Origin of the sequence: Roseovarius sp. SCSIO 43702 (genome assembly GCF_019599045.1) — a bacterium.
Taxonomy (GTDB): domain Bacteria; phylum Pseudomonadota; class Alphaproteobacteria; order Rhodobacterales; family Rhodobacteraceae; genus Roseovarius.
Genome location: NZ_CP080623.1, coordinates 1,317,683 through 1,371,244 on the forward strand (window position 1 = coordinate 1,317,683; position 53,562 = coordinate 1,371,244).

Consider the following 53,562-nt stretch of genomic DNA (forward strand, 5'->3'; position numbering starts at 1 on the left):
GCTCCTGATGGGCTGACCCGGGCAGAACTCGGCCGCCGCGTGCCATGCGCGCTCTGCGGCCGGGAGGCCCGGGGCTTCGGCTACTGCCACGGCCTGCGCTGGGATCGCCATCCCCATCACCGCTTCTGCTCGATGGCCTGCCTCACGGCGGGCTCGGCCAACGCCAAGAGGAACCACGGCATGATCGACAAGACCGACATGGAAACCCGGGCGATCCGCGAGGCGCGCCGCGAGCTGGCCGAGGCGCTGACGGAGATGGGGCTGATGGAGCCCTTCTTCGACCGGCCGGCCGAGGACATCGACCGCCTGATCGAGGCCTGCGTCGACGGATTTCAGGCGTCGATGCAGCGCCAGTCCGACACCGGCGACGTGCCGTTCTGAGGGTGGCGCGGATGCTGGTCGATCTCAACCATCGCTCGGGCTTTGTCTATGGCCGCGCCGCCGATGCCCCGCCGCCGCTCGGCGCCCGGATAAACGCGCTTCTCGATGACGCCCTCGTGGCGGAGCGCGCCGGCCAGCGGCCCCGCGATTATCTAGGCGCCAGCCGGATCGGTGAGCCCTGCGCGCGCCGCCTCGTCTACGAGGTGACGCACACGCCGCCCGATCCCGGCAAGGAGCTCGAGGGGCGGAGCCTGCGCATCTTCGCCGCCGGCCATGTCTTCGAGGATCTCGCCATCCGCTGGCTGCGGCTGGCCGGGTTCGACCTGCGCACCCAGACCCGCGAGGGTGGCCAGTTCGGCTTCGAGACCGCGGGCGGCCGGATCCGCGGCCATGTCGACGGCGTCATCGTCGCCGGCCCGGAAGTGGGCCTCGCCTGGCCGGTGCTCTGGGAGCACAAGGCGCTGAAGGCGTCCTCCTGGTCGGACACCGCGAAGAAGGGCGTCCGGGTCTCCAAGCCCGTCTATTTCGGGCAGATGCAGATCTACATGGCCTATATGGGCCTCGGGTCGGCGCTCTTCACCGCGCTGAACAAGGACAGCTGCGAACTCTACCACGAGCACGTTCCCTTCGATCCGGCGACCGCGCAGGAACTGTCCGACAAGGCGGTGGCCGTGCTGCGCGCCGCGGATGCGGGCGAGCTGCTGCCGCGGATCGCGACCAGCCCTGATTTCTATCTCTGTCGGTTCTGCCCGTTCTCGGCGCGCTGCTGGGGTGAGCCGCGTCCCGGAAACGCTCCGGTGGAGCGTTTCAGCGGCGAACGGCCGGAGGCCACAGCATGACCGTCACACTTTCCGAGATGCAAAGCCGCGCCATCGCGGCGATCCGCGACTGGTACGAGAACCGCCGCCAGGAGCAGCAAGTGTTCCGGGTCTTCGGCTATGCCGGGACCGGCAAGACCACGACCACCGCGCAGGCGATCGAGGCGCTGGGGCTGGCGCCGATGACCCCCGGCGCGCCGGGCGGCGTGCTCTTCGGCGCCTTCACCGGCAAGGCTGCCCTCGTCATGACGCGCAAGGGCACGCCCGCGCAGACCATCCACAGCCTGATCTACCGGGTTTCCGAGGCGACGCCGGAAGAGATCGAGCGGGTGACCGATGATCTGGCGGCGCTTCGCCGCGAGCTGCCGCGCATGGGACCGGCCGAGCGCGACTTCGCCATGACGCGGATCGCACAGCTCGAGATCCGGCTCGAGGACATTCACCAGCCGAAGTTCCTGATCAACGAGCAGTCGATCCTGCGCGACGCGGACCTCCTCGTCCTCGACGAAGTGTCGATGGTGGGGGAGGACCTGGGGCGCGACCTTCTGGCCTTCGGCAAGCCCATCCTCGTGCTGGGCGATCCAGGCCAGCTGCCGCCGGTGAAGGGCGCCGGGTTCTTCACCGAGGCCGAGCCGGACGTGATGCTGACCGAGGTGCACCGGCAGGCCGAGGACAGCGCCATCCTGCGGCTGGCGACGCTCGCGCGACAGGGCGCGCCGATCCCCATGGGCGCGCATGACGACCATGTCTGGAAGATGTCGCGCCACGAGGTCGGCCCGGCGCAGATGCTGCGCGGCGGCCAGGTGCTCTGCGGCACCAACGCGACGCGGCGCTGGCTGAACACCGCCATGAAGCGCGCGGCCGGGTTCGAGGCCGACTATCCGACAGGCCACGGCGAGAAGATCATCTGCCTGAAGAACCGTCACGATCTCGGGCTGATCAACGGCATGTTCCTGACGCTGAGCGACGTGCGCCAGGATCCCGACGACGCCTTCGCCTTCAGCGCCATGGTCGAGACCGAGGACGGCGAGACCGTCGCCGGGCGGCAGAGCCTCTGGCGCGGCGAGTACGCCGACCACGTCGCCTACGACCCCGAGCGCGGGCGCCGCGAATGGCAGATCAAGCGCGGCCTCATCGAGAGCAGCTGGGGCTACGCCATCACCTGCCACAAGGCGCAGGGCTCCCAATGGGAGAACGTGGTCGTTTTCGACGATGGCTTCGGTCGCTCGGCGGCCGACAGGAACCGCTGGCTCTACACCGCGATCGCGCGGGCCGAGCGGGGGCTGGTGATCCTTGCTTGATCTGAACGACGCCCTCCCGCCAGCAACCGAGACGCCGCGCTACGATCTCGACCTGATCGTCGAGCGTCTGCGCGAGACCGCCCCGCACTGGGTGCCCGACCTCTTCCCGCGCGGCCGCCGCTCCGGCGACGAGTGGCGGCTCGCCAACATCCGGGGCGCCGCGCCACGGAACACCGGCTCCTGCGTCATCACGCTGCGCGGGACACATGCGGGCGACTGGATCGACTTCGACGGCAACCATGGCGGCGGGCCGATCAGCGCGATCGAGGAGGCGACCGGTCTCGATGGTCGCGCCCTGATCGTGCGAGCGGCCGAGATCGCCGGTGTCACCCCCGGCGCCCCCGAGCGGCGTGCACCGGCGACACCGCCGGCGCCGAAGCGCGATGCCACCCGAGAGATCGCGCACATCCTGTCGTCGGCCCAGCCGCTCGCAGGGACGCCGGCTGCGGACTACCTAGCGGGTCGCCGCCTCGCTATCCCCGCCGAGGCCGATCTGCTCTTCCACCCCGATCTCGCGCATTTCGAGACGAAGACCGGCTATCCGGCCCTCGTGGGCGAGGTGCGCGACCGGAACGGCGATGTCATCGGGCTGCACCGCACCTGGCTCGCGGCAGATCCCGACGGCAGCATCCGCAAGGCGCCGCTCGACAAGGCGAAGAAGATGCTCGGCCGCGTCGCCGGCGGCGCTGTGCGGCTCGCGCCCATCGGGCACGGCGACAGGCTGGCGCTGTCCGAGGGTATCGAGACCGGCCTTGCGGCCATGACCGCCTGTCCCGATCTGCCGGTCTGGGCCACGCTCTCGACCTCCGGCCTCGAGCAAGTCGAGCTGCCGCCGGCCGCCCGGCGCATCGTCATCCTCGCCGACAACGACGCCTCGGGCGCTGGTCTGCGCGCCGCGGATGCCGCCGCGCGACGACTGCGCGCGCAGGGGCGCGACGTCGCCATCGCCGTGCCGCCCGAGGAAGGCCAGGACTTCAACGATCTGCTGCTGAGCGACGGCCCCGCGGCCGTGGCGCGGGTGATCGCCGCCGCGGAGTCGGTCGTCGAGGCCGAGACGGTGATGCAGATCGGGCAGCACCGCCCGCTCAACTACCAGGGCTCGGGCGACACCGTGCCGACGCTGCGCGCTGACGAGGGCGATCTGGCGCGCGCGAACGAGCAGGTCTGGAGCCTGCTCATGGCCTCGAACCGCTGCCCCTGGCTCTTCCGGCTGGCAGGCCAGCCCACATGGGTCGTGCCCGACGACGAGGGCCGTCCCGTCGCCACCGCGATGGGCGAGGAAAAGCTCCGCCACATGCTCGCGCGGCTCGCCCGCTGGGTGCGGGTGAACGCCAAGGGCGAGCCGATCCCCGCGCCGCCGCCGTTGCCCGTGGTCAAGTCGGTCCTCGCCACGCCCGATCCCGCGCTGCCGGTGCTGACGGGCATCGTGAACACCCCCGTGTTCGGACGGAACGGCACGCTGCTCACCACGCCCGGCTATCATCCCGACGCGCGGCTCCTCTACGTCCCGGCGCCGGGCTTCTCCGTGCCGGACATCCCTGCCAAACCCACACCGGCCGAGATCGCCGCGGCCCGCACGATGATCTGTGAGGACCTGCTCGGGGACTTCCCCTTCACCGGCGATGCCGAGCGCTCCCATGTCGTGGCGCTCCTGCTGCTGGGTTTCCTGCGCGGCATGATCGACGGGCCCACGCCGCTGCACCTGATCGAGAAGCCGGCGCCCGGGACAGGCGCGACACTGATGGTCGACGCGATCACCGGTATCCTGACCGGCGCGGGCGCCAGCGTCATGACCGAGGGGCGCGATGACGAGGAATGGCGCAAGCGGGTGACCGCGAAGCTCCGCCAGATCCCCTCCATCGTACTGATCGACAACCTCCGGGCCACGCTCGACAGCTCGGCCCTCGCCGCCGCGCTCACGGCGCCCTTCTGGGAGGACCGCATCCTCGGCCATTCCGAGATGGCGCGCTTGCCGATCCGCTGCCTGTGGATCGCGACCGGCAACAACCCGGAGTTCTCCAACGAGATGGCCCGGCGTCTCGTGCGTATCCGGCTCGATCCGCACACCGACCGCCCCTGGCAGCGCTCCGACTTCCGCCATCCCGACCTGATGAGCTGGGTGCGCGCCAACCGGGCCCGGCTGGTCGCGGCCTGCCTGACGCTCTGCCAGGCGTGGATCGCCGCCGGTCGACCGCGGGGCGGGCGCAGCATCGGCTCCTTCGAGAATTGGGCGCATGTGCTCGGCGGCGTGCTCGAGGTGGCAGGCATCCCCGGTTTCCTCGGCAATCTCGAGGAGATGATGGAGGCCTCCGACAGCGAGGGCGCCGCCTGGAACGCCTTCATCGGCGCCTGGTGGGACAGGTTCGGCACAGCGCGTGTCGTCACGGCAGACCTCTACGATCTGGCGATCTTCTGCGATCCGCCGCCGCCGATGGGCAGCGGCAACGAACACGCGCGAAAGACGGCCTTCGGGATCGCGATCAAGCGGATGCGGGATCGTGTGTTCCGGGTCGGCGATGTCGAGGTTCGGCTGGTCAAGGCGGGAGTCGAGCACAAGGCCGCACGCTGGCAACTGGAGATCAACGAGAAGAAAACGCGAACGTTCTCGCCGGCTCAACCTTCGGTTGGGGAACCTCCGGCAACGAAGGGGAACCTCGAAAACGGAGGTTCCCACAGCCAACCCATTGAAAATGCAGACCGAGGGGAACGTGGGGAACCTGGGGAACCTCTCCCGACCCTTACGCATGCGTGCACGCGCGCGCACACGAAAGAAAAGGCCGGAAAAGGCTCCCCAGGTTCCCGAGGTTCCCAAAGCCATGAGAAATCAGCGGCTTGCGCAGGGGAACCTCTGGGGGAGCCTCGAAACGGAGGTTCCCGAGGTTCACCGTGCCCCGATTGGCTTCGGGAGCTCGACCGATGAGCCCCGCGCGCCGTCCCCATCCCTCCATCGAGCAGACAGGAAAGGAGCCCCCGATGGCCAAGACATTCCCGACCCCGTTATCAACGGACGCACCCGCAGGCGGAGCATCCGCCACCCTTGCCCTGGACCTCGGCACGACCACCGGTTGGGCGCTGCGCGGGTTCGACGGGCTGATCACCAGCGGCACCGCGTCCTTCAAGCCCGGCCGCTATGACGGCGGCGGCATGCGGTATCTGCGCTTCACAAACTGGCTGACCGAGTTGGACCGGCTGTCCGGGCCGATCGAGGCGATCTGGTTCGAGGAAGTGCGCCGCCATGCCGGAACGGATGCGGCCCATGTCTATGGCGGCCTGATGGCCACGCTCACTGCGTGGTGCGAACTGCGCGGTGTGCCCTACGAGGGCGTGCCCGTAGGGACGATCAAGCGTCACGCCACCGGCAAGGGCAACGCGAACAAGGAGGCGATGATGGCGGTCGCCCGCAGCCGCGGCTTCTCGCCCGCCGACGACAACGAGGCGGATGCAATCGCCATCCTGCTCTGGGCGCTGGAGACACGGGGAGGCGTGGCATGAGCGGCATGCGGTACACGCCCAAGGGCTATGGCGGGCGCCGCCGCGACCCCGAGCAGGTCAAGCGCGAGGGCTGGCACGAGCAGCGGATGCTCGCGGTCTCGCTGGACGACCAGCGTCTCACCTGGCCGGAACGGGAACTCGTGCGGCAACTGGGCGAGAAACTCTATGGCAAGCGACAGGAGGACATGCGCCATGGGTGAATGGACCATGGGAACGGTGCAGGACCGCCTGGAACTGGCCGCCGACGTCTTCGCGCAGCTGCCCGCTGTGAAGCCGCAGGGATACTTCAACGCGTGGCCCGAATACTTCCACACATTCGCCGATCAGGTCGGCCAGGAGCCGCGGATGCGCCGACCCCGGCCGAGCCCGCGCCAGATCACCGAGGCAGAGGAGGCGATGCTCTGGCTGCGGTGGCTCGAGAAGGACGACGCTCGGCTTGTCTGGCTACGTGCGAACCGGACGCCGTGGAAGCCGATCTGCTGGGAGTTGGGCATCAGTCGCGCCACCGCGAACCGGCGCTGGCAGTACGGCATCGCGGTCATCGTGTGGCGGCTGAACGGTAGACGGGTGCCAAAGAACCGCTCGATCGACTATATCGTGCGAGCAGTGAGCTGAGCACAGGAGTGTAGAATTGTTCGCGTTCGTCGACGAAACTGGGAATACCGGCTCTAACATCTTTGATGAGGCGCAGCCGGATTTCTTTACCGGGGCGCTTATCACGAAGTCCAATTTTGACGCGCTGCACAAAAAGACGCTTCGCGCGATCTGCCGAAAGCACGATATCAAATCGTTGCATGCCTCGGTCCTCGGATTCGGACCAATAGAGAAGATTGCACCCGATCTTCTGAACCTGCTGAAGAAGGTCGACGCGAGGTTCTTTGTGTCGCGCGTCGAGAAGCGATACTTGGTCGCGACCAAGCTTTATGACACCTTTTTCGACTCAGGTGAGAATCCAGCGGCTAACTGGAACGCCTATAACGTGAGGGTTTTGAAGCTGATCCTTTGCTTCAAGGTCGCGACTATTCTGACAGAAGAGATCGCGCGAGAATTTTGGTCCATGCTGATGGCCCGGAACGAGAAGCAGGCACGAGCAAAGATCCCGGGTATCTGCGACGCTATCCTCGAGAACGTTGATTTGCTTGCGGATCAGAGGTCGAGGGAAGTCGTAACGGAGACCCTGCTGTGGGCGCGTGATCACCCGGAAGCTCTCGACATCTTCATTGCGGGGCGCCAAGCCAAGAATGGTCACATGCCCAACATGGTCGCCTTTGCGAACCTCCTCGACGGCCTCGAGGGGGTTTCAAAAAAATGGAACCGCCCGCTGAAAAAGATTGTCCACGACCGGCAATCGCAATTCGAGGGCTCGCTGGAAGAGTGGCACCGAATGTTTTCCAACGCGTCGGGAGAGCCCATCCATCGACCGGGCGAGACGGTGGTGCTGCGCAAGGTGCCAGGATCGAGCTTCGAAGTGTCCAGCTCGGACGACAGCGCGGGGATTCAGGTCGCCGATTTGGCGCTGTGGTTATTCCGACAGTTTCTTGCTGGGAAGGACCTTCCTGAGGGGGCCGCGGCCATCCTCAACTACGTGTTCAAGAAGGGCTTCCATCACGACTTCTCGTTTCGCGGTGTCGGGGATCAGGTTGAGGAAAAGCTCCGTGAAATCATGCAGAAGGACATCCCACCCGAAGCAATGGAGGCTGGTCGGCGGTTGCGCGAGGAGCAAGAGCGATTGCGCCAGCATCTTATCGCCAAGTATGAAGAGGATGGCCTGATGCCGCACGAGCGCGGTCCGCTGAAGTTGGTTTCCTCGGACGACGATTAACCGGCTTGTCAATCCTCCAGTGCCCCACGAGACATTTTCTTGTGAGACACCGCAAGGCGAGACGGATCGCCTCTCTGGCGCTATCAATAGCGATATACTCGGGGTCGTGCGCTCGGGCGAGCCGACGCCGATCGCGAGGTGGACACCGGGGCTGGCTTCCGGGGTCCAGCCAGAGTCCAGATCGCCAAGTCGTTGTTTTCCGGTTCCTTTCCGGGCCGGAACGTATGCTGGCGGGCTTGGCGCGAAATATCGCCAGCGACAGGGCCAATTTTTTGGGAAGCCACCCGGAATCCGGAAGCCACCCGATCTGCCTGAAAGCTGCGTAAAATCAAACACCTGATCGGCCGCCCGGGGTGGATACCCCGCGGATGCCGGAGTCCAGCCGGAAGCCAGGGTATCCACCCCGGTGGAGTCCACGCCGCGGGAGTCCAGCGCGGCGAAGGCCACCGCGCGAACAGCATCGACAGGATCACGCATGACGTTGAGCTTCGCCCCCGAGCGGATCGAGACTTGGCCGCTGGCCAAGCTCCAGCCCTACGCGAAGAACGCGAAGGTGCATGGCGCCGACCAGGTCGCGAAGATTGCTGCCAGCATGGCCGAGTTCGGCTGGACCGTGCCCTGCCTCGTCGGCGAGGACGGCGAGCTGATCGCGGGCCACGGCCGGGTGCTGGCCGCGACGCAGCTCGGACTGACCGAGGCGCCGGTTATCGTGCTCGGGCATCTGACCGAAGCACAGCGGCGGGCCTACCGGATCGCGGACAACAAGCTGACGGAACTCGGCAGCTGGGACGAGGCGCTGCTCTCTGCCGAACTTCAGGACCTGCTCGCGAACGAATACGACCTGTCGCTGGTCGGCTTCTCGGACGGCGAGCTGGACAAGCTGCTGGCCTTCGATCCGGACGGGGGCGGGGAAGAAGAAGGGGGCGCCGGCGGCTCCGTGCCGCCGGTGACCATCCCTGAGCCGCCTCGCAATCCGGCCTCGCGGACGGGTGATCTGTGGATCCTCGGCGATCACCGGCTGCTCTGCGGGGACAGCACGAACCACGACGATGTGCGCCGCCTGATGAACGGTGAGCGCGCGATCCTGTTCGCGACCGACCCGCCGTATCTCGTCGACTACGACGGCTCGAACCACCCGACGCGCAACAAGGATTGGTCTGCGTCCTATGGCACGACCTGGGACGACAGCTCGCAGGGCGCGGACCTCTACGACGGTTTCATCGCCGCCGCCGTGGCGGAGGCCATCGCCGAGGACGCCGCCTGGTATTGCTGGCACGCCTCGCGCCGACAGGCGATGCTCGAGGCCTGCTGGGAGAAGGCGGGCGCCTTCGTCCACCAGCAGATCATCTGGGTGAAGAACCGCGGCGTCCTGACCCGGTCCCACTACCTGTGGAAGCACGAACCCTGCTTCATGGGTTGGCGGCGTCCGAACCGCCCCCCGAAGGTCGCCGAGCAGACGCTGCCCTCGACCTGGGAGATGCCGTCCTTCGCGAAGGACGAGCGTCCCGAGCACCCGACGCCGAAACCGCTCGACGCCTTCGGGATCCCGATGCGCCAGCACGTCGCCCGCGGCGGGCTCTGCTACGAGCCGTTCTCGGGCTCGGGCTCGCAGATCATGGCGGGCGAGGCCAATGGCCGCCGCGTCTTCGCGATGGAGATCAGCCCGGCCTATGTCGATGTCGCCGTTGAGCGCTGGCAGGCGGAGACCGGCAAGGAGGCGATCCTCGACGGCGACGGCCGGACCTTCGCCGAAGTGAAGGCCGAGCGGCTGGGCGAGACCCCGGCCGCGGCCGAGGGGGCCCACGCGGCCTGACGACGTGGATGGCGTGGCTCTACCTTCCTCCGGCCTGCCTGCCGGAGCGGACGACGCGTGCCTCTTCGGCCTCTCGCTCTGCTCCGGCGCCGGCGGGCTCGACCTCGGGCTGCACCTCGCGCTCCCCGGATATCGCACTGTGGGTCATGTCGAGCGGGACGCCTACGCCGCGGCCATCCTCGTGGCGCGGATGGAAGACGCGGCCCTGGATCCGGCGCCTGTCTGGGACGACATTGCCACATTCGACGGCGGCCAGTGGCGAGGCGCGGTGGACATCGTCACTGCGGGCTATCCGTGCCAGCCGTTCTCCGTCGCGGGCAAGCGCCGGGGCGCGGACGACCCGCGGCACCTCTGGCCCCATGTCGCCCGCATCGTCGGCGAGGTCGAGCCGCCCTTCGTGTTCCTCGAGAACGTCGCCCATCATCTCCGCCTCGGCTTCCCCGAGGTCGCCGGAGGACTGGTCGGCATGGGCTACCGCCTTGCGGCGGGCCTCTTCACGGCGGCGGAAGTCGGCGCGCCCCACCGGCGCGAGCGGCTCCTCATCCTCGCCCACCGCGAGCGCGACCACCTGGCCGACCCCGCGCGCCTGCTCGGGGACGCGCTCGAGCGGCGGCAACCGGACGGAGATGATGCGGCTCTGGCCGACGCCGCTGGCCGGCGACAGCAAGGGCACGCGGAACCGGACGAGCAATCGCAGCGAGACGGCGCGCGCGCGCAACGACGGGACGACGCTCTGCGATGCGACGCGGCTTTGGATGACGCCGACGGCGCGGGATCACAAGGACGGCGCGACGAGCCTCGCGAACACGCCGGTGAACGGGCTGCTTGGCCGCCAGGTCCTGGTGACGCCGACGGCTGGCGCGCCTTCCTGCGACACGCCCCGGACCTTGAACCCGCTGTTCGTCGAGGCGCTGATGGGCTGGCCCACCGGGTGGACCGGCTTCGGCTCTGTGGCAACGGAGTGGTCCCGCTGGTCGCGGCGCATGCGATCCGAACTCTCGCAGCTGAACTGCTGGCCGATGGATGAGGGTGCGCGATGAAGCAGAGCCGTGCCATGTCGCTGGTGGAGGCCGTCGCCAACGTGGCGGTCGGCTACGGCGTCGCGGTCGTGACGCAGATCCTGATCTTCCCGGTCTTCGGGCTGCACACGACGCTGGCGCAGAACCTGAAGATGGGCGCGGTGTTCACGGTGGTGAGCATCGCGCGGTCCTTCGTCCTGCGGCGGTTGTTCGAGGCCTTCCGATCCGACCAAATCACTTCGAGAGTTCAGCGATAATCGGATCAAGATCAGGTTGCGGTATCGTGGTGAGACCCATCTGGTTGAAAAGGTCCGCGCCCATGCCTTGGACTGCCATGCTGCCTGGCTTGATGTCTGTGGGCCCGAAGGCCACTTCGCCCCCGAAGTTTACAAGAGCGCGGTGATAAAGATCGAGGCACTCGTAGAGAAGCTCGTATAACGATTTCTCGAAGCGCTGCTGCCCCCGATAATCGTCCTGTCTCAGTTGATAGTTCTCTCGCAGCGCTGCAATCTTAAGCAGACACAATTGGCGGTAGGTAAGGGCTTCAGCGGTTCTGACAATCTGGTGGGCAAGGCCAGGGCTAATCTGCGCGTCGAATGCTATGTTTCCGATGAGAAAAGCCATGTAGGGGATCTTCTTCTCCTCGGCTTCACGTTGGCACTTCAGGAGAACACTCTCGGCCACTTCATCTGCGTCGCTGCGTCCATTTCCTTTGGGGTCAAAGAAGCCATCCTGGCGAAGTGTTTCGCCCCGTTCGATACGGCTTCGGATTTTTGATGCAGCAATCGCCAGCGCACCACCAACGCGCACCTTTTCGCGCGGCCCCAATAGTCGATTGGCTGCTTCTTCACCGAGTCCACGCAGGGCATGCGCGGCCATGGCACCACCGGCGCCGCCCGCAGCTGCACCTCCCGGACCTGCGGCCAAAAAACCGAGCGCACTGCCGACTGCGGCACCGGCGATATCGGCTCCCGCTCCGATCATCGCGTTAACCTTGCCGTCGTCTTCTTGGTCGGCGCCTTCAGTATTCGTCATAATGAAACATCACCCTTCATGCATGGTCCTTGCCAACCGAGCCAGTCAGCGTCCGCAATCGGAGCATGGATAGCATGGGTGAGAAAGCTGTTGAATGAGAATGCCGCCGCCCGTGACCGGACGGCGGCATTCCAAGCTTGACCGAGCGTTGGTTCATTCGGACTGCAAGTTGTAGACCCTACCGCGCCCCTCGATTTTCTCGGAGGTGATGGTCAGGCCGAGCTTCTTCTTCAGTGCCCCGGACATGACGCCCCTCGCGGTGTGAGCTTGCCACCCCGTGGCTTCGACGATCTCGTCGATGGTCGCGCCGCCGTCGGCGCTGAGCATCTCGATCAGTTTCGCCTGCTTCGTGCCGGCGCGCGGTGTGCGCGCCTTGGGTGCGGGCTCGGGCTCGGCTGGAGCGTCCTGCGGGGGCTCCGCGCTCGGCGCCCCGTCGGCGCCCGTGGGCGCGCTGTTGCCGCCTTCCGGCTCGACGCCGATGGCGGAAAGGCCGGCGTCGGTGATGTGCAGGAGGATGGCGCGGCCGTTCTCGTCGTTGCGCCAGATGCGGTTGAGCGCGGCGTCCGCCTTGGTCCGGCTGTCGGTCGCCGTCTCGGCGATCAGCCCGCGCTTCAGCAGCGCGCCGACCACCTTGGCGGCGGCCCCGCCGCGGAGCGAGCCGGGGAGCGGCAGGACGTTGCGGTCGTCGCGCTGCGCGGCGGCGCTGAGGATCACGAGCTGGGTGTCGGAAAGCTTGGTCATGGGGTCGTCTCCTTGGTCGGGGCCGCGACCGTCGCGACCCTCCTACGACCCCGAGCCGCGCAGGGCGCGGCAGGAGGTCCGGCTGGGCCGGAGGTCAGATCAGCCCGAGGTCGCGCAGCAGCGTGGTGGCGGCGGGCAGTCGATCCGTCGCCACGTCAATGGCGATGGTCATGCTGTCGGCGGTGAGGCGCGCGGGAATGTCCGCCTCGTCGCGGAGCGCGTTCCCGATCTCGTCGAGGACGGCGGGGATGCGGCCGGCATCCCAAGGCTCGTTCAGGCCGCGGATGGCGATGCGGATGGTGCTGGTTTCCATGGTGCGCGCTCCTGTCACTCGGCGTGTTCGCCTTCGCCGAAGGCGCTGTCGGTGATGCGCTTCAGAAGGCTGGCGTAGTGCTCCAGCGTGCCGACCATGGCCCAGCCCACGTCGTCGGGGTGGCAGTTGAAATGGTCGTCGCTGAGCGCCTGCAGGCGGGCGAGCATCTCGTCGATCTCGGCCTTCTTGCCGATGAAGGCGGCGAGCCCCGCTTCCTTGTTCCGGCGCGCCTTCTCGGCGCGGAGTTCGTGGCGCGGGGTGGTGATCGGGTTCAGGCGGGTCGTCATCGGGGTGGCTCCGTGGTGAGTTGCATCGTCCTTGTGGATCTACGTTCGCTCCCGCGCGGAGGCTTATCAACTCAATAAGCACATGAATTCGCATGATAATCGGAGCGCGACATGGAGGGTCTGAGCGAGCGCCAGTACGCCGCCCATGTCGGTCTCTCGCGCGGCGCGATCCAGAAGGCGAAGGCCGCCGGACGCCTCGTGCTGCACGCCGACGGCAGCATCGACGCCGACGCCAGCGACGCGCGTCGGGCCGAGACCACGGACCCGTCGAAAACCCGCAAGCCGCCCCAACTGAGCCGCAAGCCCGTGCCGGAGGCGGCCGTCTCGGCCGTGGGCGATACCCTGAAGGAACAGGGCCTGGCCGCGCCCGCCACGGGCGGCGGCACGACCTTCCTGCAGGCCAAGACGGCCAACGAGGTGCTGAAGGCGCAGGAGCGGCGCATCCGGCTGCAAAAGCTCAAGGGCGAGCTGATCGACCGCGCCCGCGAGCTGGCGCTGGTGTTCCGGCTGGCGCGGCAGGAGCGCGACGTCTGGGTCAACTGGCCCGCCCGGGTGGCCGCGCTGATGGCGGCCGATCTCTCGGCCTCATGCAGCGAAGCGTCAGGCCAGGAAATTGTCATCGAGCCCGCCGCCATGCAGAAGGCTCTGGAGAAGCATGTCCGATCGCAGCTCGACGACCTCGCCGAGATCCAGCCAGATCTCCGCTGAGGACGCGGACGCGCTGGCCTTCGACGGGGCCAGCGATGTCCTGCGGGCGTGGATGGCTGGGCTGCGGCCCGACCCGGACCTGACGGTGTCGGAATGGGCGGACCGGCACCGCAAGCTGTCGTCCCGCGCCTCGGCCGAGCCGGGGCAGTATCGCACGCTGCGCACGCCCTACATGAGGGAGATCATGGACCGGCTCTCGCCCGGCGATCCCACCCAGCGGATCGTGTTTATGAAGGCTGCGCAGGTGGGCGCGACCGAGGCCGGCAACAACTGGATCGGCTTCGCGATCCACCAGGCGCCGGGGCCGATGCTGGCGGTCCAGCCGACGGTCGAGCTGGCCAAGCGCAACTCGCGCCAGCGGATCGACCCGCTGATCGAGGAAAGCCCGGAGCTGCGGGAGCGGATCAAGCCGGCGCGCTCGCGCGACGCGGGCAACACGATGCTGTCCAAGGAGTTCGCGGGCGGCATCCTGATCATGACGGGGGCGAACTCGGCGGTCGGGCTCAGATCCACGCCTGCGCGGTACATCTTCCTCGACGAGGTCGATGCCTATCCGGCCTCGGCCGACGAGGAAGGCGACCCGGTCACGCTGGCCGAGGCCCGCTCGCTGACCTTCGCGCACCGGCGCAAGGTGTTCCTGGTCTCGACCCCGACGATCCGGGGGCTGAGCCGGATCGAGCGGGAGTTCGAGGCCTCCGACCAGCGCCGGTTTTTCGTACCGTGCCCGCATTGCGGGGCGATGCAGTGGCTGAAGTTCGAGCGCCTGCGCTGGGAGAAGGCCCGGTCGGAGACGGCGGAGTATCACTGCGAGGGCTGCGAGGCGGCCATCGCGGAACACCACAAGACGGCGATGCTGGAAGCGGGCGAATGGCGCGCGACGGCCGAGCCGGAGGATCCCGGCACCGTCGGTTATCACCTCTCGGCGCTCTACTCCCCGGTGGGCTGGCTGGGCTGGGACCGGATCGCGCGCGCCTGGGAGGCGGCCCGAGGCTCCGACGAGGCGATCAAGGCGTTCCGCAACACGATCCTCGGCGAGACCTGGGTCGAGACCGGTGAGGCGCCGGACTGGCAACGGCTGGCGGATCGCCGCGAGGCGTGGAAACCGGGCACGGTGCCGGCGGGCGGCCTGTTCCTGACCGCGGGCGCCGACGTGCAGAAGGACCGGATCGAGGTCGACGTCTGGGCCTGGGGCCGTGGGCTGGAAAGCTGGCTGATCGATCATGTCGTGCTCGAGGGCGGTCCTGGCGATCCGGTCTGCTGGCAGCAGCTGACCGATCTGCTGGGGCGCACATGGACCCATGCCTCGGGCGAGCACCTGACCATCGCGCGGCTCGCGATCGACACCGGGTTCGAGACCAGCGCGGTCTATGGCTGGGCGCGGCAGGTCGGCTTCGCGCAGGTGGCACCGGTGAAGGGGCTCGACGGGTTCAACCGCGCCAGCCCGGTGACGGGGCCGACCTATGTGGACGCGACCGTCGCGGGCAAGCGGCTGCGCCGCGGCGCGCGGCTGTGGTCCCTGGCCACGGCGACCTTCAAGGCGGAGACCTACCGCTTCCTGCGGCAGGACCGCCCGACGAAAGAGGACCAGGAGGCCGGCGCGCCGTGTCCGCCCGGCACCGTCCATTTGCCGGACTGGGCCGATGCCGAGTGGCTCAGGCAGCTGACCGCCGAGCAGCTGGTCACGGTCAAGGGCAAGCGCGGCTTCGCCAAGCTCGAATGGCAGAAGCTGCGCGAACGCAACGAGGCGCTGGACTGCCGGGTCTATGCCCGCGCCGCCGCCTGGATCGCGGGGGCCGACCGATGGGCGGAGGCCCGCTGGCAGGACCTGGAGCGGCAACTGGCGGTCGAGACGACCGGGGCGGACGGCGAGGCACCGGCGAGGCCCGCGCCCCGCCCGGTGCCAAGGCGGCGGACGGTGCGCTCGAGTTACATGAGGTGAGAGGCGTTCTGCACCGTTCGGCTGATCAACTTGCTCAAGCCTGACAAAGCTGATTGGATCAACCCGTCAACTGATTGGGGAACCGCCAATGTCTGGAGAACCGGAACTGTTCACCATACCTGCCCGCAAGGGGCGGGCCGTGCGCCTCGGCGCTGGTGAGGCCATCCAGATCGTCAACACCCATGGCGCACAGGTGGTCGATACATGGGCGTTCCGCGCAGAGGATCCGACGGAATTTCTGTCGAACGAACACATGCGGGCCACACTGGGCAAGTTGTGGCCCGGTCAAGGCGATCCGTTGGTCACCAATCGCCGTCGCCCGATCATGATCATGGAGGAGGACACGTCGCCCGGTCGGCACGACACGTTGATCGCTGCTTGTGACGATTATCGCTACGGGCTCTTGGGGTGCGAGGACTATCACGACAATTGCACCGACAACCTGTTCGCTGCCATGCGACGGATCGGTATCGAAATCTTCGAATGTCCGAGTCCGCTGAATCTGTGGATGAACATCCCCGTGGCGGAAGACGGAACCACCAGCTGGGGAGAGCCGTTGTCCAGACCCGGCGACTACGTCACCCTGCGGGCGCGGATGGATTGCGTGGTGGCAATGTCGGCCTGTCCGCAGGACATTCTTCCGATCAACGGCGCGGCCTGCCAGCCGACCGAGGCGCACTATCGCATCCTGCCCAGGGCGGCCTGAGCAAAGGGCCTGCGCGACCACTGCCTCGAAAACGCGGATGCTCAGCGTTGCCGCATCTCGCGACTTCGCTGGAAGGTCTCGTATGCTGCCTTGCGCCTTGCAGCGATCTCGCGGACGCGCTGTGCGATATCGGCCTCGCCGAAATCGGTCGGATGGAACGGGCCGCCGTACCAGCGCACCATGTCCTTGTGCTGCGGATGGCTGCGCTTCGAGATCGCCTCGACGAACTCCATGAAGCCGGGCGGGCCTCCCACGTCCTCGGGCGGGGCGCGGCGTTCACCGCCGAGGAAGATCGGGTAGTCGAGATCCGGCTCGGCGTCCGAGACGCCCTCGATCACGATGCGATGCCGCCAGTCGTCGCCGAAATCGTAAGTGTACAGAAACTCCGTGATCCCGCGGTCGATCAGCATCGAGAGCCGAAGGGATTTCGCCTGATAGACCTTGCGGTCCCAGAATGCGTCCTCGGGATCGGGCTCGCCGTAGATCCTGTCTCCGACGGCAAATTCGTAAAGGTGATAGCTCTCCCACGGCATGACCGCCTGGATCAGATCATGGAGCGCCCTGAGGTTGGTCGTCAGGCTCACATCGACGCGCCGCCAGATGCGAGGCTCGATGTTTTCCAGTTCGATTCTGAGGTGGACAATCTTCTGCGGCATGGCTCCGGACGCGGCGGCAGTTTGGCCCGAGCATAGAAGGCGATCGGAATGACGACAATCGCGGAACTGCGCGCCCGCCGCGACGCGCTCTCGGCGCAGCGGTCCTCCGGCGTAGCGCGGGTCAGTTATGACGGCAAGACCGTGGAGTATCGCAGCGTGGCCGAGATCGACCGGGCGATCGAGGCGCTGGACCGCGAGATTGCCGCGGCCGAGGGCCGGCGGATCGTGCGGCAGCTGCGCGTGACGACGACCAAGGGGCTGTGATCCATGGGGCTGTTCGACCGGTTTCGCCGCCATCCCGCAGGGGGCGGCCCCTCCGGCGTGCGCGCGCGCCTGGAGGGCGCGATGTCCCGGCGGCGGCTGCGCGGCTGGAACCCGCCGCTGGAGAACGTCAATGCGCTGGTCGCCTCGGGCGGTCCGAAGCTGCTGGCGCGGGCGCGCGAACTGGTGGTCACCAACGGCTATGCCGCCAATGCCTGCGAGGCCTTCGCCGCCAACCTCGTCGGCGACGGGATCAAGCCGTCCTCGCTGATCGACGACGCGGACCTGCGCGACCGCCTCCAGCGGCTCTGGCTCGCTTGGACCGACGAGGCGGACGCCGACGGGCTGACCGACTTCTACGGCCTGCAGGCCATGGTCGCGCGCGAGATGTTCGTGGCCGGCGAGTGCTTCGTGCGGTTGCGCCCGCGCCGGGCCGGGGACGGGCTGCTGGTCCCGCTGCAGCTGCAGCTTCTCCAGTCCGAGATGCTCCCCTTCGAGAAAACGGAAACCGCGGCGAACGGCAACCGTATCCGCTGCGGGATCGAGTTCGATGCCATCGGAAGGCGCGTGGCCTATCACTTCCGCCGCAGCCATCCCGGCGACAGCACGGACCGGCGCGTGGCGGTGCCCGACACCGTGCGCGTGCCGGCCGGGGACGTGCTGCATATCTACCGGCCGCTCGATGCCGGGCAAATCCGGGGCCTGCCGCATGTGGCGCCCGCGATGGTACGTCTGTTCCTGCTCGATCAGTACGACGATGCCGAGCTCGACCGGAAGAAGACCGCGGCGATGTTCGCGGGCTTCATCACCAAGACGGCGCCCGAAGAGCCGATGATGGGTGCGGAGGAGCCCGACCCCGACGGCGCAGCCATTGCCAGCCTCGAGCCCGGCACCTTGCAGGTGCTGCTGCCCGGCGAGGACGTGAAGTTCTCGAGCCCTGCCGATGTGGGCAACAGCTACGAGGCGTTCCAGTACCGGACACTGCTGGGCGTCTCGGCGTCGCTGGGGCTGCCCTACCACCTGGTCACCGGCGACGTGCGCCAGGCCAACTATTCGAGCCTGCGGGCCGAGCTCGTGGAGTTTCGCCGGCGGGTGCAGCAGCTCCAGCACGGGTTGATCGCGCATCAGCTCTGCCGCCCGGTCTGGGCGTGCTGGCTGGAAACCGCGCGGCTGGCGGGCCGGCTGGATCTGCCCGACCCGGCGGCCGCGCGCATGGTGCAGTGGATCCCGCCCCGCTGGGACTGGGTCGATCCGCTCAAGGACATCCAAGCGCAGGTGCTGGCGATGGAGGCGGGCATCACCTCGCGGCGCAAGGTGGTCGAGGCCACCGGCTACGACGTCGAGGAAGTGGACCGGGAGAACGCGACGGACACGGCGCGCGCCGAGGGCCTCGGCCTGCGCTACCGCACCAGCCCGGGCGAGACGCAGGGCGCCCGCGCGACCCCGGCGACGCGTCCCGATCCGGGCAACGGGGCGGATGGCGACAATAGCGAGGATCCGCCGGCCCCCGACCGCAGGACCGAACAGGAGTGATATCATGAAAAGCTGGTACACGATCCGCGCCCGCGAGGGCGGCGCGGAGGTGCTGATCTATGACGAGATCGGCGCCTATGGCGTCTCCGCCAAGGGGTTCCTGGCCGAGCTGGGCGCACTGCCGGATGACGCGGCCATCGACCTGCGCCTCAACAGCCCGGGCGGGTCGGTCTTCGATGCCGTCGCGATCCACAACGCGCTGAGCCGCCACGCCGGCACGGTGACCGTCTGGATCGACGGCATTGCGGCCTCGGCGGCGAGCTACGTCGCCATGGCGGGCGACGCGATCGTCATGCCCGAGAACGCCTTCCTGATGATCCACGACCCGTCCGGTCTCGTCATGGGCACCGCGGCGGACATGCGCGAGATGGCCGGGACGCTGGACAAGATCGCCGCCGGCATGACGCGCGGCTACGCGGCAAGGTCCGGCAAGACCGAGGACGAGATCGCGGCGCTGATGGCCGCGGAGACCTGGTTCTCGGCCGCCGAGGCGCTGGAGGCAGGCCTCGCCACGCAGCTTGCGGAGCCTGTGCGCATCGCCGCCAACTTCGACATCGGGCGTTTCCGGAACGCACCGCCCGAACTTGTGGAGGCTGTCGAGCCGGTCGAGACCGCCGATCCGGAGGGCGCAGAGACGGAGCCGGACATCGTTGAAGACGCCAACGATGTCGCGCCGGCGCCGGCGCCCGATGCCGCACCGCAGCCCGCAGTCGACGATCCTGGTGGCGATGAGGCCGGTGCAGAAGCGGCGACGGCCTCCACCAAACCGACTTCGGACCCCGCGGCCATCCGCGCCGAGGCCATCGCGCATGCCCGGGCCGTCGTCGACCTCTGCCGCCTGGCGGGCCAGCCGCAGATGGCCGGTCGCTTCCTCGAGGAGGACGCCAGCCTCGACGCGGTTCGCGCCGCGCTGCTGGACGCCCGCGCCGAGACGGCGCCGGAGATCACGCCCCATCATCCGCAACCCGGGCGCAGCGCCACGACCCGCCCCTGGGGCGACGTCATCGCCCGCACCTTCAAGCTGAAAGATGCCGTAGTGGGGCGCGGCACGAATCACTGACGTTATGCTTTGCGATACGGGATGTTTTGAAGTGTCGTTGCCCTTGGCACGTCTCTCACGTGTCGACGGGGTCGGGCCGGTGGGCGCGCCCCAAACTCTCTTGGCAAAGAAAGGGCAACGACATGGATTTGCATATCGGATTGGACGTCTCGCTGGCAAGCACGGCCATCTGCGCGGTTTCCGCGCATGGGAAGGTAATCAAGGAGACCACGGCCGCCAGCGAACCCGAGGAACTGGTGAGGGTTCTACATGATCTGCCCGGTCGAGTAATAGGTGTGGGCCTGGAGGCCGGTCCCCTGTCACAATGGCTGCATCGGGCTCTGGTCGACGCCGGCTTTGACGCCGTTCTGATGGAAACGCGTCAGGTTAAGGGCGCCTTGAAAGCGATGCCCAACAAGACAGATCGGCGTGATGCGGAGGGCATTGCCCGGCTTTTGCACATGGGCTGGTTTCGGCCCGTCCATTGCAAATCCGTTTCGGCGCAGGAAACGCGCGCGCTGCTGTCATCCCGTAAGGCGGTACAGCAGGCCATGCTGAACATCGAACTCTCGATGCGGGGCATTCTGCGCAATTTCGGACTGAAGATCGGGAAGATTTCGAAAGGCCGGTATGAGGATCGCGTGCGCGAGCTCGTTGACGGCAATCCCATGCTGGAAGCCGCGGTCACATCGATTCTGACCGCCCGCCGGGAACTTCGCAAAGAACTAGCCAAGCTGGAAAAGCTGTTGCGCGGCTACGCGAAAATAGACCCGGTGTGTCGGCTGCTCATGACCATGCCCGGCGTGGGCGCACTTGTGGCGCTGACTGTCAAATCCTCAATCGATGATCCAGACCGTTTCCGATCCTCGAAAGAGGTCGGACCCTGGGCTGGGCTGACCCCGAAACGTGATCAATCGGGAGAGCGAGATATCCTCGGCCAGATCACGAAGGCCGGTGATGTTGGCTTGCGAACTGCCCTCTACCGTGCCGCGACAGTGATGTTGAACCGAGGCAGGGCCAGCTGGCTGACCGCCTGGGCATGGAATGTCGCCAAATCCCGCGGAAAGAAGCGGGCAACGGTTGCATTGGCGCGCCGTATCGGCGTGGTGCTGCACCGCATGTGGCGTGATGGCACGCAATTCTGCTTCAAGCGGGCCGATGCCATGCGGGCAGCAGTCGCATGACCCCCGTATCAGGCATTCCGCAAATGAGGCTTGAACGAGAAGGAGAGATCGACCGCGCCTGAGGGTGCAGGCTCACCGAGGTCCCTTGCCGGGACGCGGTCCCCGATGATGCCGTGGTTATCCTGGTCGCCGGATCATGACGATCTGAGGACGCCTGAAAGATTGGCACGCGGGAACTGCTCTTGGACTTGGCATAATGAAGGCAGCCGATGCGCTGACCGCGGACAGAAGCATGATGCCGGCATGGGAGCGCCCTCGAGGAAGTCGACGCAAGCACGGTCTTACGACACAGCCAACCCGACTGACATTGGTGCCACGCGATCCGGGGCGTTCAGCGCCGAGATGAATTGGCGTCTCCGCGCTGAACGCCCCTCGCGTCGCCCCCGTTCGATCCGACCCGCTCTCTGCTGGCGAGATCCGCCCAACCCCGCTGCGGCACGCCCAGACGGGACCTTTCTCATTGAAATCTCCCTCTTGAACACAATCGCCCCACTACAGAAGGATAAGCCATCATGACCACGCTCGTCGAAGGCACGCATCCCGGCGGCTTCCTCGTCTGGGAAGCCTTCCGAGACTACACCCGCGAGACGATCATCGTCGCGGCGGGCACGCTCGAGCCCGGCACCGTGCTCGGCAAGATCACTGCCTCCGGCAAATACGCCGCGCACGATCCGGCGGCCGTCGACGGCACCGAGACCGCGGTCGCCGTGCTCTGGGGCAAGGCGGATGCGAGCGCCGGCGACGCGCCGGCCGTCGCGGTCGTTCGCGGACCCGCCATCGTCAATCGCTTTGATCTCGTCTTCGCCGGCACGCCCAGCGATCCCGAGATCGCCGCGGCTCACACGGCGCTCCTCGACGCGGGCATCCTCGTCCGCTGACGGCGCACCCCAACCACCATTCCTGACCCGGAGGCATCAACATGGCCACCATGGACATCTTCGAAGGCGATGCCTTCACCATCGTCGAGCTCACCCGCGCGCTCGAAAACATCCCCTTCAAGCCCGCGATCCTGTCGGGCGCGAACCTCTTCGGCGCCCGCGGCGTGCGCAGTCGCACCGTGATGATCGAGAGCCGCGACGGCACGCTGTCGCTGATCCCGTTCTCGGAACGCGGCTCGGCCTATGAGAGCCAGATCCCCGAACGCCGCGAGATGCGCGCCTTCGTCTGCCGCCAGTTCAAGAAGCAGGACGTGCTCTGGGCCTCGGAAATCCAGGCGATCCGCGACTTCGGCTCCGAGACCGCGGTGCAGCAGGTGCAGGCCGAGGTCGCGCGCAAGCTGGGCCGGCTCAGGAACGACGCCGAGGCCACCTTCGAGTTCCACCTTTTCAACGGTATCCAAGGCGTGGTGAAGGACCCGAAGGACGGCGCCACCGTCATCGACTACCACGCCGAGTTCGGCATCACGCCCGCGGCGGAAGTCGACTTCGACCTCGACAACACGAGCCCCGCCTCGGGCGCCCTGCGCAAGCGCTGCCAGGCGCTGATCGAGAGCGTCGAGGACTCCTTGGGCGGGCTCGCCGCGGGCCAGGTGCAGCTGCGCGCCGAATGCGGCTCGGCCTTCTTCGCCGATCTGGTGGCCCACAAGGAGGTGCGCGAGACCTATCTCAACACTGCCGCGGCCGCCGATCTGCGCGGGCGCGTGGGCGAGGAGGTCAGCTTCGGCGGGATCACCTTCCGGCGCTACCGGGGCGGGCTGGGCTTCGGCGTGCCCACCGACAAGGCCTACTTCTACCCCGAGGGCGTCGAGGGGCTGTTCGAGATCTACTACGCCCCCGCCGACACCTTCGAGACGGTCAATACCGTGGGCCTGCCGCTCTATGCGCGCATGATCCCGGACAGGGATCGCGACGAGTGGGTGCGGCTCGAGATCGAGAGCAACCCGCTCCCGATCTGCACCCGGCCGCAGGTGCTGCGCAGCGCACGGCGGACCTGATGACCGCCGTCGCCATGGCGCTCGACGCGCTCTTCGCCGACGACAACATCGCCCGCGAGGCCGTCTACACGCCCGAGGGAGGCGCGCCCGTCCTCGTGCGCGTTGTCACGCGCCGCGCGGACGAGACGACCGGCTTCGGCGACGCGCGCCTCTGGTCGGAGACCACCCGCGTGGATCTGCGCGTATCCGAGGTGCCCAATCCTCGGCCCGGCGACCGCATCGAGATCGACGGCGAGGCCTTCCTCATCCAGGGCGAACCCGTCCGCGACCGTGAGCGGCTCGTCTGGACCGTGGATCTGAGGCCCGCGTGAAGCTGAAGCTCGACATCACGCCGGACCTCGCTGCGCTGATGGCTGCGGAGATCAAGGCGGGCGAGAAGGCCGTCACCGCCGCCATGCGCGAGGCCGGCGGGCAGCTCAAGACCGACTGGCGCCGCCAGATCACCGGCGCGGGGCTCGGCCGACGGCTCGCAAACTCGATCCGAAGCCAGACCTATCCGAAGGCCGGCGAGAGCCTGAACGCCGCGGCGCTGGTCTGGTCCAAGGCCCCGGTCATCGTCGGTGCCCACGACACCGGCCCGCTCATCCGCTCGAAAGACGGCTTCTGGCTGGCGATCCCCACGGAGGCCGCCGGACGCGGCCTGCGCGGGGCCAAAATCACCCCCGGCGAGTGGGAGCGACGCCGCGGCCTGCGCCTGCGCTTCGTCTATCGCCGCCGCGGGCCGAGCCTTCTCGTTGCCGACCGTGCCCGCATCAACAAACGCGGCCAGGCGGTGGCCTCCCGCTCGAAGACCGGCCGCAACCAGGTCACCGCGCCGATCTTCCTGCTGGTCCCGCAGGTCAAGTTGCCGAAGCGGCTCGATCTGGACCGGGACGCGGAGCGGGCGCATGACCGCGTGCCGGGGCTGATCGTGGCGAACTGGGTGGAAGAGCATATCAACTGAAGAAGTGGCGCGCCACCGCGCTAGCTGAGGATCCTCAGTGTCTCTTTGACCGTCAGCAAAAGTCGTTTCTGGAATTCGGCGATGAAACTGGGCAAGCGCATGTTGATCTTATCTTCATTGCCGTAAAAGAGGTTTCTGCTGCCATATGATGTGAGGCGTCCGTTCTCACGGTCGGGCAAGAGAATAAACCGCTCTTGCACGACTCCATTCGCCCTAACTTCATAGACCTTGGGTTGTTCGTCAAAAAATCCGTCGTGGATGATCAGATTTCGGAGGGCCTCCGTTTCCGTGATCAGATCGCAGGGCTCAAATAGCGTCCCGGTTTTATTGTTGAGTGAAATGCGACGCCGGTCGCCGAAGAGCTTGTTTTTCGAAGCCAAACGAGGGTAGCGACTGAAATCTGTTCTTAGATGCTCGGCTTCAAAGACAAGTTTCGTGGCGTAGTCCAGAAGGCTGTGCAGACGAATGTAGATCACGTTAATGAGGGCGATCAGCTTTGCGGTCACTGGTGAACCGATGTGCCGAATTCCATCCGGGCTGACGCCGGGGGGATAGAAGAGTTCTTCCAAGTTCAGCGTTTTGTAGAATTCGCCCTGAAGTTGAACGACCTCGATCAGTGCCTCCTGAATGCCAGACACCAGCCTGCGGCAGTCATACAGGTATAGGAGTTTGTTGATCGTCGGGTTGTTGTTTGCGCGAACAAGTTTTTCAAAGAAGTCACGGGAGATTGGCGCCTCTGAGTTTAGTCCTGCAGTCACGACCCACTCTGGCACTGTCGAAAGAATTGCGTGGTATTTGCCAATTCCATCAAAGATTTGTGCTGCAAGTGCATCGTGCATTCGAACACAAACATTCTCGATCTCATGGGATAAATCACCAGTGCTGGCACGCCAGACTCCCTGGGGATCAAACGAAAAGTAGACCACACCGCTGCGCGGGACGTCCGAAAGGGGAACGCCATGCAGAGTTAGGTAGGTCGGTTGCCGATCCGAAGCGCTCATTTCTGTAGACTGACTGAACATGCGTTCGAAGCTACACGCACCAAATTTTCTTGGCCAGACAGTACTGTTAGCCGCCACAGCAACGCTCCTCCAATAATCGCTGGCCGCCAATGCCCACCCATCGTGAAACCATCCTCACCGCGCTGCACGCGCGGCTTTCGGCGCTGCCCGCCACCGCCCTGCGCGGAGAGGTGCTGCCCGAGCGTGTCCCGGCCGAAGGCCTGCTGATCCTGCGCGACGGCGAGCCGGGCGAGCCGGAGGTGACTCTGTCACCGCTCGCGTACCACTACCAGCACCGCGCCGAGATCGAGGCGGTCGTGCAGGGCGCGGACCGTGACGCGGCCTTCGACACGCTCTGCGCCAGCATCGGCGCGGCGCTCGCTGCCGACCGCACGCTGGGCGGGCTCTGCGACTGGGTCGAGGCCGAAGCGCCGCGGCCGGTCGATCTGCCGGTTGAGGGCGCCGCGAGCCTGAAGGCCGCCGTGATCTCGGTGGTGCTGCACTATTCCACGGCCGACCCGCTGGCCTGACCCAACCGACAACAGGAGATCACCATGGCACGAGCCCAGGGGGCGCGGGCGCTGATGGCGCTTGCGTTCGAGACGACCTATGGAACGCCGCCCGCCAGCGGCTTCACCCGCATGCCCTTCGCCAGCACCTCGCTCGGGGCGGAGCAGCCGCTGCTGAACTCGGAGCTTCTGGGCTACGGTCGCGATCCGCTGGCGCCGATCAAGGACGCGGTGACGGCCGATGGCGATGTCGTCGTGCCGCTCGATGCCGAGGCCTTCGGCTTCTGGCTGAAGGCGGCCTTCGGGGCGCCGACGACCACGGGTGCGGAGGCCCCGTACACCCACGAGTTCCAGTCGGGGTCCTGGACGCTGCCCTCGATGTCGATCGAGACCGGCATGCCCGAGGTGCCGCGATACGCGATGTATTCGGGCTGCGTGCTCGACCAGATCACTTGGCAGATGCAGCGTTCGGGCCTGCTGACCGCAACCGCGCGGCTGGTGGCACAGGGCGAGACGGTCGGGACGACCACCAGCGCCGGCACGCCCGCTGCACTGGAGCTGAAGCGCTTCGGCCATTTCAACGGGTCGATCACCCGGAACGGGACCGCCCTCGGCAATGTGGTCTCCGCGGAGATCACCTATGCCAACAATCTCGACCGGATCGAGACCATCCGCAGCGACGGGCGCATCGACGGCGCCGACCCGTCCATCGCGGCGCTGACCGGCCGGATCGAGGTGCGCTTCGCCGACCAGACGCTGGTGACGCAGGCGATCAATGGCGAGGCCTGCGAAATGGAATTCGCCTACGTCTTGCCCTCGGGCGAGAGCTTCACCTTCACCGTGCACGCCGTCTACCTGCCGCGCCCGCGCATCGAGATCTCGGGGCCGCAGGGCGTGCAGGCGACCTTCGACTGGCAGGCCGCGCGCGACAGCATCGTTGGCCGGATGTGCACGGCAACCCTGATCAACGATATCGAGGTGTACTGACGATGCTGACGCTCGACCTGACGAATGAAGCGCGCTGGCATGACCTGGCGCCCGGCGTCCGGGCGCAGTTGCGCCCGCTGACCACCGCGCTGATGGTGGCGACGCGGAGCGATCCCGCCGTCGAGGCGGTGCCCGAGGCCGCATCGGACGAGGAACGCGCTGTCGCCTTCGCCAAGGCGCTGGCGCGGCGGGCGGTGCTCACCTGGGAGGGTGTGGGCGACGCCGATGGCAATCCCATCGATCCCAGCCCCGAGGCCATCGACGCGTTGCTCGACGTCTGGCCGATCTTCGAGGCCTTCCAGCTGACCTATGTCTCGAAGGGCTTGCTCCTGGAGCAGGAAAAAAACGCCTCCGCGCTCTCGCCGACTGGTCCTTCGGCGGGGGCGAGCGATACTGCCAAGCCTGCCAAACGGCGTGCCCGGACTGCCCGGCGCGGCTGAACCGGCCGCTGACCCATGAAGGCTGGCAGGTCTGGGACCTGGTCGCGCGTCTTGGCGGTCAGCTCAGGGTGCTGCCCGGCGCCGTCGTCGGCTGGGATATGACCGCAGCACTCGCTCTCGGCGACGCGCTCGGCGTGCCGCCCCCCGCCATGGCCGAACTGCTGCCCGTGATCGAGGTGGTGATGGTCGTGAAGCTCAACGAACAGATGGCGTCAGGCGGCCTCGAGGGGGGTGATGTCTGAGACATCAATCGTATCGCGCGCCCGCGCGAGATCCCACGCGCGCTGCAGGTTCATCCAGTACTCCGGTGTCGTGCGGAAGAACTTCGCGAGCCGGATCGCCGTGTCCACGGTGAGCGCGGTTTCACCCTTCACCAGCCGCTCGATCCGCGTGCGGGGAACGTGAAGGCGCTTCGCAAGTGCGATCGGGCTCATGTCGAGCGGCTCAAGATAGAGCTCGGACAGGACCTCGCCCGGGTGAGAGGGGTTCTTCATCAGTGTCATGTCGCGCCCTTTCAATGGTAGTCGACGATCTCGACATCGGTCGGCCCCTGATCGGTCCACACGAAGCAGATGCGCCACTGGTCATTGATGCGCACCGAATGCTGTCCGGCCCGGTCGCCCTTCAGTTCCTCGAGGTGATTGCCCGGTGGAAACCGGAGATCCTCGAGGACCACGGCGGCATCCAGTGCCGACAGCATCGCCCGCGTTCGCTTGACCAGGTCGGCCGGGAAACCCTTGCCGAACCGGTCTGTCACCGCGTTCGTCGCGAGTTTGCCCTTCGTGCTGACGATCATGAGGATATGTATCACATCGTGATACATATTTCAAGGGGGCGGTAAGCCGCTCCGAAGCCTGACATCATCTCAAGGGGGCCAGAATGGCCGAGAAACGGGTCAGCGTCCGCCTCGCGGCGACAGGCGGGCGGCAGGTGCGCGCCGAGCTCGAGGGCGTGGGCGAGGCCGGCAAGCGCGGGTTCGGGCGGCTCAGCCAGGAAATGGAGGCGGCCAACCGGCGGCTGGCAGGTTTTGCGCGCCGGGTGCGAGTCGCGTCAGCCGCTGCAGTCGCGGCCGCCACGGCGGCGGGCGTGGCCATGGTGCGCTCCGGTCTGCAAACCGTCGATGCGCAGGCGAAGCTCGCGCAGTCGCTCGGCACCACGGTCGCCTCGATCCAGACACTGCAGCGCGCGGGCGAACTGGCGGGCGTGTCGATGTCCGGCATCGAGCAGGCCACTAAGGATCTGACGCGGCGGCTCAGCCAGGCCGCGGCGGGCGGCGGTCCCGCGGCGCAGGCGCTCGAGCGGCTGGGGCTTTCCGCCACCGACCTGATCGCCCTGCCGCTCGACGAACGCGTGGGTGCGATCAACGCGGCCATCGAGAACTTCGTGCCTGCCGCTGAACGCGCATCGGTCGCGGGCCAGCTGTTCGGCGAGGAAGGCTCGATCGCCATGAGCCGGATCGACACCGCGACGCTGCGCCAGGCGACGGAGGACGTGCGTGCGTTCGGGGTGGTGGTCTCGGAGCAGGACGCGGACCAGATCGAGCGGACGAACGATGCGATCTCGCGGCTTGGGCTGATCTGGCGAGGGCTCGCTAACCAGCTCGCGGTCGCTGCAGCCCCCGCGCTGGAGGCCGTCGCCGACGCCATGGCGGCGGTCGCCAGCCGCACGGGCCCGCTCGGCATCGCAATTCGCAGCCTCTTCGACAACATCGGCCGCCTGACCACCTACGCCGCGACCTTCGCAGCCTTCCTCGCAGGCCGTTGGGTGGCTGGCATGGCCGCCGCCGCGCTGTCGGTGCGGGGGCTTGCCACGGCGCTTGTTCTGGTCCGCGGGGCGCTCATTCGCACTGGCATCGGGGCGCTGATCGTCGGTGCGGGCGAGCTTGTTTATCAGTTTACGAAACTGGTGAAGGGCGCCGGTGGCTTCGGGGAGGCGCTGGAGCTGCTGGGCAACGTGGCCCGGGCGGTCTGGGACGGGATCACGAGGGCCGTCACCTCCTTCGTGGACGATTTCCGGGCGATGGGGGCGGACATCGAGGGCATCTGGCTCCGGCTGATGTCCTTTCTGTCGCAAAAGTGGGCCGACTTCCTCGGCCAGATCGGGCCGACCTTCAACGCGGTCTCCGAACGGATCGGGGCGGATGCGCGCATCGATGTGATCGGAGCGCAGGCTTACGCGTCCTTTCTCGAGAACGCCGCCAGCAATGCCGGCACCCGGGCCGATGCCCTGCGTGCCCGGGCGGCCAATACGCGCGCTGGCGCCTTCGATGGCGTGCGGGATGCGGTAGCAGAGCTCGTGGCGGCAATGCGCGCGAGCGGCGAGCAGGGCGACGATGCGCTCGATCAGGCCGGTGACGCGGCAAACCGGGTCCGCGCGGCCCTCGACGCGGCGGGGGAGGCCGGAAACGCTGCGGGCGCGCGGATCGCCGAGGGTGGCGAGACGGCTGCCAGCGGCTGGGGTGCGATCTCGCAGACCCTTGCGGACTATGCCAGCAAGGCGCGCGACATTGGCAGCGATATCGGGCAGAGCCTCGTGGGCGCCTTCCAGTCGGCCGAGAATGCCGTCGGCGAGTTCGTGAAGACCGGAAAGCTGAACTTTCGCGATCTGGTCACCTCGTTATTGGCGGACCTCGCCAAGCTCGCGGCCCGTCGCTTCATCCTCGGGCCGATCGCGGGTGCCCTCTCCGGCGTCCTCGGCAAGCTTGGCGGCGGGATCTTCGCCGACATCCTGCACGCCGGCGGCACGGTCGGAGCGGCTGGACCATCGCGCATAGTCCCGGCCATGGCCTTCGCCGGTGCGCCGCGGATGCATTCCGGTGGCGCGGTCGGTTTGCGCCATGACGAAGTTCCGGCGATCCTGCAACGCGGTGAGCGGGTGCTCTCTCGCCGCGAGGCACAGGCCTACGGCGCGGGCGGTGGCATTACTGTCAACATCAACACACGTGACGCCGAGAGCTTTCGCCAGTCCCGCACACAAGTCGCGGCGGACATTGCACGCGCTGTCTCGCTCGGGCGGAGGGGGCTCTGATGGCGTTCCACGAGGTCCGGTTTCCGGACGACATCAGCCGCGGCGCGCGCGGCGGGCCGGAGCGGCGCACGCAGATCGTCGAGCTTGCCTCGGGCGACGAAGAGCGCAACGCCAGCTGGGCCAACTCGCGCCGGCGCTACGACGTCGCCTACGGCATCCGCCGTGCCGACGATCTGACGGCGGTCGTGGCCTTCTTCGAGGCGCGGAACGGGCGGCTGCACGGTTTCCGCTTCAAGGACTGGGGCGACCACAAATCCTGCCTGCCGTCGCAGACACCCGGACCGGCCGACCAGCCCATTGGCACCGGCGACGGTGCGACAACGGCGTTCCAGCTGGTGAAGCGCTACGTCTCCGGTAGCCAGACATGGGTGCGCACGATCACCAAGCCGGTCGCCGGCACGGTGCGAGTCACCCTCGATGACGCGGAACAGCCCAGCGGCTGGTCCGTCGACACGACCACCGGGGTCGTGACCTTCGACAGTGCGCCCGCCGAGGGCGCCGCCATCACGGCGGGCTTCGCCTTCGACGTGCCGGTCCGCTTCGACACCGACGCGCTCGACGTGACGCTCGACCTCGAGCGGCTCGGTTCGATCACCTCCATTCCGCTTCTGGAGATCCGGCGATGAACGACAATACCGACTTCGCGGCGACGGTGCTGCGTGAGATTGCGGCTTCCACTGCGCTGATGCTGGCCTTCTGGGGCGCGCTCGGCGGGGCCACGAATGCGCTGACCACGAAGATGCGGCTGCGCGATGCGCTGCGCCACATTCTGTTGGGCGGGCTGATCGCCGCCGGGATGGGCAGCTTCTCGGTCGTCGTGGTGACCGCCTGGCTCGGGCTACCCGAGGGTGCGGTCGCGGCAGGCGGTGCGGTCGGATCGGCGGCCTATCTCGTCGGCGTCTTCGGGGCTGCCTTCATCGACGTGCTGCTCGCCCGCCTGCGCCGGGCCAGGGAGATTGACCGCGATGAATGAGCTTCTCCGCCTTGCGCGCAGCATCCGCTGCGATTGCGACACGCCCTGGCAGGCCTTCCGCCGCCGCATGCTCGTCGGCGTCACCATTGCGGCTCTGATCCTGATCCTCTCTCTTCTGGAGTAATCCCATGCAGATGACCGAGCGGGGTCTCCTGGCCCTGGCCGGGCACGAAGGAATCGTGCCCGCGCCCTATCGCGATTCCACCGGCACCTGGACCTTCGGTATCGGCCACACGGCCGCGGCCGGGCCGCCCGATCCCGATGCGATGTCCCGCGGCATGCCCGCCGATCTCGATGCCGGGATCCGTGCGGCGTTCCGTGTGTTCCGAGCCGACCTCGCGCGCTACGAGGCCGAGGTTCTGACCGCGGTGACTGTGCCGCTGGCGCCGCACGAGTTCGATGCGCTGGTCAGCTTCCACTACAACACCGGCGGCATCGCCAAGGCCGCACTGACCCGGCACGTCAATGCCGGCAATCGCATTGCAGCCGCCAAAGCGTTTCTGAACTGGCGGCGACCGGCCTCCATCATCCCGCGCCGGGAGGCCGAGCGCGACCTGTTCCGCCATGGCCGCTATCCCGGCGGGGCCATCCCGGTCTGGTCGGTGGATCGCACGGGCCGCGTCGACTTTTCGCGGCCGATCCGTCGGCTTGCCGAGAGAGATGCGCTGGCGCTCCTGCATCCCGCCAAGCCCCATGTCCCAGTCACCCCCGACGCACCGACCGGCTGGTTCGCCCGGCTGGTCGCTTGTCTTTCCACTCTGATCCGGAGGGCCTGATCCATGCGCTACGTTCGCCCCAACTCCATGACCTGGTGGGCGGGACTGCTCGCGATGCTCACCGGCATTGCGTCTCTCGCGCTGCCCGCCACCGGGCCGCTCGCGGAACTGTCCCGTCTCGTCGCGCTGCTCGCAGGCTCGGGCGATGCCTCGCCCGCGGGCCTGATGTTCCTCGGTCTGGGCCTGATCGGCCTGCGCGACCGGATCGAGCGCGGATTCCGTGGCGATGGCTGATTTCCTGATCTGGCTGGTGGCGGCCTTGGGCGCGGTCGGAGGTGTCGTCCTCGGCCGGCTCTGGGGTCGCGTCGAAGGGAAGCGCGCAGGCAAACGGGAGGCCGAACGCGATGCGATGGAAGACAAGAGCGAGCGCGTCGAGCGCGGTCGCGATGCGGTTCGCGATGGCCGCGGTACTGGCGATCCCGCTGACCGGCTGCGCCGCAACGATGGGCGCTGGTGACGCCGGCTGCATGGCTTACGCGGAGGCGCGGTTGGCCCGCCCGGCGGCCGAGACCGTCGCCGACGTGCCGCCGGACTGGGCGGACTGGATCGCCGATCTCGATGACCGCATGACAGGGACCTGCCGATGAAGACCCTCTCGCCCGAACTGCAGGCCCATCTCGATGAGGGCACGACGACGTTGGCCTGGTGCTGGCGGATCACGCGGGCCGATGGCGTCACCTTCGGCTTCACCGACCATGACCGGACGCTCAACTTCGACGGCACGGACTTCGAGCCGGAAAGCGGGCTGACCGCCTCCGAAGTTCGGTCGGGCTCTGACCTCTCGGTTGATGCGCAGGACGCAGAAGGCGTGCTGACCTCGGACCGGATCACCGAGACCGACATCCTCGACGGCCGCTGGGACAACGCCGAGGTGGAGGTCTGGCGGGTGAACTGGGCTGACACCGCGCAGCGCGTGCTGATGCGGCGCGGCGCCATCGGCCAGATTCGGCGCGGGCGGCTGGCCTTCGTCGCCGAGGTCCGCTCGCTCGCCCATGTGCTCGGCCAGACGGTCGGGCGGACCTTCCAGGCGAGCTGCGATGCCGCCCTCGGCGACACGCGCTGCGGCGTCGATCTGGAGGATCCGGCCTACAATGGCGCGGGCGCCGTGATCGATCTCCTGCGCGACCGCGTCTTCACCGCCTCGGGGCTTGGTGGGTTCACCTCCGGGTGGTTCACCTTCGGCACGCTGGACTGGACGAGCGGCGCGAACGCGGGACGGCGCACCGAGGTGCTGGGCCACGACGTCACAGACGGCGTGGCGATCCTGACCCTGCTCGAGGCGTCGGTCCGCGCCATCGCCGAGGGCGACGCGTTCACCATCCGCACGGGCTGCGACAAGCGGATCGAGACCTGCGACGCGAAGTTCGCCAACACGGCCAACTTCCGCGGGTTCCCGTACATCCCCGGGCAGGACACGATCCTGCGGTATGCCACGAAGGACGGCGGCCATGAGGGGGGTGTGCTGTGACGCCGGCCGATCCAGACAGGGTCATTGCCGTCGCACGCTCCTGGCTCGGCACGCCCTACCACGACCAGGCGAGCCTCAAGGGCGTGGGCTGCGACTGCCTCGGGCTCGCCCGCGGCGTCTGGCGCGAAGTGGTCGGCCCCGAGCCGTTCCCGATCCCGCCTTACAGCCGAGACTGGGGCGAGACCGGCCCGCGCGAGGTGCTGGCCGAGGGCGCGCGCGCCATGATGATCGAAGTGGAACCCGCCGAGGCCGGTCCCGGCGCACTGGTGTTGTTCCGCATGAAGCCCCGCGCCATCGCCAAGCATGTCGGCATCCTGACGGGCGCCGGCAGCTTCATTCATGCCTACGAGCGCCTCGGCGTGATCGAGGAACCGCTCACACGGGCCTGGGCGCGCAGGATCGCCTTCGCCTTTCTGTTCCCGGAGGCCAACTGATGGCGACGCTTGTTCTCGGGGCTGTCGGAACCGCAATCGGTGGCAGCATTGGCGGCGGCATTCTGGGCGTCAGCGCCGCGACCATCGGCGGCTTCGTCGGCTCCACCATCGGCTCCGTCGTCGACAGCTGGATCGTGTCCTCGCTGGCGCCCACACAGCGGATCGAAGGCCCGCGGCTCGATTCCTTGCGGATCACGTCCTCGACCGAAGGCGCGGTCGTCCCGCGCGTCTACGGGCGCATGCGGATGGGCGGGAACGTGATCTGGGCGACGGATTTCCGCGAGGAGACCAAGACCACCACGAGAGGCGCGGGCAAGGGCGGCGGGGGCGGCAAGGTCAAGACGATCGAGTATCTCTACTACGCGAGCTTCGCCGTGGCGCTTTGCGAAGGTCCGATCACCGGCATCGGCCGCATCTGGGCGGATGGCAAGCTCCTCGACACGGCCGGGATCACCTGGCGCTGGTACCCGGGCGACGAGGCGCAGACGGCGGACCCGTTCATCGCGACCAAGATGGGCGCGGCGAACACGCCGACCTATCGCGGCACGGCCTATGTCGTGTTCGAGGACTTGGCCCTCGCCGACTTCGGCAACCGCATCCCGCAGCTTTCCTTCGAGGTGTTCGCACCCGTAGCCGATCCCGACACCGCCGAGGGGCTGACGCAGGCGGTCACCATGATCCCGGCGTCGGGGGAGTTCGTCTATGCCACTGAGGGCGTGCGCAAGGGGCTCTTCGGGTCGGAAGAAGCGGAGAACCTGAACGCGCTCTCCGACACCGCCGACATGGTGGTGGCGCTCGATCGGCTGCAGGCCATGGTGCCGAAGGTGGAAAGCGTGAGCCTCGTGGTGACCTGGTTCGGCAACGACCTGCGCGCGGGCGAGTGTACCATCCGCCCGGGCGTCGAGGTCTCGGCGAAGACGACGAACCCGCAGACGTGGTCGGTGAACGGCGTCTCCCGCTCGGCGGCCCATCTCGTCGGCCGCGACGACCAGGACCGGCCCGTCTATGGCGGCACGCCGTCCGACTTCGCCGTGGTGCAGGCGATCCAGGAGATGAAGGCGCGCGGGCTGCGTGTCACCTTCTACCCGTTCATCCTGATGGACGTGCCGGAGGGCAACAACCTGCCGAACCCGTATTCCGACAACGCCGCGGAGACGGGCCAGCCGGTCTTCCCGTGGCGTGGGCGGATCACCTGCTCGCCGGCCGCAGGCTACGCCGGAACCGTCGACAAGACGGCCACGGCGGCGGACCAGGTGGCGGCCTTCTTCGGGTCGGCGCAGCCAGGGGATTTCGCGGTCACGAGCGGTCCCGTTGGCGAGCAATTTGCAGGCGTCTCCGCCACCGCGGCCGCGCCCGACGGGGATCACGCCGCGATCAACTGGTCCACCAGCGTCTTCGGCGGCGGTGCGCCGGCCGCGCAAACCGGACAGACATGGCGTTTCACGCTGGTCGACAGCAGCACGCAGGACGTGACGATTGCCATGGTTTTGCGTGACGCGGAAAGCGGCACGGAAAGCTGGATGGTCACGCCACGCAACACGGCCTGGCCCGCCCAGACCGTCACCGCCCTGCGCATCGACCCGCCGGCGGAGGCGGCCGAGGCGACCGTGACCTTCACCGGTGCGGCAGAGGATTGGGGCCTGCGCCGCATGGTGCTGCACTACGGCCATCTCTGCGCGGCGGCGGGCGGCGTCGACGCCTTCCTGATCGGGACCGAGATGCGCGGGCTGACGACGATCCGCTCGGAGCCGTCCAGCTATCCGGCGGTGCAAGCCTTCCGCGATCTGGCGGCCGACGTCCGCTCGATCCTCGGCGCAGGCACAGCGATCAGCTACGCCGCCGACTGGTCAGAATACTTCGGGCATCAGCCCGGCGACGGTAGCGGCGACGTGTTCTTCCACCTCGATCCGCTCTGGGCCGATCCGGAGATCGATTTCGTCGGCATCGACAACTACATGCCACTCTCGGACTGGCGCGATGGCTTCGAACACGCGGACGCGGCCGAGGGCTGGCCCGCCATCTACGACCGCGCCTATCTGCAGGCGAACATCGCCGGCGGCGAAGGCTTCGACTGGTTTTATGCCAGCGCGGCGGATCGCTCGGCGCAAATGCGGACCACGATCACCGACGGCGCGGCGGCCAAGCCGTGGGTGTTCCGCTACAAGGATCTGCGCGCCTGGTGGTCGAACGCGCACTACAACCGCCCGGGCGGGGTGGAGAGCGGCACGCCGACGGCGTGGGCGCCGCAGTCCAAGCCGATCTGGTTCACCGAACTCGGCTGCCCCGCCATCGACCGGGGCACCAACCAGCCCAATGTGTTCTTCGACCCGAAGTCGTCGGAAAGCTTCACGCCGCATTTCTCGCGGGGCTGGCGGGACGACGCGATCCAGCGGGCCTATCTCGAGGCGACCTATCTCTGGTGGGGCGACGCGGCGAACAATCCGCTGTCCTCGGTCTACGGCGGCCGGATGGTGCATGTGCCCGAATGCGCCGCCTGGACCTGGGACGCGCGACCCTATCCGTTCTTCCCGGCACTGACCGACGTCTGGACGGACGGGGCGAACTGGCGGCTGGGCCACTGGCTGACCGGCCGGCTCGGCGCGGTGTCGCAGGCGGCGCTGGTCCGGCACCTCTGCCTGCGTGCTGGTCTGCCCGACTCCCGGATCGACGTCACCGGTCTCTGGGGCGCCGTCGAGGGATATGCCATCGGCGCGCTGGAGTCCCCGCGCGCCTCGATCACCACGCTGTCGCGGCATTTCGGCTTCGATGCGGTCGAGACCGAGGGGGTGATCCGCTTCGTGATGCGCGGCCGGGCGGCGGTGGCGAGCGTCAGCCCCGACGACCTGGTCGCCGCCCGCGAGGGCGACGTCCTCGAACTCACCCGTGGCCAGGAGACCGAACTGCCACAGGCCCTGAAATGGCAGGTGGCTCGCGCTGACGAGGACTACGAGGCCGCGCAGGTCGAAGCCCGGCGCATCACCGTGGACACGACGCGGATCGCCTCGGAGTCCTTCCCGATGGCGGTGCCGCCCGAGGAGGCTGAGCGACGCTGCCGCCGCGCGCTGATGGAAGCGTGGACCGGCCGCGAGAGCGCGGTCTTCCGCCTGCCGCCCTCGCGGCTGGCGCTCGATCCGGCCGATGTCGTGTCGTTCGCTCATGACGGCCGGACCGTCCCACTGCGGCTCGTCTCCATCGCCGATGCCGGTGCGCGCGGCATCGAAGCCGTCCGCCAGGACCGCGATGCCTACGACCTGCCGCCCGGCGCGCCGCGGCCCTCGGCGCTCTCGCAGGCCGTCGCGTTCGGCGCGCCCGAGCCGGTGCTGCTCGACCTGCCGCAACTGACCGAGGACCAACCCGCGCATCGGCCTTTCGCGGCGGCGCATGCCGTCCCGTGGCCGGGCGAGATCGCGGTATTCCGAAGCCCCTCGACGGACGGGTTCGAGCTGCTCACGAGCTTCGGCACACGGGCGCGGATCGGCACTCTGGTCTCGGACTTCTACGCAGGACCGACGTCGCGCTTCAACCTCGGCAATGCGCTGGTGGTCGATCTGCTCACCGGCACCTTGGAAAGCGTCACCGACCTGACGCTGTTCGGAGGCGCCAACGCGCTGGCCATCGAGACCGCGCCCGGCGTCTGGGAGATCGTGCAGGCAGGCGCGGCGGAACTGCTGGCGCCCGGTCGGTATCGCCTGACCCGGCTCCTCCGCGGTCAGCGTGGCACGGAAGGTGCCATGGGCGATCCGGCGCCCGCGGGTGCTCGGGTCGTCGTGCTCGATGAAAGCCTCGCATCTCTGCCGATCGCCGAGGCCGACCTCGGCGTCCCGTGGAACTGGCGCATCGGCCCCGCGAGCCGCCCGGTGACCGAGGACACCTATGTCGCGCAGGCCTTCACGCCCGCCGGCGCCGGGCTGCGGCCGTTCTCCGTCGTCCATGTCGAGCAGCCGTGGCGAACGCCGCGCACGCCCGGCGATCTGACGATCCGCTGGACGCGCCGGTCCCGCGCGCTCGCGGCCGACAACTGGGGCGGGCTCGAGGTGCCGCTGGCCGAGGAGCTCGAAGCCTACGAGGTCGAGATTCTCGACGGCACGACCGTGAAGCGGGTGCTGAGCACCGCCACCACCAGCGCCGTCTACACCGCCGCCCAGCAGACCGCCGACTGGGGCGCGCTGCTCGCCCCTGGCGACACGCTCGACATCCGCATCTTTCAGCTCTCCGCCCTCGCCGGGCGGGGCGCGCCCAAGACCGTCACGCTGACATTCTGAGGACCCCATGTCCGATGCCACGACCCATCTTCTGCTGCCCTACATCCTGGCGGCGCAGGCCCAGAAGCATGTCACCCACAACGAGGCGCTGCGGACTCTCGACGGGCTCGTCCAGCTCTCCGTCCTCGACCGCGACCTGACCGAGCCGCCTGCCAGCCCGGCCGATGGCGACCGCTACATCGTCGCCTCGGGCGCGACCGGCGACTGGGCGGGCTGGGACCTGAACGTTGCGCTCTGGACCGATGGCGCCTGGCTGCGCCTGCCACCGCGCACCGGCTGGCGGGCGTGGGTCGAGGATGAGGGCCTGCTGCTGGTCTATGACGGCGCAGGCTGGATCGGGACCACCCCGGACGTGCTGCAGAACATGGCGCTGCTCGGACTTGGAACCACGGCGGATGCGTCGAACCCGTTCTCGGCCAAGCTCAATGCCGCGCTCTGGACCGCGAAGACCGTCGCCGAGGGCGGCACGGGCGATCTGTTCTACACGATGAACAAGGAGGCGGCGGGCGACGATCTCGGCCTGACGCTCCAGACCGGCTTCGTGACCAAGGCGCTGGTGGGCCTCTTCGGCTCCGACCGATTCCGCCTCGCTGTCTCGGTCGACGGCAGCATCTTCTTCGACGGGCTCAGCGTCGACAACGTCACCGGCATTGTCGATCAGCCCCGGCTGCCGCGGTTCAAGGCCTACACGAACTACGACAACTATGTCGGCGTCGGGGCTTGGACGAAGATCGCCATCAACAATACCGACTACAACGATCAGAGCGCCTTCGACGCCGCGAACAACCGCTTCGTGGCCCCGGTGGACGGCACCTACCTTTTCGGCGCGACGCTGCTCTACAAGGTGAACGCCAGCACGTCGGCGCGGATGAGCGGGCGGCTCGTGCTGAACGGCGCGACCGAAATCCGCGGGTCGCGGGGCGAGATCAGCGGCGCGCATGTCTCCGAGGCTACGGCGCTCTGGCTGCAGACGATGGTGTCGCTCACCGCCGGCGACACCGTCGAGCTGCAGGGCAACTTCCGTGCCGCTGACGGCTATTTCGCTGCCGATCACACGTCCTTCTGGGGCTGCAAGGTCGGCTGAGCGGCATCTGTCACCTCAACCGTCTCGTTTAGGCATGTCGCTCGAAGATCTCGGTAGAGCTGTCTTTCAGCAGCAACAGTGTGTCGAACGCATCACGCTGGTTGCCCATCTCCATGCCAGGTGAGCCGATCGGCATACCGGGAACCGACAGGCCGATGGCTTCGGGACGTTCGGCGAGCAGTCGTTCGACGTCTGAAGCCGGTACATGGCCCTCAATGACATACCCAACTACGAGCGCCGTATGGCACGAGGCCAGGTCGGGCGTGATCCCGGATTGCGCCTTGAACGCATACAGGGCGTCTTGGTCGACATTGCGTGCGTCAACGACGAAGCCGGCGCGCTCCATATGTTCGATCCAGGCCGAGCAGCATCCGCAGGTTGGCGATTTGTAGACCTCGACGCGCGGTGCGGGCGATTGAGCGTGGACCACACCGGGCAGCCCGGCGGCAGCGACGCCCGCAACAATGAATTCTCGTCTGTTCATGCGTATTTCCAGTTCCAATCCTGTTCGATTTTGGCGGCTATTCGGTCAAGATTTCACATAGAGTTCATCAAGCCGGAGTTGCTGGGTAGCCGGCCTCCTTGAGGGCGGCCTGAAGCGTGGCGGCATCCTGCGCGGAAATGATCGTGACGGTCTTCGATGTCAGATCGCTATCGACTCTCGCGTCCGGATCGATCACCCTGAGAGCAGTGTCTATGGCTGCGACGCAGTGACCGCAACTCATGTCGGGCACGTAGAACTTCATCTCGATTTATCCTTCCATTTCAGGCACCAAGTGCATTCATTTGCTCGCATTGGCAAGGGTGGACGGCAGCGGTTTCCTTGCCGCGGCTCATCTCGCGCGTCAGCCAAAAACCGGACAGGAGCAACAATCCTCCACCAAAGATCATGCCCTGCGCTGGAACTTCGCCAAAGACAAGGTATCCCAGAGTCGCCGCCACGATCGGCGAGACGATGATATCGACCAGCGAATAGATGTTTGCCGAGATCTTCTTGAGCACCAGCGAAATCCCGAAATAGGCGAACCCCGTCGAGACGACGCCGAGGCAGACCGCCCACAGCATGACGGGAAGCGACAGGCCCAGGGCGGGATAGGCAACGAGTTTGCCGACTTCGCCCGGCCCGGCGAGACCCAGCGCCGGCGACAGCAGGACCGCTCCGACCGCCATTGACCAGAAGATATCGTTTCCCGCCTCCTCGCGTCCCTCATGGCGCATGTATGTGACCATGGCGGCATAGATCGCGCCGGTGCTGAGCGCGACAAGGTTGCCGAACCAGTCGCCGCCCGCCAGCGGTTTGGCCAGCACGATGCCCACCAGCGCCAGCCCGAAGATCAGCACGTAGCTTTTCTTCGCGGGCTCGCCGAGGAACACCGCCGAGAAGATGAACACGAAGAAGGGGGCCACGCTCCAGAACACCACGGCGTTGGCGATCGGCACGAGCGTCATCGCATAGTTGAAGACGCTGATCTGCGCGGCGATGAGCGCCCCGATGATGACCGTGTCCTTCACGTTGCCGCGCGGAAAGCGCAGAGGGCGGCCGGTCGCGTGCGGGATGGCCAGTGCAAGGAACGCGGCGGCAAAGCTCAGCGCGTAGAAGTTCAGCGTCTGGATCGGGATCGCATCCCCGGTCAGCTTGACGAAGACGCCGATCGTGGCTTCGGAGACGGTGATCACGGCGAGAAGGAGTACAACCGGCATCAACCCGCCCCGGTCTGGTCGTTTCGCGTGATATCGATCGTCTCGGCGCCGCTTTCATCGAGACAACGGGTCTCGACCTGCAACGTCACGAAGAAGAAGCCGAAGCGGTCACGCAGCATGCCGTGCGCGGCCTTGAGCACGTCCTGCGGGTAATGCCCGTCGCGCACCCGAAGATGACCGGAAAAGACGTATTTGCCGCTGGTCAGCGCCCAGGCGTGAACGTGGTGTGCGTCGGCAACGCCGTCGAGGGACCCGAGCGCCTGAATGACCTCCGTCAGGCTGACATCGGCTGGCGTGCCCTCCATCAGCAGGTGCATGGAGTCGCGCAGGATACCCCAGCTTGCCCAGAGCAACACGAAGCCGAACGCCATGCCCAGGATCGGGTCGATGAGCAGGAAGCCCGTGAACTTGATCACCAATGCGGTGACGATGATCAGCAGGCTGCCGACGAAGGTCTGGATGATGTGCCAGAGCGCTCCCCTGACGTTGAGGTCGCTCTTGCTCTGCTTCCAGATTAGCCCGAGCGATATGAACTCGGTCACCAGCCCGCCGGCAGCGGCCAGAAGCATCGGGCCGGTGGGCAGCTCTATCGGGTCCGACAGACGCATGGCCGCCATAACAATCACCACCAGCGCCATGCCGAGAAGGAAGCCGCCGTTGACCAGCGCGCCGATGATCTCGGCGCGATACCAGCCGAAGCTGCGGTCCGCGTCGGCGGGACGCCGGGCCAGACGCGCGGCGACAATGGCCACCAGGACGCCGCCAACGGCGGAGAAGGTGTGGAACGCGTCCGAGATGACTGCGATCGACCCTGTCCAGAGGCCGATGCCCATCTCGATGACGAAGTAGACCCCCGTCAGCCAGGCGGAGATCGCCATGCCGCGCCCGCTCGATGGCATATGCCCGTGATGCCCGTTGGCCATGACTATCTCCTTTCGATCAGAGCTTTACGCCCCGCAACCGCAGCGCGTTCGAGATGACCGAGACCGACGACAGGCTCATCGCCGCAGCCGCGATCATCGGCGACAGGAGCAGGCCGACGACCGGATAGAGGACCCCGGCCGCGATCGGCACGCCGGCCGCGTTGTAGGCGAAGGCAAAGAACAGGTTCTGACGGATGTTGCGCAGCGTCGCCTTCGCGAGCTTCCGCGCCCGCACCAGCCCCACCAGATCGCCGCGCATCAGCGTGATGCCCGCGCTCTCCACGGCGACGTCGGCGCCCGTGCTCATGGCGATGCCCACGTCCGCCGCCGCCAGCGCCGGGGCGTCGTTCACACCGTCGCCGGCCATCGCCACCGACGCGCCCTTCGCGCGCAATTCCTCGACCAGCTTCTGCTTGTCCTGGGGCAGGACGCCGGCGCGCACCTCGTCGATGCCCAGTTGCCGCGCCACGGCCTCTGCCGTTCGCTGGTTGTCGCCGGTGGCCATGATGATCGTCAGACCGAGCGCGTGCAGATCGCGGATCGCCCCTTCGGTGCTTTGCTTGATCGGGTCGGCCACGGCGACGACCCCCGCCAGCGCGCCGTCCACTGCCACGAACATCGCCGTCTTGCCATCGGCGCGGAGCGTGTCGGCCCGCGCCTCGGCGTCGCCGGTCTCGAGCCCGAGATCCCGCATCATCGCCGGATTGCCGAGCGCCACGCGGCGTCCGTCGACGGTGCCGCGCACGCCCTTGCCGGTGACCGCTTCGAAATCGGCCGCGCTGCCGAGCGACAGACCGCGATCCCGCGCGCCCGCGACGATCGCCTCGGCCAGCGGATGTTCCGAGCCACGTTCCAAAGCGGCGGCGAGGCCCAACACCTCCGCCTCGTCGCCCTGCAGCGCCACGACATCCGTCAGCGTCGGCTTGCCCTCGGTCAGCGTGCCGGTCTTGTCCACGATCACGGTATCGACGCGGGCCATCCGCTCCAGCGCCTCGGCGTCCTTGATCAGCACGCCCGCTTGTGCGCCGCGCCCCGCAGCCGTCGTGATCGAGATCGGTGTTGCGAGGCCGAGGGCGCAGGGACAGGCGATGATCAGGACGGAGACGGCCGAAGCGATGGCAAAGGCCAGCGCCGGCTCCGGGCCGAACGAGAGCCAGGCGAGGAACGCCGCGATCGCTATCGCCACGACCGTTGGCACGAAGATCGACGAGACCCGGTCCGCCAGCCCCTGGATGGGCGCGCGGGAGCGGCGGGCGCCCGCGACCATCTCGACAATCTGGGCCAGCACGGTGTCGGCGCCGACCTGCGTCGCCCGGATCGCAAGCGTTCCGTTCTTGTTGATCGTCCCGCCGGTCACCCGGTCGCCTACGGTCTTCTCGACGGGAACCGGCTCGCCCGTGATCATGCTTTCGTCAATGGAGGATCGGCCCTCGACCACTTCGCCGTCCACCGGGACGCTGTCGCCCGGCCGCACGCGCAGGAGGTCGCCCTCCACGATGTTTTCCAGTGGTGCGTCGTATTCCGTGCCGTCCGCCAGGATCCGCCGCGCGGTCTTGGGTGCAAGGTCCATCAGCGCCCGGATCGCGTCGCCGGTGCGTTCCCGTGCCCGCAACTCGAGCACCTGGCCCACGAAGACCAGCGCGATGATGACGACGGCGGCCTCGAAATACGTGCCGACGCCTTCGCCCATCCGATACTGCTCAGGGAACAACCCCGGCGCGAAGGTGGCGACCAGCGAGTAGACGTAGGCCGCGCCGACCCCGAGCGAGATCAGCGTCCACATGTTGGGGGACAGATTCCTGAACGAGTCGACGCCGCGCCGGAAGAACGGAAGCGCCGCCCAGAGAATAATGGGCGTGGCGAGGACGAATTCGATGTAAACCGAGAGCTGGTGGCCCAGCCAGTCGCGAACCGGCAGGCCGACCAGCTCGCCCATGGTCAGGATCACCAGCGGCACGGCCGCCGCGGCGCTGATCCACATCCGCCGGGTGAAGTCGGTCAGTTCCTCGCTGGGCTCGTCCGAGGGCACCATCGGCTCAAGCGCCATGCCGCAGATCGGACAGCTTCCGGGTTCGTCGCGGATGATCTCGGGGTGCATCGGGCAGGTGTATTGCGTGCCGGGCTGGGCTTGCCGCGATGTCTTCTGCGCGTTTCCCGACGCGTAGAAATAAGGATCCACATCGAATTTCGTCTCGCAGCCTTCGGAGCAGAACCAGTAGGTCTCGCCGCCGTAGTCCCGCAACCGCGCGTCCTCGCGCATTTCGACCTGCATGCCGCAAACCGGGTCCGTCGCGGTTTTCGCGCCGGAGGCCGGAGCGTGGTGGCGGTGGTGATGGTCGTGGTCGGACATCGGTTATCCCTTTTTTTTGCATATACCACTCACGTAGGGCTTCCAGTAATGGGAAGGTCAAGGTGCGATGCGCCGATCCTCTCATGTCCACCGGCGCCGATCATCACGCCCGTTCCCATCGCCACGGCGTCGGGCCGATTGAGGCTGTTCTGTTGGTAATCGGAACTCATGATCGACTGGGGCCTCCGTGGTGTCTTTCGCCGGATCGTCTTTTCTCGAAGTTGCGTCCCGGCGAAGCGCAACCAGCAGAAGGGGAAGGCCCGTCATCAGCCCGAGCCCAAGCGCGACCCATTCCGCGCTGCCGAAGGTGCCTTCCATCGCAGCGCTGCCAAAATGCGCGAGCACGAAGCTCGCGGGCAGGATGCCGGCCATCGTAGCGAGGGCGAAGCGCCAGAAGTGAAGGCGACTGAGCCCCGCGGCATAGCTCATCGCGTCGAACGACACGAAGGGCAGGAGACGGCTTGCGAAAACCGTGAGCGTCAGCGCGTTCTGTGAGCCCAGCAGGCCGTAGTCGGATTTTTCCCCGAGAAGTCGCTCGACCGGTCCACGTCCCAGCCCGCGGGCGATGAGGAAGGCCGCAAGTGCGCCGAGCTCGGATCCGAGTGCCACATAGAGAGTGCCGGCATAGTGGCCGTAGGCAGCCCCCGAGGCCAGTGCGATCGGCGCGCTTGGAATGGGGCTGGCAACGACCGCGACCGTCATGAGGGAGACGACCGCGAGCGGTCCCAAGGGCCCGGCACTCGCGACCCACGTCTCGACCGTTACCCGGTCCAGGTCGAATGACCACCATCCTGCAGCCCAGACAGCGAGGCCCAGCCCAAGGACGACGCCAACGACAAGTACGGTACCCTTGCCGAGAGACAGGTAGTTATTTCTCTTTGAAGCGCTCTCTTCGGGCACGTCAGGCAAGGTCCTCCGGCATCGAGGCAAGCGCTGCGTCCAGCGGAACCACGGGCAGACCGGCAGCAAGCCAGCCGGGACCCCGGCGAGATCCCAGCATTCCCTCGGAGATGTCCACGTAGCCATCGTAGCGAGCCTGCCGGAGCGCACGGAGCAGGGACGCCGAACGCCCCCCGGTCGCGCAGATCAGGCCGACGTCTCGGGATCCGGCCAGCGCCTTCGCCGCAAAGAGGCGATCCGGAAATCGGTCCTCGTGCATGCTGATCGGCCAGACCCCGGCCCCGACGCCGGTTTCCAGCCACTCCTCGCGCGATCTCACATCGACGACGCGCGCGCTGTCTGCCAGAAGGGCGTCATAGGCCTCGTCCGCCGACCAGATTGTCCGGGCCTGTGCGGTCAGGGGAGACGTGATGAGGGTGACAGGCGCTGCCGCCAGCCCAAGAATGAAGAGGCGCCGACCGTGTGCCGTTGTCATCGGTTGTCTCCTTCAGGCCGCATCCACAGCGCGCACGAGCATGTCGCGGACCTGACCGGCGACCGCGTGCAGGTCGGGGTTTTCCACGGCCGACATGGAGGCAACCGGGTCGATGGCGCTCACCTCGGTGCCGCCCTCGACGCTGCGCAGGATCACGTTGCAGGGCAGCATCGCGCCGATCCGCGGCTCCAGCCCGATGGCCTGCCAGGCCATGTTCGGATTGCAGGCGCCAAGGATCTTGTAGCCCGCCATGTCCTTGTCGATCTTCTTCTTCATCGTCGCCTTGACGTCGATCTCGGTCAGAACGCCGAAACCAGCGTCGGCCAGCGCCGCGCGCACGCGGGTCTCTGCGTCGTCAATGCCGGTATTTGCCAGCAGGCGGTCATGAGTGTATGCCATTCTGTCTGTCCTTTCGTGGTCAAGGCCCGGCCCCGCAGTCTGCGGGACCGGGCGAGGGGTGGCGGAAAGGCGGGCTCAGTTGTTGCCCATGCGGCCCTGGCCGGGTGTCCCCATCATGCCGCCGTCGCGCTGCATGCCACCATTCGGTCCGGGCATCATGCCGTCGCGCATCGTCTGCATGCGCTCCATCATGTCGGCAGGCTTGACGATTTCTGCCACCGACACCGCGCCGTCGCCATCGTCGTCGAGGAACTGGAAGCGGTCCACCATGGTTTCGCGGATGAGCGCGCTGTGGAGCGTCTCGAATTCGGCGAGCGACAGGGTTTCGTCGCCATCGGCATCGTATTCCGCCAGCAGGGCTTGCAATCCTTCGTGGGCTTCTTCGGGCGTCACCGTGCCATCGCCATCGGCGTCGAACCGCTCCAGGCCCATGCCCATCAGCGACGCGCCGCCGCCCATCATGCCCTGGCCCATGCCGCCCATGGGCCCACCGGAGCCCATCATGCCCATGCCGCCCTGCATCATTTGCCCATGCATCCGCATCATCATCTGCATCATGTCATGATTTCCGGCGGCCGGACCCTGCGCTCCCGGAGTACCCTGGCCACCATGCCCGTGATTGCCTGCGGCCAAGGCTGCACCGCCCAGAGCCATAAAGATGGCGGTCGCTGCCGCGAGTTTCGCTGTGGTTTTCATGTCTGTATCCTTTCTCGTGTGAAACGCCTCACCGACATGGGAAGACATGAAGGACCGCCAAGGCCGTGTCATTCCCGATCTTGTATCCGTTCGTCGCAATGCGCGTAGCTGATACAAAGCGTTACAATCCCGGTGCTGACCGCGCGCCGCCACACTGCCAAATGAGAAGTATGAACAGTTTGCCGCATATCCTCGTCGTCGACGATCACCGCCAGATCCGGGACTCGGTCACGCGATTTCTGGAACGCAATGGCATGCGGGCGACGGCGGCCAAGGATGCCCGGGAGATGGACGAAAAGCTCGCGAAAGGTCACTTCGACCTGATGGTGCTCGACGTCATGATGCCGGGCGAGGACGGGCTTTCGATCTGCAAGCGCCTGTCGGCCGAGAAACGGCTTCCGATCATCATGCTCACGGCCCTCGGGCAGGATCAGGACCGGATCGTGGGCCTCGAGATCGGCGCGGACGACTATCTGCCGAAACCGTTCAACCCCCGCGAGCTGTTGGCACGGATCAAGGCGGTCCTGCGCCGCGCGCCCGAGGAGAGACGCGAGGCCGGGCCGCTTTCGGGGCGCATCCTGCGGTTCGGCGGACTGACGCTCGATACCGACGCGCACATGCTGACCGACCGGGACGGCAATCGCGTGCAACTGACGACGGCGGATTTCCGGCTGTTGACGGTCCTTCTGGCGCGTCCGCGCACGGTTCTGAGCCGCGAGCAGCTTCTCGATCTCACGGCGGGGCGCGCGGCGGGGCCGCTCGATCGTACGATCGACAACCAGATCAGCCGGCTGCGGCGCAAGATCGAGATGGACCCGTTGCGCCCGACGCTCATCACCACCGTGCGAAGCCAGGGCTACAGTCTGAACGCCGATGTTGAGGTGGTCGAATGACCCGGCCGCGGATAGGCAGCCTGCGCGCGCAACTCGTGCTTCTCATCCTCGGGGCCCTGGCCATAGCGCAGGTGGTGAGCCTGTGGCTCTTCGCGGACGAGCGCAGCCTTGCCGTCCGCGCCGCCCTGGGTTTCGAGGCGGCGGGGCGAGCCGCCAATGTCGTGCGGCTGCTGGAAGAAGCGCCGCCCGATCTGTCCGCGTCCATCGTGCGGGCGGCGAACTCACCGCTCGTGCGGTTCGGTCTTGCGCCCGCGCCAAGCGTGACCGTGCCCGACCATCATCACGCAGACTACATCGAAACGCGGGTCCGGGCCTTGCTTGGCGACAGCTTCAGTCGCGACATCAGGGTCAACCTGAGGGAAACCACCCTCCCTCTTCATCCGATCCCGAATCTATCCCCGCAAATGGCCGAGATGCATCAGGACATGATGCGCGGCCGAATGCAGGCGGTCGAGATGACTTTGTCCATCGCGCTCTCCGGCGGTCAGTGGCTGAACGTCGCCACTCGGTTCGAACGCCCGCCATTGCAATGGCCGCTATCGTCCTTTCTCGCCTTCGGGCTGACGGCCGGGTTGATCCTCGTCGCGGCGTTCTGGTTCGTGATGACCCGTCTGACCGGGCCGCTCCGCGATCTGTCGCGCGCCGCCGAGGACCTGGGGCGCGGCGACGTGCGTGAGCCGCTGCCTGTCGCCGGCCCCGACGAGGTGCGCGACCTCACCCGCGCGTTCAATCGCATGCAGGATCGGCTGACGCGATTTGTCGCGGACCGCACCCGCATTCTCGCCGCGGTCAGCCATGATCTGCGCTCGCCGCTCACGGCGATGCGGTTCGATGCAGAACTCGTCGAAGACGAGCAGACCCGCGAGAGCCTGATCGCGTCCATCGACGAGATGCAGGCCATGGCCGAGGCCACGCTCGACTTCGCCGAGGGGCTGGCCGGGCGCGAAGCCTCGGAGCTCGTCGACCTGCCCGACTGGCTCGAAACCCTGGCGGGTGACAAGGCCACGCCGTTCGTGCTGACCGGCGGCCCGCCGATGACGGTGCGCATTCGCCCGCTCGCCCTGCGCAGGGCCGTTCGCAACCTGGTCGAGAACGCCACCCGATATGGTGGCAGCGCCACGGTCGGCTGGCACCGCGCGGGCGACGATCTGGTGATCGAGATCACCGATGATGGCCCCGGCATACCCGAGGAAGAGCTCGATGAGGTCTTCGCGCCGTTTCACCGGCTGGAAGCGTCCCGTTCGCTCGAAACCGGGGGGCATGGGCTGGGCCTTGCCATAGCGCGGGCGATCGTGCGCGGACACGGGGGCGACATCCGGCTTGAAAATCGGGCCGAAGGCGGTCTGAGGGCATCGATCTTCATCCCGCTGGCGGAGGACACACAAAACAACGACCAGACGAAGCAGAAGGAGACCTGAAATGAGACGAACGGCAATCTGGACAACCATCGGGCTTGCGGCGCCGACACTGGCCGCCGCGGACCCCGGGGAAAACTGGCAAGGAGGATATGGTCACATGATGTGGGATGGCGGGTACGGCATGTTCGGCGGGCTGATGATGATCCTGTTCTGGGGTGTCGTCATCGCCCTGATTGTTTTTGCCGTGAAATGGTTCACCGACAATCAGGGCGGCGGAAATCGCGGAAAGCGCGATGCGGTGGACATCCTGCGCGAACGCTTCGCTTCGGGCGAGATCGACGAGGAGGAGTTCGACCGGCGGCGAAAGGCGCTGGAAAAGTGAGGCCGGCACTCGGCCGTTCCCGCCGCGGCGGGAATGGTCGAAACCATTGCCACGAAAAGCAGCGCCTGCCGCACCCCGAAACAGGTGAGGCACGTGCGTTCAAGGCTGGCCGGCGATGTCCCGTTCTTCCCCAACGGCATCGTCGAGCGCCGCCATGACCACGTCCGGGGTCAGCAGTTCCGGCAGGACGATGCCGTCCGGGGCGGCCGGACCATAGACCGCATTGAACGGAATACCGTAACGGTCGAAGCTTTCCAGATAGCGCGAAATCGCCGGATCGGGCCGCGTCCAGTCGGCTTGCATGGGGGTGACGCCCTCGGCCGCAAGCGCCGAGACAACCGGTTCGCGGTCCAGCACGAGCGCCTTGTTTGCCTTGCACGTCAGGCACCAATCGGCCGTGACGTCCACGAACACGACCTCGCCCCTCGAGACACGGCGGGCGATCTCGGCCCTGTCGAAGCGCACCCACTCGGTCACCTGAGACGAAAGCGCGCGGGGCGTTGATGTGTCGGCCAGATCTCCCGCCGCGAAGAGTATGATCCCCACGAGGGGCAGCGCGAGCCCGGCACGAACTGTGCACCGCAGCCTCGACAACGACAGCAGCATCACGAGACCGGCGGTCATCCCGAGGACCGTGAGCATCGTGGTCGTGCCGGCCACGCCCCGCAGCACCCAGACCAGCCAAGCCGCGGTGACGGCCAGCAAAAGGCCCAGCATCACCCGAAGCGCGATCATCCACCGCCCCGGCCTGGGGAGGTGACGGACCAGACCGGGGCGGGCCGCGACCAGCAGGTAGGGGGCGGCGAGCCCCAGCCCGAGGAAGGTGAAGACCAGCGCGATATCCACGCCGCGCCCGGCCAGCGCGAAGGCAATCGCGGTCCCGAGAAAGGGTGCGGAGCAGGGCGTGGCCAGCACCGCGGCGAAGGCACCGGTCAGGAAATCGCCAACATGCCCCCCGGCGCCGCCGGCCCGCGCAAGCCGGGTCTGCAGGCTTGGAGGCAGGCTGATCTCGAAGGCGCCCGCGAGGTTCGCCGCGAAGATGGCGAGGATGGCCACCATCAGCGCAAGGAAGACCGGGTTCTGGAATTGCAGGCCCCAGCCAACGGTGACCCCCGCCTGCCGCAGCGCGAAAAGGACTGCGGCGAGGCCCCACATGAAGGCCATGACCCCCGCGGCCGAGGCGAGGAAGCCCCATCGCACGCTCGCGCGACCGGCACCTTCCAGCTTCATGGCAGAGGACAGCTTTATCGACAGCACCGGCAGTACGCAGGGCATGACGTTCAGGATCACCCCGCCCAGGAAGGCCGTCAGGGCGATCCAGACCATGCTGGAAAGCGGCGCGGTGGTGCGGGCTTCGGTGTAGGGCGGGGGCGGCGCGGTCGCGACCCTGTCCGGCGTCACGGTCACGGCCCAGCCATCGGTGTCGGTCGCGGTGAGCGATATCGCGGCCGTTGGATCGGCGGGCGGCGATATGATGGGCAGGCGCGCCCAGAGCAGATCGCCATCCTCACCCAGCCTGATGTCAGGGGTTCCGAGAGAGGCACCTTCGCCCAGTTCCGGGAACACATCCGGCGCCTCGAAGGGCAAGGAGCGCCGCAGCGTCACGGTCAGCGCGGTTACGTCGGCATCGACATGCGCGGTGGCGGACCGAATGCCCCCGTCTTCCGCCCCAACCGGGACGCGACCCGCGTAATCGGCGATGCGCGCCGCGCTGTCCGGGTCGATCGACGTGCCTTGGGGCAGGTCCAGCGACAGGCTGAAATCCTGCGGCACGCAAACATCGGAGCAGGTCAGCAGCGTCACCGAGGCGGAGAGATGGGCAGGCTGGCCCGGCTGTTCCAGCGCGATGCGCAGCGGAAAGACGACCTCGCCGTGATAGCCGTAATTCTCGATGCCGAAGGCAGTGAACCGCTCGGGCGCGGGCCATTGAAATTCGACCTCGGCCACGTTGCGCGACCCGGTCCAGTCGATTTCGGGTGGGAAGCCCACCTCGCCGGGTGTGCGCCAATAGGTTTTCCAGCCCTCGCCAAGCGCCAGCGCCAGCCCCGCCGAAACCGTCCCCGCGCCGGGCGCGATGCCGTTTTCGGCCGTGATGAGCTGCGCGCTGACCGCCGGTGTCGCCGCTCGTTCCGATGTCGCAGCCAGAATTGCCACCGACGAGGCGACAAGAGACAAGACGCTCAATGCGATCGTCGCGGCACACTGACTGCTCGATCTATTCAGCATATCCTTTGCCAGCCGTCGTCGAGTTCGATAGCGATCACGCTGCGCAACACGGCGTCCGTGATTTCGCCTTGGATGACAGTGCCGCCAACCACCATGGCCGGCGTGCCGATGAAGCCGAATATCCGGGAAAGCGCCTTGCTGACCATGAGGTCTTCGGCGACATCCTGGCTTTGCATGTCATTTATCAGGCGCTCACCATCAATTCCGACGGTCTCGGACAATCGCAGAAGATAGTCGCGTGTCGGCTGAAACGGCGTCGTCCACAGAGCTTGCTGAAATGCGAGATAAGCACCCTGGCGTTTTGCTGCCAAAGCCGCTCTCGCGGCACGGTCAGAGCCTTCGCCGAGAAGCGGTAGCTCGTGCCAGGAAATCGCAACGCCGCTATCAAGCTGTTCGGCAATATCTGCCAAGCGCCGCATCTGCACGCGACAGTAGGGGCAGTAATAGTCCGAAAACGACGCGATCGGTACGGTCGACGGATCTTCTGCCACATCCGCGTAAAGCGCATTGCAAAGATCGGCTTCTACGGCCGCGATGGTTTCCGCTCTCAACCCGTCGTCTTGGGCTTCAAGGCCGACAAATGGGTCGAATGCGCCGGACGAGGAACTTCCGCCCGTTATCCTCCGGAAGCCTTCTGGATTCGCCAAAGGCTCAAACTCAGGCAGACCCGAGAAACGATCCAACAGGGAAGGAAGCGCCTGAAAGCCGACAACAACGCCCGCAGCGACGCCGAGAAAGGCAAGTGTCGAACGCCTGGATGTCATGGCAATTCCTGCGATCCGATGGCGAGGGCGTCGAATCCATAGCCGACCCGCCCATCATCGCAAGCGAGGGTGACGACACCGTCCGGGCCGGTCCGGATCGCGCGGCATCCATCCGGAAGCGTGAACGCCGCGCCGCGCGTTGACAGCGTGGCGTCGGTATTCAGGCACTGCCGCACTCCCGCTCCGCAACCGGCCAGTGCAAGAAGGCCAACCAGCGCCAGTTTCGGGCGCGCGCCGTGGATCATTACCGTGCAATCAGCGCGGGGCATGGACCGGGACAACCGCCGGGCCTTGTTCGGGGTTCTCGTCCGGGGTCTTCTCCCGGGGATTTGCGGTGTTGTCGTGGCAGGATCTGCCCATCATCCGATGCATCACGACATGCGCCCCGAGGCACAGCGCCAGCGGGGCCAGAAGGCCGAGGTTGCCCGCAAGCCCGCCGAGCGTTCCGCCGGCGACAATGTAGACGCCAAGCGGGACGAGCATCACGGCACAACAGGCCAGCATGCCAAGCTTCATTCCGGCACCATTCGATAAAAAGTTCCTTGGGTTCCAGGACATCACATCCTCCGCAACACTCTACCGGCCGCACGTTAGGTGCCTTTTCCGGGTGAAGGTCAAGGATACATTCGGTTACAAAAAACACGGGGCTAACGGATTGCAACGTGGCTGAGAGCCGGTAAAAAAAATCCTCAAGTTTCGAGCGGTCTGAACCCACAGTGCCTTGGCCGGCGCCTGGGTGGAGTGGAGCAGATCAAAGGCAAGAAAAGGGCAAGGAACATGAACAAGCTCGGGCTTCTCATCGGCGGTGTGTTTGTCGCCGGGCTTGGCGTGGCGATCTGGGAACTCACGCAACCGGCCGAGCCACCGGCAGGGACGATGGTTCACCCGGAGCCAACAGCCCTGAACGACCTGGCCGAGGGCGCGCCCATCGTCGAAGTTCGGCTTCCCGAACAGTTGTCGCCCGAGGCGGCGATCGGTCAACGCGCCTTCGAAGCCGTGTGTGCGGCGTGTCACGGGGCCAACGCGGCCGGTCAGAACGGTGTCGCGCCGCCGCTGATCCACCGCACCTATGAGCCGAGCCATCATTCGAACGAAGCCTTTCAGATGGCGGTTCGGAACGGCGTGCGCGCCCATCACTGGCCCTTCGGCAACATGCCCCCGATCGAGGGTCTGACCCGCGCCGACGTTCAGTATATCACCCGCTACATCCGCGAGGTGCAGCGCGAGAACGGAATCAATTGATGCGAGCTCTGTCCTTGCAAGCCGCGCTCGGCGGTCTTGTCGCAATACTGATGATCGCGCTCGTGGCCCTCGCCGCGCCGACACCCGGCCTTGCCGGCACGTGGGATGCGCATTCACAAATCGTCAAGGTCTCGGACGGCGGTGTCGCGACGGCCGGGCACGCTGCGCATGAGGACACGCACGACGGATCTTGCCATCCCGACCCGTCCTGTTCCCCGGCCGCCATTTTGATGACCCGACCCTTATTCGGGGCACACGGTTTCCGGGCCGTGCGTCAGCCGCTCGCGAAAACAGCAATAGGCGGGAGAAATGCGCCCGTGGATCTTCCAGCCCCGCGCGCCTGGGCCTTGTCACGACAGCATTCCCTG

General features: G+C 67.1%; 63 protein-coding genes and 2 pseudogenes (2 of these 65 only partly in view). 44 read left to right on the forward strand and 21 right to left on the reverse strand.

The window, feature by feature from the left end; all coding sequences use genetic code 11:
• The 13 genes and pseudogenes from K1T73_RS06320 to K1T73_RS06375 all read left to right on the forward strand — a co-directional run.
• Positions 1–16, forward strand: the 3' portion of a protein-coding gene (locus K1T73_RS06320; RefSeq protein ID WP_220603110.1) for a hypothetical protein. Its footprint begins 218 nt before the window's first position; 16 of the gene's 234 nt are visible here — the last part of the coding sequence; its start codon lies beyond the left edge, outside the window; its stop codon occupies positions 14–16.
• 164 nt (positions 17–180) lie between these two features.
• Positions 181–381 carry a DUF6511 domain-containing protein gene (locus tag K1T73_RS06325; RefSeq protein WP_259400464.1) on the forward strand — a complete coding sequence of 67 codons (201 nt, stop codon included), beginning with the start codon at positions 181–183 and terminating at the stop codon, positions 379–381.
• Between the two features lie 11 nt (positions 382–392).
• Entirely contained in the window at positions 393–1,220 is an 828-nt protein-coding gene (locus K1T73_RS06330; RefSeq protein WP_259400465.1) for a PD-(D/E)XK nuclease family protein, read from the forward strand.
• A complete protein-coding gene (locus K1T73_RS06335) occupies positions 1,217–2,500 on the forward strand; it encodes an ATP-dependent RecD-like DNA helicase (protein WP_220603111.1) in 1,284 nt (427 codons plus the stop codon). Before K1T73_RS06330 ends, K1T73_RS06335 begins: the two co-directional genes overlap by 4 nt.
• A complete protein-coding gene (locus K1T73_RS06340) occupies positions 2,493–5,420 on the forward strand; it encodes a toprim domain-containing protein (RefSeq protein WP_220603112.1) in 2,928 nt (975 codons plus the stop codon). Before K1T73_RS06335 ends, K1T73_RS06340 begins: the two co-directional genes overlap by 8 nt.
• A 53-nt stretch (positions 5,421–5,473) precedes the next feature.
• A complete protein-coding gene (locus tag K1T73_RS06345; RefSeq protein ID WP_259400466.1) occupies positions 5,474–5,992 on the forward strand; it encodes a crossover junction endodeoxyribonuclease RuvC in 519 nt (172 codons plus the stop codon).
• Between the two features lie 5 nt (positions 5,993–5,997).
• A complete protein-coding gene (locus tag K1T73_RS06350) occupies positions 5,998–6,192 on the forward strand; it encodes a hypothetical protein (RefSeq protein WP_220603641.1) in 195 nt (64 codons plus the stop codon).
• Positions 6,185–6,607 carry a DUF6362 family protein gene (locus K1T73_RS06355; protein WP_220603113.1) on the forward strand — a complete coding sequence of 141 codons (423 nt, stop codon included), beginning with the start codon at positions 6,185–6,187 and terminating at the stop codon, positions 6,605–6,607. The genes K1T73_RS06350 and K1T73_RS06355 overlap by 8 nt, the downstream gene beginning before the upstream one ends.
• A gap of 16 nt (positions 6,608–6,623) precedes the next feature.
• The gene (locus K1T73_RS06360; RefSeq protein ID WP_220603114.1) at positions 6,624–7,814 is read left to right on the forward strand and encodes a DUF3800 domain-containing protein; all 1,191 of its coding nucleotides are present in this window, start codon (positions 6,624–6,626) and stop codon (positions 7,812–7,814) included.
• Positions 7,815–8,289: 475 nt separating this feature from the next.
• On the forward strand, positions 8,290–9,627 hold the full coding sequence (locus K1T73_RS06365) for a site-specific DNA-methyltransferase (protein ID WP_220603115.1): 1,338 nt from the start codon (positions 8,290–8,292) through the stop codon (positions 9,625–9,627).
• Positions 9,628–9,640: 13 nt separating this feature from the next.
• Positions 9,641–10,138, forward strand: a pseudogene (locus K1T73_RS17830) (DNA cytosine methyltransferase); the annotation flags it as partial.
• Positions 10,139–10,253: 115 nt separating this feature from the next.
• Positions 10,254–10,667 carry a hypothetical protein gene (locus K1T73_RS17835; RefSeq protein ID WP_259400541.1) on the forward strand — a complete coding sequence of 138 codons (414 nt, stop codon included), beginning with the start codon at positions 10,254–10,256 and terminating at the stop codon, positions 10,665–10,667.
• Positions 10,664–10,903, forward strand: coding sequence for a hypothetical protein (locus K1T73_RS06375; protein WP_220603117.1), 240 nt, complete (start codon positions 10,664–10,666; stop codon positions 10,901–10,903). The genes K1T73_RS17835 and K1T73_RS06375 overlap by 4 nt, the downstream gene beginning before the upstream one ends.
• Here K1T73_RS06375 and K1T73_RS06380 read toward each other — a convergent pair.
• From K1T73_RS06380 to K1T73_RS06395, 4 genes are all read right to left on the reverse strand, one after another.
• On the reverse strand, positions 10,881–11,681 hold the full coding sequence (locus tag K1T73_RS06380) for a hypothetical protein (protein WP_220603118.1): 801 nt from the start codon (positions 11,679–11,681) through the stop codon (positions 10,881–10,883). The genes K1T73_RS06375 and K1T73_RS06380 overlap by 23 nt on opposite strands.
• A gap of 153 nt (positions 11,682–11,834) precedes the next feature.
• Entirely contained in the window at positions 11,835–12,422 is a 588-nt protein-coding gene (locus K1T73_RS06385) for a DUF3489 domain-containing protein (protein ID WP_220603119.1), read from the reverse strand.
• Positions 12,423–12,516: 94 nt separating this feature from the next.
• Positions 12,517–12,735: a hypothetical protein gene (locus K1T73_RS06390; protein ID WP_220603120.1), complete on the reverse strand. Its 219-nt coding sequence runs from the start codon at positions 12,733–12,735 to the stop codon at positions 12,517–12,519.
• A gap of 14 nt (positions 12,736–12,749) precedes the next feature.
• The gene (locus K1T73_RS06395; protein ID WP_220603121.1) at positions 12,750–13,022 is read right to left on the reverse strand and encodes a hypothetical protein; all 273 of its coding nucleotides are present in this window, start codon (positions 13,020–13,022) and stop codon (positions 12,750–12,752) included.
• A 111-nt stretch (positions 13,023–13,133) separates the two neighbouring features.
• Between K1T73_RS06395 and K1T73_RS06400 the strand changes: the two genes are divergently transcribed.
• The 3 genes from K1T73_RS06400 (at position 13,134) to K1T73_RS06410 (ending at position 16,375) form a co-directional block, all read left to right on the forward strand.
• Complete coding sequence (locus K1T73_RS06400; RefSeq protein ID WP_220603122.1) at positions 13,134–13,730, forward strand: hypothetical protein; 597 nt, start codon at positions 13,134–13,136, stop codon at positions 13,728–13,730.
• The gene (locus K1T73_RS06405; protein WP_220603123.1) at positions 13,678–15,669 is read left to right on the forward strand and encodes a phage terminase large subunit family protein; all 1,992 of its coding nucleotides are present in this window, start codon (positions 13,678–13,680) and stop codon (positions 15,667–15,669) included. Before K1T73_RS06400 ends, K1T73_RS06405 begins: the two co-directional genes overlap by 53 nt.
• An 88-nt stretch (positions 15,670–15,757) precedes the next feature.
• Positions 15,758–16,375, forward strand: a complete 618-nt coding sequence (locus K1T73_RS06410) for a DUF1989 domain-containing protein (protein WP_220603124.1) — start codon at positions 15,758–15,760, stop codon at positions 16,373–16,375.
• A 41-nt stretch (positions 16,376–16,416) separates the two neighbouring features.
• Here K1T73_RS06410 and K1T73_RS06415 read toward each other — a convergent pair whose 3' ends face one another.
• Positions 16,417–17,031 (reverse strand): plasmid pRiA4b ORF-3 family protein, encoded by a 615-nt coding sequence (locus K1T73_RS06415; protein ID WP_220603125.1) that lies wholly within the window; start codon positions 17,029–17,031, stop codon positions 16,417–16,419.
• A 48-nt stretch (positions 17,032–17,079) separates the two neighbouring features.
• Between K1T73_RS06415 and K1T73_RS06420 the strand changes: the two genes are divergently transcribed.
• From K1T73_RS06420 to K1T73_RS06455, 8 genes are all read left to right on the forward strand, one after another.
• On the forward strand, positions 17,080–17,295 hold the full coding sequence (locus K1T73_RS06420; RefSeq protein WP_220603126.1) for a phage head-tail joining protein: 216 nt from the start codon (positions 17,080–17,082) through the stop codon (positions 17,293–17,295).
• Between the two features lie 3 nt (positions 17,296–17,298).
• Positions 17,299–18,825, forward strand: a complete 1,527-nt coding sequence (locus K1T73_RS06425) for a phage portal protein (protein ID WP_259400467.1) — start codon at positions 17,299–17,301, stop codon at positions 18,823–18,825.
• Positions 18,826–18,829: 4 nt separating this feature from the next.
• Positions 18,830–19,885 (forward strand): head maturation protease, ClpP-related, encoded by a 1,056-nt coding sequence (locus K1T73_RS06430; protein WP_220603127.1) that lies wholly within the window; start codon positions 18,830–18,832, stop codon positions 19,883–19,885.
• A 122-nt stretch (positions 19,886–20,007) separates the two neighbouring features.
• Positions 20,008–21,048 (forward strand): IS110 family transposase, encoded by a 1,041-nt coding sequence (locus K1T73_RS06435; RefSeq protein WP_220603128.1) that lies wholly within the window; start codon positions 20,008–20,010, stop codon positions 21,046–21,048.
• Between the two features lie 512 nt (positions 21,049–21,560).
• On the forward strand, positions 21,561–21,926 hold the full coding sequence (locus tag K1T73_RS06440) for a head decoration protein (protein WP_220603129.1): 366 nt from the start codon (positions 21,561–21,563) through the stop codon (positions 21,924–21,926).
• Between the two features lie 41 nt (positions 21,927–21,967).
• Positions 21,968–22,981 (forward strand): major capsid protein, encoded by a 1,014-nt coding sequence (locus K1T73_RS06445; RefSeq protein ID WP_220603130.1) that lies wholly within the window; start codon positions 21,968–21,970, stop codon positions 22,979–22,981.
• On the forward strand, positions 22,981–23,292 hold the full coding sequence (locus K1T73_RS06450; protein ID WP_220603131.1) for a hypothetical protein: 312 nt from the start codon (positions 22,981–22,983) through the stop codon (positions 23,290–23,292). Before K1T73_RS06445 ends, K1T73_RS06450 begins: the two co-directional genes overlap by 1 nt.
• Positions 23,289–23,924 carry a DUF6441 family protein gene (locus tag K1T73_RS06455; RefSeq protein WP_220603132.1) on the forward strand — a complete coding sequence of 212 codons (636 nt, stop codon included), beginning with the start codon at positions 23,289–23,291 and terminating at the stop codon, positions 23,922–23,924. Before K1T73_RS06450 ends, K1T73_RS06455 begins: the two co-directional genes overlap by 4 nt.
• Before the next feature lie 20 nt (positions 23,925–23,944).
• Here the strand turns inward: K1T73_RS06455 and K1T73_RS06460 are convergent, their stop codons facing one another.
• Positions 23,945–25,003, reverse strand: a complete 1,059-nt coding sequence (locus K1T73_RS06460; RefSeq protein WP_220603133.1) for a hypothetical protein — start codon at positions 25,001–25,003, stop codon at positions 23,945–23,947.
• A 32-nt stretch (positions 25,004–25,035) separates the two neighbouring features.
• Here K1T73_RS06460 and K1T73_RS06465 point away from each other — a divergent pair, with 32 nt between their 5' ends.
• The 4 genes from K1T73_RS06465 (at position 25,036) to K1T73_RS17840 (ending at position 27,103) form a co-directional block, all read left to right on the forward strand.
• The gene (locus K1T73_RS06465) at positions 25,036–25,455 is read left to right on the forward strand and encodes an acyl-CoA transferase (protein WP_220603134.1); all 420 of its coding nucleotides are present in this window, start codon (positions 25,036–25,038) and stop codon (positions 25,453–25,455) included.
• A gap of 24 nt (positions 25,456–25,479) precedes the next feature.
• Complete coding sequence (locus K1T73_RS06470) at positions 25,480–26,421, forward strand: phage tail tube protein (RefSeq protein WP_220603135.1); 942 nt, start codon at positions 25,480–25,482, stop codon at positions 26,419–26,421.
• A 2-nt stretch (positions 26,422–26,423) separates the two neighbouring features.
• Entirely contained in the window at positions 26,424–26,861 is a 438-nt protein-coding gene (locus K1T73_RS06475) for a hypothetical protein (RefSeq protein ID WP_220603136.1), read from the forward strand.
• Positions 26,862–26,959: 98 nt separating this feature from the next.
• Complete coding sequence (locus tag K1T73_RS17840) at positions 26,960–27,103, forward strand: hypothetical protein (protein ID WP_259400468.1); 144 nt, start codon at positions 26,960–26,962, stop codon at positions 27,101–27,103.
• Here K1T73_RS17840 and K1T73_RS06485 read toward each other — a convergent pair.
• Both K1T73_RS06485 and K1T73_RS06490 read right to left on the reverse strand, forming a co-directional pair.
• A complete protein-coding gene (locus K1T73_RS06485) occupies positions 27,074–27,364 on the reverse strand; it encodes a HigA family addiction module antitoxin (protein WP_220603137.1) in 291 nt (96 codons plus the stop codon). The two genes, K1T73_RS17840 and K1T73_RS06485, sit on opposite strands and share 30 nt — an antisense overlap.
• An 11-nt stretch (positions 27,365–27,375) precedes the next feature.
• On the reverse strand, positions 27,376–27,657 hold the full coding sequence (locus K1T73_RS06490) for a type II toxin-antitoxin system RelE/ParE family toxin (protein WP_220603644.1): 282 nt from the start codon (positions 27,655–27,657) through the stop codon (positions 27,376–27,378).
• Positions 27,658–27,740: 83 nt separating this feature from the next.
• Here K1T73_RS06490 and K1T73_RS06495 point away from each other — a divergent pair, with 83 nt between their 5' ends.
• The 11 genes from K1T73_RS06495 to K1T73_RS06545 all read left to right on the forward strand — a co-directional run bounded on the left by K1T73_RS06495 (position 27,741) and on the right by K1T73_RS06545 (position 38,885).
• The gene (locus tag K1T73_RS06495; RefSeq protein ID WP_220603138.1) at positions 27,741–29,888 is read left to right on the forward strand and encodes a phage tail tape measure C-terminal domain-containing protein; all 2,148 of its coding nucleotides are present in this window, start codon (positions 27,741–27,743) and stop codon (positions 29,886–29,888) included.
• The gene (locus tag K1T73_RS06500; RefSeq protein ID WP_220603139.1) at positions 29,888–30,514 is read left to right on the forward strand and encodes a DUF2460 domain-containing protein; all 627 of its coding nucleotides are present in this window, start codon (positions 29,888–29,890) and stop codon (positions 30,512–30,514) included. Before K1T73_RS06495 ends, K1T73_RS06500 begins: the two co-directional genes overlap by 1 nt.
• Positions 30,511–30,861 (forward strand): hypothetical protein, encoded by a 351-nt coding sequence (locus tag K1T73_RS06505; protein ID WP_220603140.1) that lies wholly within the window; start codon positions 30,511–30,513, stop codon positions 30,859–30,861. The genes K1T73_RS06500 and K1T73_RS06505 overlap by 4 nt, the downstream gene beginning before the upstream one ends.
• Positions 30,854–30,985, forward strand: coding sequence for a hypothetical protein (locus K1T73_RS17845; protein ID WP_259400469.1), 132 nt, complete (start codon positions 30,854–30,856; stop codon positions 30,983–30,985). The genes K1T73_RS06505 and K1T73_RS17845 overlap by 8 nt, the downstream gene beginning before the upstream one ends.
• Before the next feature lie 4 nt (positions 30,986–30,989).
• Positions 30,990–31,637 carry a lysozyme gene (locus tag K1T73_RS06510; RefSeq protein WP_220603141.1) on the forward strand — a complete coding sequence of 216 codons (648 nt, stop codon included), beginning with the start codon at positions 30,990–30,992 and terminating at the stop codon, positions 31,635–31,637.
• A gap of 3 nt (positions 31,638–31,640) precedes the next feature.
• Positions 31,641–31,871, forward strand: a complete 231-nt coding sequence (locus tag K1T73_RS06515) for a hypothetical protein (RefSeq protein WP_220603142.1) — start codon at positions 31,641–31,643, stop codon at positions 31,869–31,871.
• Positions 31,864–32,094 carry a hypothetical protein gene (locus tag K1T73_RS06520; protein WP_220603143.1) on the forward strand — a complete coding sequence of 77 codons (231 nt, stop codon included), beginning with the start codon at positions 31,864–31,866 and terminating at the stop codon, positions 32,092–32,094. Before K1T73_RS06515 ends, K1T73_RS06520 begins: the two co-directional genes overlap by 8 nt.
• Before the next feature lie 126 nt (positions 32,095–32,220).
• Complete coding sequence (locus tag K1T73_RS06525; RefSeq protein ID WP_220603144.1) at positions 32,221–33,105, forward strand: DUF2163 domain-containing protein; 885 nt, start codon at positions 32,221–32,223, stop codon at positions 33,103–33,105.
• Complete coding sequence (locus K1T73_RS06530) at positions 33,102–33,539, forward strand: NlpC/P60 family protein (RefSeq protein WP_220603145.1); 438 nt, start codon at positions 33,102–33,104, stop codon at positions 33,537–33,539. The genes K1T73_RS06525 and K1T73_RS06530 overlap by 4 nt, the downstream gene beginning before the upstream one ends.
• Positions 33,539–37,801, forward strand: a complete 4,263-nt coding sequence (locus K1T73_RS17850; RefSeq protein ID WP_259400470.1) for a glycoside hydrolase/phage tail family protein — start codon at positions 33,539–33,541, stop codon at positions 37,799–37,801. The genes K1T73_RS06530 and K1T73_RS17850 overlap by 1 nt, the downstream gene beginning before the upstream one ends.
• 7 nt (positions 37,802–37,808) lie before the next feature.
• The gene (locus K1T73_RS06545; RefSeq protein WP_220603146.1) at positions 37,809–38,885 is read left to right on the forward strand and encodes a DUF2793 domain-containing protein; all 1,077 of its coding nucleotides are present in this window, start codon (positions 37,809–37,811) and stop codon (positions 38,883–38,885) included.
• A gap of 28 nt (positions 38,886–38,913) precedes the next feature.
• On the opposite strand, the gene K1T73_RS06550 is transcribed toward K1T73_RS06545, so the two are convergent.
• From K1T73_RS06550 to K1T73_RS06590, 9 genes and pseudogenes are all read right to left on the reverse strand, one after another.
• Positions 38,914–39,369, reverse strand: coding sequence for a DUF411 domain-containing protein (locus K1T73_RS06550; protein ID WP_220603147.1), 456 nt, complete (start codon positions 39,367–39,369; stop codon positions 38,914–38,916).
• Between the two features lie 67 nt (positions 39,370–39,436).
• Positions 39,437–39,631 (reverse strand): heavy-metal-associated domain-containing protein, encoded by a 195-nt coding sequence (locus K1T73_RS06555; protein ID WP_087596881.1) that lies wholly within the window; start codon positions 39,629–39,631, stop codon positions 39,437–39,439.
• Positions 39,632–39,650: 19 nt separating this feature from the next.
• Positions 39,651–40,586, reverse strand: a complete 936-nt coding sequence (locus K1T73_RS06560) for a DMT family transporter (protein ID WP_087596880.1) — start codon at positions 40,584–40,586, stop codon at positions 39,651–39,653.
• Positions 40,586–41,509, reverse strand: a complete 924-nt coding sequence (locus tag K1T73_RS06565; RefSeq protein WP_220603148.1) for a cation diffusion facilitator family transporter — start codon at positions 41,507–41,509, stop codon at positions 40,586–40,588. The genes K1T73_RS06560 and K1T73_RS06565 overlap by 1 nt, the downstream gene beginning before the upstream one ends.
• Positions 41,510–41,525: 16 nt before the next feature.
• A complete protein-coding gene (locus K1T73_RS06570; RefSeq protein WP_220603149.1) occupies positions 41,526–43,859 on the reverse strand; it encodes a heavy metal translocating P-type ATPase in 2,334 nt (777 codons plus the stop codon).
• Between the two features lie 210 nt (positions 43,860–44,069).
• Positions 44,070–44,675 (reverse strand): annotated as a pseudogene (locus K1T73_RS06575) (TVP38/TMEM64 family protein); the annotation flags it as partial.
• A gap of 85 nt (positions 44,676–44,760) precedes the next feature.
• Complete coding sequence (locus tag K1T73_RS06580) at positions 44,761–45,234, reverse strand: rhodanese-like domain-containing protein (RefSeq protein ID WP_136340152.1); 474 nt, start codon at positions 45,232–45,234, stop codon at positions 44,761–44,763.
• A gap of 12 nt (positions 45,235–45,246) precedes the next feature.
• Positions 45,247–45,633, reverse strand: a complete 387-nt coding sequence (locus K1T73_RS06585; protein ID WP_136340153.1) for a DUF302 domain-containing protein — start codon at positions 45,631–45,633, stop codon at positions 45,247–45,249.
• 75 nt (positions 45,634–45,708) lie between these two features.
• Positions 45,709–46,329 (reverse strand): EF-hand domain-containing protein, encoded by a 621-nt coding sequence (locus K1T73_RS06590; RefSeq protein WP_220603150.1) that lies wholly within the window; start codon positions 46,327–46,329, stop codon positions 45,709–45,711.
• Positions 46,330–46,499: 170 nt separating this feature from the next.
• Here K1T73_RS06590 and K1T73_RS06595 point away from each other — a divergent pair, with 170 nt between their 5' ends.
• From K1T73_RS06595 to K1T73_RS06605, 3 genes are read left to right on the forward strand one after another with little or no spacing between them, the layout of a single operon-like run.
• On the forward strand, positions 46,500–47,222 hold the full coding sequence (locus K1T73_RS06595) for a response regulator (RefSeq protein WP_136340155.1): 723 nt from the start codon (positions 46,500–46,502) through the stop codon (positions 47,220–47,222).
• Positions 47,219–48,640, forward strand: a complete 1,422-nt coding sequence (locus K1T73_RS06600) for an ATP-binding protein (RefSeq protein ID WP_220603151.1) — start codon at positions 47,219–47,221, stop codon at positions 48,638–48,640. The genes K1T73_RS06595 and K1T73_RS06600 overlap by 4 nt, the downstream gene beginning before the upstream one ends.
• Position 48,641: 1 nt before the next feature.
• Positions 48,642–48,962: an SHOCT domain-containing protein gene (locus tag K1T73_RS06605; RefSeq protein WP_234163378.1), complete on the forward strand. Its 321-nt coding sequence runs from the start codon at positions 48,642–48,644 to the stop codon at positions 48,960–48,962.
• A gap of 99 nt (positions 48,963–49,061) precedes the next feature.
• On the opposite strand, the gene K1T73_RS06610 is transcribed toward K1T73_RS06605, so the two are convergent.
• From K1T73_RS06610 to K1T73_RS06625, 4 genes are read right to left on the reverse strand one after another with little or no spacing between them, the layout of a single operon-like run.
• Complete coding sequence (locus tag K1T73_RS06610; protein ID WP_310794412.1) at positions 49,062–51,146, reverse strand: protein-disulfide reductase DsbD domain-containing protein; 2,085 nt, start codon at positions 51,144–51,146, stop codon at positions 49,062–49,064.
• 35 nt (positions 51,147–51,181) lie between these two features.
• Positions 51,182–51,952: a DsbA family protein gene (locus tag K1T73_RS06615; protein WP_136340158.1), complete on the reverse strand. Its 771-nt coding sequence runs from the start codon at positions 51,950–51,952 to the stop codon at positions 51,182–51,184.
• Positions 51,949–52,197 (reverse strand): hypothetical protein, encoded by a 249-nt coding sequence (locus K1T73_RS06620; RefSeq protein ID WP_136340159.1) that lies wholly within the window; start codon positions 52,195–52,197, stop codon positions 51,949–51,951. Before K1T73_RS06620 ends, K1T73_RS06615 begins: the two co-directional genes overlap by 4 nt.
• Before the next feature lie 10 nt (positions 52,198–52,207).
• Positions 52,208–52,468, reverse strand: coding sequence for a DUF2933 domain-containing protein (locus K1T73_RS06625; protein ID WP_233253376.1), 261 nt, complete (start codon positions 52,466–52,468; stop codon positions 52,208–52,210).
• Positions 52,469–52,729: 261 nt separating this feature from the next.
• Here K1T73_RS06625 and K1T73_RS06630 point away from each other — a divergent pair, with 261 nt between their 5' ends.
• On the forward strand, positions 52,730–53,194 hold the full coding sequence (locus K1T73_RS06630) for a cytochrome c (protein ID WP_136340216.1): 465 nt from the start codon (positions 52,730–52,732) through the stop codon (positions 53,192–53,194).
• On the forward strand, positions 53,194–53,562 hold the 5' portion of the coding sequence (locus K1T73_RS06635) for a hypothetical protein (protein ID WP_220603153.1). 18 nt of this gene lie beyond the right edge of the window; only the first 369 of its 387 coding nucleotides appear in the window; its start codon is at positions 53,194–53,196; the stop codon falls past the right edge of the window. Before K1T73_RS06630 ends, K1T73_RS06635 begins: the two co-directional genes overlap by 1 nt.

Excerpts from the sequence above, each read along its gene's own strand:
- K1T73_RS06585 (WP_136340153.1), bottom strand. The coding sequence starts at position 45,633 with ATGGCATACACTCATGACCGCCTGCTGGCAAATACCGGCATTGACGAC.
- K1T73_RS06425 (WP_259400467.1), top strand. The coding sequence starts at position 17,299 with ATGGGGCTGTTCGACCGGTTTCGCCGCCATCCCGCAGGGGGCGGCCCC.
- K1T73_RS06505 (WP_220603140.1), top strand. The coding sequence starts at position 30,511 with ATGAACGACAATACCGACTTCGCGGCGACGGTGCTGCGTGAGATTGCG.
- K1T73_RS06405 (WP_220603123.1), top strand. The coding sequence starts at position 13,678 with ATGTCCGATCGCAGCTCGACGACCTCGCCGAGATCCAGCCAGATCTCC.
- K1T73_RS06325 (WP_259400464.1), top strand. The coding sequence starts at position 181 with ATGATCGACAAGACCGACATGGAAACCCGGGCGATCCGCGAGGCGCGC.
- K1T73_RS06555 (WP_087596881.1), bottom strand. The coding sequence starts at position 39,631 with ATGAAGTTCTACGTGCCCGACATGAGTTGCGGTCACTGCGTCGCAGCC.
- K1T73_RS06440 (WP_220603129.1), top strand. The coding sequence starts at position 21,561 with ATGACCACGCTCGTCGAAGGCACGCATCCCGGCGGCTTCCTCGTCTGG.
- K1T73_RS06350 (WP_220603641.1), top strand. The coding sequence starts at position 5,998 with ATGCGGTACACGCCCAAGGGCTATGGCGGGCGCCGCCGCGACCCCGAG.
- K1T73_RS06435 (WP_220603128.1), top strand. The coding sequence starts at position 20,008 with ATGGATTTGCATATCGGATTGGACGTCTCGCTGGCAAGCACGGCCATC.
- K1T73_RS06385 (WP_220603119.1), bottom strand. The coding sequence starts at position 12,422 with ATGACCAAGCTTTCCGACACCCAGCTCGTGATCCTCAGCGCCGCCGCG.
- K1T73_RS06495 (WP_220603138.1), top strand. The coding sequence starts at position 27,741 with ATGGCCGAGAAACGGGTCAGCGTCCGCCTCGCGGCGACAGGCGGGCGG.
- K1T73_RS06470 (WP_220603135.1), top strand. The coding sequence starts at position 25,480 with ATGGCACGAGCCCAGGGGGCGCGGGCGCTGATGGCGCTTGCGTTCGAG.
- K1T73_RS06590 (WP_220603150.1), bottom strand. The coding sequence starts at position 46,329 with ATGAAAACCACAGCGAAACTCGCGGCAGCGACCGCCATCTTTATGGCT.
- K1T73_RS06510 (WP_220603141.1), top strand. The coding sequence starts at position 30,990 with ATGCAGATGACCGAGCGGGGTCTCCTGGCCCTGGCCGGGCACGAAGGA.
- K1T73_RS06380 (WP_220603118.1), bottom strand. The coding sequence starts at position 11,681 with ATGACGAATACTGAAGGCGCCGACCAAGAAGACGACGGCAAGGTTAAC.
- K1T73_RS06450 (WP_220603131.1), top strand. The coding sequence starts at position 22,981 with ATGACCGCCGTCGCCATGGCGCTCGACGCGCTCTTCGCCGACGACAAC.
- K1T73_RS06485 (WP_220603137.1), bottom strand. The coding sequence starts at position 27,364 with ATGACACTGATGAAGAACCCCTCTCACCCGGGCGAGGTCCTGTCCGAG.
- K1T73_RS06615 (WP_136340158.1), bottom strand. The coding sequence starts at position 51,952 with ATGACATCCAGGCGTTCGACACTTGCCTTTCTCGGCGTCGCTGCGGGC.
- K1T73_RS06335 (WP_220603111.1), top strand. The coding sequence starts at position 1,217 with ATGACCGTCACACTTTCCGAGATGCAAAGCCGCGCCATCGCGGCGATC.
- K1T73_RS17850 (WP_259400470.1), top strand. The coding sequence starts at position 33,539 with ATGGCGACGCTTGTTCTCGGGGCTGTCGGAACCGCAATCGGTGGCAGC.
- K1T73_RS06520 (WP_220603143.1), top strand. The coding sequence starts at position 31,864 with ATGGCTGATTTCCTGATCTGGCTGGTGGCGGCCTTGGGCGCGGTCGGA.
- K1T73_RS06515 (WP_220603142.1), top strand. The coding sequence starts at position 31,641 with ATGCGCTACGTTCGCCCCAACTCCATGACCTGGTGGGCGGGACTGCTC.
- K1T73_RS06490 (WP_220603644.1), bottom strand. The coding sequence starts at position 27,657 with ATGATCGTCAGCACGAAGGGCAAACTCGCGACGAACGCGGTGACAGAC.
- K1T73_RS06430 (WP_220603127.1), top strand. The coding sequence starts at position 18,830 with ATGAAAAGCTGGTACACGATCCGCGCCCGCGAGGGCGGCGCGGAGGTG.
- K1T73_RS06550 (WP_220603147.1), bottom strand. The coding sequence starts at position 39,369 with ATGAACAGACGAGAATTCATTGTTGCGGGCGTCGCTGCCGCCGGGCTG.
- K1T73_RS06465 (WP_220603134.1), top strand. The coding sequence starts at position 25,036 with ATGCCCACCCATCGTGAAACCATCCTCACCGCGCTGCACGCGCGGCTT.
- K1T73_RS06390 (WP_220603120.1), bottom strand. The coding sequence starts at position 12,735 with ATGGAAACCAGCACCATCCGCATCGCCATCCGCGGCCTGAACGAGCCT.
- K1T73_RS06415 (WP_220603125.1), bottom strand. The coding sequence starts at position 17,031 with ATGCCGCAGAAGATTGTCCACCTCAGAATCGAACTGGAAAACATCGAG.
- K1T73_RS06445 (WP_220603130.1), top strand. The coding sequence starts at position 21,968 with ATGGCCACCATGGACATCTTCGAAGGCGATGCCTTCACCATCGTCGAG.
- K1T73_RS06600 (WP_220603151.1), top strand. The coding sequence starts at position 47,219 with ATGACCCGGCCGCGGATAGGCAGCCTGCGCGCGCAACTCGTGCTTCTC.
- K1T73_RS06500 (WP_220603139.1), top strand. The coding sequence starts at position 29,888 with ATGGCGTTCCACGAGGTCCGGTTTCCGGACGACATCAGCCGCGGCGCG.
- K1T73_RS06595 (WP_136340155.1), top strand. The coding sequence starts at position 46,500 with ATGAACAGTTTGCCGCATATCCTCGTCGTCGACGATCACCGCCAGATC.
- K1T73_RS06355 (WP_220603113.1), top strand. The coding sequence starts at position 6,185 with ATGGGTGAATGGACCATGGGAACGGTGCAGGACCGCCTGGAACTGGCC.
- K1T73_RS06620 (WP_136340159.1), bottom strand. The coding sequence starts at position 52,197 with ATGATCCACGGCGCGCGCCCGAAACTGGCGCTGGTTGGCCTTCTTGCA.
- K1T73_RS06345 (WP_259400466.1), top strand. The coding sequence starts at position 5,474 with ATGGCCAAGACATTCCCGACCCCGTTATCAACGGACGCACCCGCAGGC.
- K1T73_RS06410 (WP_220603124.1), top strand. The coding sequence starts at position 15,758 with ATGTCTGGAGAACCGGAACTGTTCACCATACCTGCCCGCAAGGGGCGG.
- K1T73_RS06545 (WP_220603146.1), top strand. The coding sequence starts at position 37,809 with ATGTCCGATGCCACGACCCATCTTCTGCTGCCCTACATCCTGGCGGCG.
- K1T73_RS06580 (WP_136340152.1), bottom strand. The coding sequence starts at position 45,234 with ATGACAACGGCACACGGTCGGCGCCTCTTCATTCTTGGGCTGGCGGCA.
- K1T73_RS17835 (WP_259400541.1), top strand. The coding sequence starts at position 10,254 with ATGATGCGGCTCTGGCCGACGCCGCTGGCCGGCGACAGCAAGGGCACG.
- K1T73_RS06525 (WP_220603144.1), top strand. The coding sequence starts at position 32,221 with ATGAAGACCCTCTCGCCCGAACTGCAGGCCCATCTCGATGAGGGCACG.
- K1T73_RS06395 (WP_220603121.1), bottom strand. The coding sequence starts at position 13,022 with ATGACGACCCGCCTGAACCCGATCACCACCCCGCGCCACGAACTCCGC.
- K1T73_RS06560 (WP_087596880.1), bottom strand. The coding sequence starts at position 40,586 with ATGCCGGTTGTACTCCTTCTCGCCGTGATCACCGTCTCCGAAGCCACG.
- K1T73_RS06400 (WP_220603122.1), top strand. The coding sequence starts at position 13,134 with ATGGAGGGTCTGAGCGAGCGCCAGTACGCCGCCCATGTCGGTCTCTCG.
- K1T73_RS06625 (WP_233253376.1), bottom strand. The coding sequence starts at position 52,468 with ATGAAGCTTGGCATGCTGGCCTGTTGTGCCGTGATGCTCGTCCCGCTT.
- K1T73_RS06475 (WP_220603136.1), top strand. The coding sequence starts at position 26,424 with ATGCTGACGCTCGACCTGACGAATGAAGCGCGCTGGCATGACCTGGCG.
- K1T73_RS06420 (WP_220603126.1), top strand. The coding sequence starts at position 17,080 with ATGACGACAATCGCGGAACTGCGCGCCCGCCGCGACGCGCTCTCGGCG.
- K1T73_RS06565 (WP_220603148.1), bottom strand. The coding sequence starts at position 41,509 with ATGGCCAACGGGCATCACGGGCATATGCCATCGAGCGGGCGCGGCATG.
- K1T73_RS06365 (WP_220603115.1), top strand. The coding sequence starts at position 8,290 with ATGACGTTGAGCTTCGCCCCCGAGCGGATCGAGACTTGGCCGCTGGCC.
- K1T73_RS06570 (WP_220603149.1), bottom strand. The coding sequence starts at position 43,859 with ATGTCCGACCACGACCATCACCACCGCCACCACGCTCCGGCCTCCGGC.
- K1T73_RS06375 (WP_220603117.1), top strand. The coding sequence starts at position 10,664 with ATGAAGCAGAGCCGTGCCATGTCGCTGGTGGAGGCCGTCGCCAACGTG.
- K1T73_RS06330 (WP_259400465.1), top strand. The coding sequence starts at position 393 with ATGCTGGTCGATCTCAACCATCGCTCGGGCTTTGTCTATGGCCGCGCC.
- K1T73_RS17845 (WP_259400469.1), top strand. The coding sequence starts at position 30,854 with ATGAATGAGCTTCTCCGCCTTGCGCGCAGCATCCGCTGCGATTGCGAC.
- K1T73_RS17840 (WP_259400468.1), top strand. The coding sequence starts at position 26,960 with ATGACCGCAGCACTCGCTCTCGGCGACGCGCTCGGCGTGCCGCCCCCC.
- K1T73_RS06630 (WP_136340216.1), top strand. The coding sequence starts at position 52,730 with ATGAACAAGCTCGGGCTTCTCATCGGCGGTGTGTTTGTCGCCGGGCTT.
- K1T73_RS06605 (WP_234163378.1), top strand. The coding sequence starts at position 48,642 with ATGAGACGAACGGCAATCTGGACAACCATCGGGCTTGCGGCGCCGACA.